Here is a 49,381-nt window from a genome sequence, read left to right as displayed (position 1 = left end):
GGCGCGGTGCCAGCTGGCACCGCGCCTCCAGTCCGTCAGTCGTCCTCGTGCGCAGCCAGGGTGGCGAGCACGAGCTTCGCGATCCGCCGTTGGCCGGAGTCGTTCGGGTGGATGCCGTCCGTCGAGTAGATCCCCGTGCCGGAGTGGTCGGCCTGCGGGAACGTGTCCGCCATGCCGACGAAGGCGGCGCCACCCTTCGCTGCGGCGTTCTCGATCTCGGCGAGGTAGGTCGACCACGGGCTCGCCATGCCGTCCGTCATGCTCGAGGCCGGGTCGAACTCACCGATCACGAGCAGCGAGGGCTTCGTGGGGAGCGCCGCGAGGGCCTTCAGGAACGCCACGTACTGCGTCCCGAGTTCCTCGGGGGTGAGCTTCGACGCGTCGTTGCCACCCAGCGTGATCGTGACGAGGTCCGGAGCAGCACGACGCATCGCTGTCAGGAACCCCTCCTGGTCCTCGGTGAAGGTCGCGATCGTCGCTCCGGAGTGGGCGGAGTCGTAGCGGTGGATGCCCTTGCCCCGATCGCCGTCGAAGATCGTGAACCCCAGCAGGGAGAACGGCGAGACAGCGGTGACGGTCACCGTGTGCTCCCCGCTCGACAACCCGTCCACCGTCGTCGTCGTGCCGGTGCTGGCGGACCCCGTCGTGGCGACGATCTCCGGTGCGGCTCCGTCGACGCTGTAGGTGAAGTCACCGGACCCGGGGTAGCGCGCCCACCAGATGTCGATCCCGGTGCCCGTGAAGGCGTAGGTCCGCGAAGCGCCTGCCTGCATCGCGACCGATCGGTAACCGAGGTCGGGTGCGGTGGCGTCGAACTGGCTCGACCCCGTGCTCGCGGTCGCCCAGTCACCCCACGTCGAGTCCGGCCCGTACACGGCGAACTGTGCCGGGAGGTACCCGGCGCCACCGGTGACACCGTCCGTCGGGTGCTCCGTGCGGAGCCCGTCGAGCGTGAGGTCCATCCACCGGGTGGAGCGGGCGGAGGCGCCCTGCCCCTCGGTGATCGAGTCCCCCAGGGCGACCCAGTTCGCGGGTTCGTCGGCCCGGTCGGCCACGGCCGCGTTCCAGGTGGCGAGGGGATCGGCGGCCTTCGGGGCCGTCTGCGTGGAGCACCCCGAGACGACGGTCGCCAGGAGTGCGACGGCCACGCCGGCCACGACCCGGGCTCCCCCTCGACGCCGTCCACGAACAGTGCTCCGCAGTGGACCGTTCACGTTGCCTCCCGTGCGTTGGGATGTGGACCGCGACCGAGCGCCGGGTCGGGCAATGCTACGCGCCCCGCTCGCGGACCCGGAACGAGGCGTCGCCACTGACGAGCTCGCGTGACCACGCGACCTCGCGTCCGAGCTGCCCGGTCGACGTGAAGAGGCGCACCTGTTGCGTTCCGGGCAGGACGGAAGCGAGCACGTCGCGGTCTGCCGGAGTGAAGCCGAGCTTCTGCCAGAAGGGCCCCGACCGCCGCGAGAACAACCACGCTCGACCCGCGCCCGCTCGAGCCGCTTCAGCCAGCGCGAAGCACGCGAGCCGCGTACCGGCCCCGGACGCCCGCATCGAGCCGGACACCGCGACGCTCCGGATCAGGGCGTGCGCGCCGTCCGCGCTGAGCTCGAATCCGGTGCTGCCGATGATCCCGCCCTCGGGTCCGCGTTCGAGCCAGATCTGCACGGCCAGCGAGTCGAGGCCGGCGACCGTCAGGTCGGCCTCGAGCAGGAACGTCCGCAACTCGTCCAGGTCGTCGCTCGTCGCTCGTGTGCAGGGCACGACTCGTCCTCGTCCGGTGACGACTACGAGAGCAGCTGCTGGAACACCGCGACGGCCCGACCGATCCCGACGATGATGCCGATGACGACGACGGCGATGCTGATCCACAGCGGCCAGATGGGCCGTCCGGGTGCGACCTTGCGGACGACGACGTACCGGCCGATGACGTAGACGATCGGCGACAGGAACGCCCACGGCCACGAGAACGGCCGGACGACGCCCCGCCGCCCGAGTGCCCGGTGGTCGAAGAACGCGAGCACGACGTTCGCGGCGTACAGGAGCACGGAGAACGCCTGCAGCAGGAAGTACCCGGCGGTGTAGATCGAGGTCGGGTCGACCGTCCGGACGCCTCCCGGACCGACGCCGTACCGGACCTGCGGCTCGTAGAGGAAGGTGACGGGGAGGGAGAGCAGCGGGAGCAGCGCGAGGACCCAGACGAACACGGTGTCCGTCGGCACGTGCTCGGGAAGCCGCTGGCGGGGCAGCTGCGCGGGCGGCGGGCCGACCTGCACGGTCCACTGGGTGCCGTCCCACCACCGGGTGGCGTGTTGACCGGACGGGTCGGGGTACCAGCCTGGCGGCGTCGGTGACGACACGGTGCGCTCCTCGGGGGTCGGCGGGAGCATCGAACCCCCGCCCCGACCGTAGTGCAGCACGGCGGCCGAGTGCACCTACGCCCTCGCCGGACCCACCTCGTCCGGAGCGACGTCCTTCTGCACCGCGAACTGCGTCCGGTGCAGTTCCTCGTACCGCCCGCCCGCCGCGAGCAGCTCCTCGTGCGTCCCGCGCTCCACGATCGAGCCGTCCTCGACGACGAGGATCTGGTCCGCGCTCCGGATGGTGGAGAGTCGGTGCGCGATCACCATCGCCGTGCGTCCCTCGAGCGCCTCGCTGAGCGCGGCCTGCACCGCAGCCTCCGAGGTGGAGTCGAGGGCCGCCGTGGCCTCGTCGAGGATGACCACCCGCGGCTGGGCGAGCAGGAGCCTCGCGATCGTCATCCGCTGCCGCTCCCCGCCGGACAGCCGGTAGCCGCGCTCCCCCACCATCGTGTCGAGCTGGTCCGGCAGGGACCGGATCAGCGTCTCGAGGCGCGCGCGGCGGACCGCGTCCCACACCTCGTCGTCAGAGGCGTCCGGCCGGGCGAGCCGCAGGTTCGAGCGGATGGTCTCGTGGAACAGGTGCCCGTCCTGGGTCACCATGCCCATCGTGTGCCGGAGGGACTCGAAGGTCACGTCCCGGACGTCCTCGCCGGCGAGCCGGACGGCGCCCTGGTCGACGTCGTAGAGCCGCGAGAGCAGCTGCGCGATCGTGGACTTGCCCGCGCCGGAGGTCCCGACGAGCGCGACGGTCTGCCCGGGCTCAATCCGGAACGAGATGCCGTGCAGCACCTCGTCCCCGCCCCGGGTGTCGAGCGTGGAGACCTCCTCCAGCGACGCCAGCGACACCCGGTCCGCGGACGGGTAAGCGAACCGGACGTCGTCGAACTCCACCGCGACCGGCCCGTCCGGCACCGTCACCGCGTCGGGCTTCTCCTGGATGAGCGGCTCCAGGTCGAGGACCTCGAACACCCGCTCGAAGCTGACGACCGCGCTCATGATCTCCACCCGGGCGTTCGCGAGGCTGGTCAGCGGCACGTACAGCCGGGTGAGGAGGAGCGCGAGCGTGACCACGTCACCCGTGTTCAGCTGGCCGCCGAGCGCGAGGACCCCGCCGAGGCCGTACACGAGCGCGAGGGCGAGGGCCGCGACGAGCGTCAGGGCCGTGACGAAGACGAACTGCAGCATCGCGGTGCGCACCCCGATGTCCCGGACGCGCGCCGCACGGACGCGGAACTCCTCGGACTCCTCCTCCGGCCGACCGAAGAGCTTGACGAGGGTGGCTCCCGGTGCGGAGAAGCGCTCGGTCATCTGCGTGCTCATCGCCGAGTTGTGGTCGGCGGCCTCGCGACGCAGGGCCGCGAGCCGACCACCCATGCGGCGAGCCGGCACCAGGAAGAGCGGCAGCATGAGCACCGCGATCACCGTCACGAGCCACGACGTGCTGAGCATCACGGCGAGGGTGAGGACGAGCGCCACGAGGTTCGTGACCACGCCGGACAGCGTGCCGCTGAAGGCCTGCTGCGCTCCGATCACGTCGTTGTTGAGGCGGCTGACGAGCGCGCCCGTCCGGGTCCGGGTGAAGAAGGCGATCGGCATCTTCTGCACGTGGTCGAACACCGCCGTCCGCAGGTCGAGGATCACCCCTTCACCGATGCGGGCGGAGTACCACCGGGTCGCGAGCGACGAGGCAGCGTCGGCCACGGCGACGACGGCGATGACCACCGCGAGCCAGACGATCGTGCCGACCGCGCCACGAGCGGCGATGACGTCGACCACCTGGCCGGCGAGCACCGGAGTCGCGACCGCGAGGAACGCGCCGACGATCGAGAGCGCGATGAAGACCACGAGCTTGGCGCGGTACGGCGTCGCGAACGTCATGATGCGCCGGAGCGACTCGCGGGAGAACCCGTTCCTGCCGTCCTTGGCGGTGGAGATCTTGTAGAGCGAGCTCCAGGCCGCGCCTTCCATGCTCATGGCAGTTCCCTCCGCACCGCGGAGTCGACGCGGGCCGGCAGCCAGGATACGGCGGTCCGTCGCGCCCCGCGCCGGTCGCGGGAGCCTGGAGGCGCGACCCGCCTGACGGAGGCGGGTCGCGCCTCCAGGCTGGTCACCGCGCGAGCGGCTCGACACCGTAACTCGTGACCACCGCTCGCAACTCGTCCAGGTACGCCTGCGCCTGGACGGTGAGGGGAACCGAGGCGTGGGCGATCCACCCGATCTCGATGCGTTCGTCGACGTCGAGCGGGATGGCGACGATCTCGGGGTCGAGGTCGTCGCTGATGAGGCCCGTCGAGATCGTGTACCCACCGAGGCCGATCATGAGGTTGAAGATCGTCGCCCGGTCCGAGACCCGGATCTCCCGCTTGCTCGACATCGTCGACAGGATCTCCTCGGCCAGGTAGAAGGAGTTGTTCGCGCCCTGGTCGAACGTGAGTCGGGGCAGGTCGGCGAGGTCCTCGAGGGTCGCGCGCTCCCGCGACGCGATCGGGTTCCGCCGCGACACGAAGATGTGCGGCTGGGCGACGAACAGCGGGGTGAACACGACACCGGCGTCCCGCAGCAGCTTCCCGAGGACCTGCTTGTTGAAGTCGTTGCGGTAGAGGATGCCGACCTCGCTCCGCAGGGTGCGGACGTCCTCGATGATGTCCCAGGTGCGCGTCTCGCGGAGCGAGAACTCGTACTCGTCCGCGGCCGCCGCTTCGACCATCCGGACGAAGGCCTCGACGGCGAACGAGTAGTGCTGCGCCGACACCCCGAGCAACCGACGCGATGCCTGCCTGCCGACGTACCGCTGCTCGAGCAGGGAGACCTGCTCGACGACCTGCCGGGCGTACCCGAGGAACTCGACGCCGTCGACGGTGAGCACGACACCCCGGGCCGAACGGGTGAAGAGTGGGCGACCGATCCGTGTCTCGAGGTCCTTCATCGCCGCGGACATGGTCGGCTGCGACACGTAGAGCAGATCGGCCGCAGCGCTCATCGAGCCCTCGGTCGCGACCTCGATGAAGTACCGGAGCTGCTGCAGGGTGATGTCGTTCGAGACCCGTGCCATAGGCCGAGGCTATACCGCCGCATAGTGTCTCGGTATTACCTGATGGCCTCGGGATCCCGCCATGATCGACACATCATGGCGAGCGAGATCACCTTCAGCATCACCCGGACCCGGTTCGACGAGGACTACTCCCCGTCGGACAGCTCCCGGCTGACCACGAACTTCGCCAACCTGGCGCGCGGCGAGCGCCGGCAGGAGAACCTCCGTGCTGCGCTGGCGATGATCGACGAGCGCGCGAACGAGCTCTCGGCTGCCGGTGATCGCTACCGCCTGCAGCTCGACATCGTCTCGGCCGCACTGCAGTTCTCCGACGGTGGATCGGACGCCGAGTTCCCGCTGCTCGAGATGCTCGACGTCACGATCGTCGACCAGCACACCGGCGAGCACCACCACGGCATCCTCGGCAACAACTTCTCGTCGTACCTGCGCGACTACGACTTCTCGGTGCTGCTGCCGTCGGCGCCGGGCCTGCCGTCCGACTTCGGTGTGCTGCACGGGGCCCTCTTCCAGCGGTTCCTTTCGTCGTCGGCGTTCCACGACGGCTTCAGCGCCGAGCCCGTCGTCTGCATCAGCGTCTCGACGAGCCAGACCTACCGCCGGACCGGGTACGTCCACCCCGTCCTCGGCGCCGAGTACGAGCACGAGCACTCCTCCCTCACCGACGACTACTTCGGCCGGATGGGCATGCGGGTCCGGTACTTCCAGCCCGCCGGCGCGTCGGCCCCGCTGGCGTTCTACACGCGCGGCGACCTGACCGGGGACTACACGGACCTCCAGCTCATCGGCACGATCGCCACCATGGAGACGTTCCAGAAGATCTACCGCCCGGAGATCTACGCCGCGAACACCCCGGCCGGCAGCACGTACCGCCCCACCCTCGACCACACCGACTTCACGCCCACACCGGTCACCTACGACCGCGAGGAGCGCAGCCGCCTCGGGATCACCCAGGGCCGGTGGACCGAGGAGCACCTCGTGACGCCACACCACGCGCTCCTCTCGCAGTTCGCTGCCGAACCCGTCCCCGCCCGCTGACCGTCTGGACCCGCACCCGCATGAGTTCTCTCCTCCCCACCGCGATCGTCGGCAGCCTGCCGAAGCCGTCCTGGCTCGCCGAGCCCGAGCGCCTCTGGTCCCCCTGGCAGCTCGACGGCGCCGCCCTGACCGAGGGCAAGCAGGACGCACTCCGATCCGCCGTGCACGAGCAGGAGCACCGCGGGATCGACATCGTCAGCGACGGCGAGCAGACCCGCCAGCACTTCGTCACGACGTTCATCGAGCACCTCGACGGCATCGACCAGGAGCGCAAGGAGACCGTCCGGATCCGCGACCGCTACGACGCTGCCGTCCCCACGGTCGTCGGCGCAGTGAGTCGCCCCGCCCCGGTGTTCGTCGACGACGCCAAGTTCCTCCGCGCGCAGACCGACCGGCCGATCAAGTGGGCGCTCCCCGGGCCGATGACCATGATCGACACGCTCTCCGACCAGCACTACAAGTCTCGCGAGAAGCTGGCGTGGGAGTTCGCCACGATCCTCAACCAGGAAGCCCGGGAGCTCGAGGCCGCCGGCGTCGACATCATCCAGTTCGACGAGCCCGCCTTCACCGTGTTCCACGACGAGGTGCAGGACTGGGGCGTCGCCGCGCTCGAACGCGCCACCGAGGGCCTCCGCGCCGAGACCGCCGTGCACATCTGTTACGGGTACGGCATCGAGGCGAACAACAAGTGGAAGGAGACGCTCGGGGCGGAGTGGCGGCAGTACGAGCAGTCGTTCCCGCTGCTGCAGCAGTCGTCGATCGACATCGTGTCGCTCGAGTGCATCCACTCGCACGTGCCCCTCGACCTCGTGGAGCTCATCCGGGGGAAGAAGGTCATGCTCGGGGCGATCGACGTCGCGACCGAGGTCGTCGAGACCCCGGACGAGGTCGCTGAGGTGCTGCGGCGGGCGCTCGAGTTCGTGGATGCGGACAAGCTCATCCCGAGTTCGAACTGTGGGATGGCGCCGCTGGCGCGCGGGGCGGCGCTCGGGAAGCTCAGTGCGCTGTCCGCTGGTGCGGACATCGTGCGGGCCGAGCTCGTCGGCGCCACGGTCCCGTCAGGACGCTAGACGCTTTCTCGATTTGGCCTGGAGGCGCGACGACCGTCCGTTGCGCAGGTCCCGCTGGTCCTGGCGTCACCCCCGACCGCGCGTGACCGACCGCTCACGTCGCCGGGCGACGAACCACGTTGCCGGCCCGACGATCGGGACGAGGAGGATGACGAGGGCCCAGGCGAGCAAACGCCAGCCCGATGCCGTCGTGGCGAGCAACAGGGAGATGAAGGCCGCGAGAGCCAGGAGCAGTGCGACGACCGACAGGGCCATCAGCGCGCCGTCGAACACTGTCGGGACGAATGGGTTCATGGTTTCCTCCTCGGTCCGTCGTGCAGCCTCGTTCACTCCCAGCGGTTGGCGGTGATCGCGCCGTTGCCCTTCGCGCTGAGGCGCTGAACCGCTGAGTAGGTGCTCCAGGCGATCGTTCCCCACGGAGTCAGCACCCCGCGCTTCACAGTGACCTTGCACTTCGCCGTGGCCTGCCCGCCACTGACGTACCCGCTGCTCTTGGAGGTTCTCACCTCCGTGAAGGGCTGGACGTTCCTGACGACGGTGCACGAGTAGCCGAGCATCTTCTTCGCTGTCGTGCCGCTGTACTCGTACGACATCGAGACCTTGGTCTCGGTGAGCCGGATACCAGCGAAGGCGAACCACTGCGTCCCCCAGGACGATCGCGACGCCCTGGCCTCGATCGAGCCCTCATCAGACACGGCCTCCGACGGTTCTTGCGCAGCTCCCCACTCGAAGTCTCCGCTCGTGCGAACGGTCGTCGGGCCGAGGACGTTCTCGGCCGACTCGGCCGTTGCCGCCGACGCTGCAGCTGGATCCAGGAAGTACGACGCGAGCTCGTGGCGCTGATCAGCGCTGAGGCGGTCGAAGGACGCAACGTCGGAGAAGGACCCGGAAGCAGCCAGCTCAGCGCGGATGGCCGACAACACTGCCGACGGCGTGCGCGGAGGGACCTCATCGCTCGCGGCGGGCGCCAGTACCACGGCGTTGGCCGGGGCTGCTCCGATGACAGATGCTGCCACGACAGCGCACGCTGCGCCGATCGAGACGATCCGCCCATTGGTCGAATGCTTCATCAACGTTCCCCTCGTCCTCCGGCGCCAGCGCCGGCCTCGTCGCCGGCCGCATTGCCGACAGCACCATTCAAGTACTTGATACATCAGATACGCAAGTCCCGAATGAGCACGAAGGTGCCACGCCGCGTGGCTTCGGCAACGGGAGGGCTCGCCCGTTGCCGGGTGGCACCTTTGTTCCCCTGATTCGAGGGCGACGGACGGGGCCGCAGCTCACATGTCGGTGATGAGGCGGAGCGTGGAGCAGTCGGCAACGTCCTCGCTTGCGGTCGACCTGGGCGGCATCGACCTTGTCCGTGGGCTGGATCGCCCGTCGGAGAGCAGCCGAAGTGTGCTCCGCGAAGCGTCAGACACACGGCGTTGACTGTGGCCATGATCCCCAAGAGCCTCATCCATCAGGTCGAGAGCGCGACGGTCCGTGATCGCGACGGCGCGACGGTCGGCAAGGTGACGCAGGTGTTCCCCTCCGACGAGGACGGCAGTGCTGCCTACGTCAGCGTCGCGACGGGACTGCTCGGGAGGCATCAAGCGATCGTCCCGGTCGAAGACGCCACCTTCGACGGCACGGATCTGCACGTCGGGTACGCGAAGAGCTCGATCCAGGGCGCGCCCTCCCTCGGCGCCGATCACGCCCTGTCCCTCGCTCAGGCGAATGCCGTCCGCAAACACTTCGGGCTGTCCGCAGCTGGCGCGGCGACCGGGGACATGGGCGACCCGAACGAGAACCTCGACCAGGCCGGGACAGGGCCTGCGGGTGCGGATGACACCGAGGGTGCGGGGACGACGCCGCCGGCGTAACGGTGCCACAGCGAGGACATTCGCTTCCTCTCAGCACTCCTCGGCGAGTCCAGCCGCTGTGACCTCGGAAGTCTTGAGTCGAGCGTAGGTCGGCGCCTCAACAGACCATCGCCCACCGGCACCGAGTTCAGTTCGGGGGGCGAGCACGCCTCTACCGCCGCGCAGCAGCACCGGACGTTGCAGGCTGCGTGGCGTCCAGCGGGTCGTGAACAAACGCGAGGAACTCGCGGCCGAGTTCGGTGGCGAAAGTCCAGTAAGGGCGGCGGTCACTGCCCCTCGTCTCCCAGTCGAGGTTGCCGAGCTTCCGCAAAGCGTCGTCGTTGGGGTCAGTGCTCGCGATGTCGATGATCAGGTTCAGCCCGATCAGTCGCCGCTTGCGCTCGATCACGCGAGATTCGCCTTCGTCCTCGATGAGAGATTGCATCTCCGCGACCTTCATGTCCGAGGCGGTCTGTTCGATCAGCTGCAGCATGACCGCATCGCGAGCTTGAACCCGCTCGAGCGCATCAGCGAATCTGTCGGGATCGTCGATACCAACGATGCGGTTGAGGAGGGCTTTGCGGAGGAGGGCGCGCTTGTCGTCGGAGTCGCTCTCGAGGAGCTGACGGATAGTGCGCTGGAGCGCAGCCTGGAAGGCTTCCGAGTCTGCGAGGCCTTCGTCAAGGACGACCAATCCAGACCGCTGCAGGCGGGTCAGATCGTCACGCAACTCGACGAGGATGCGCGCTTGGCGGCGCTGCACCGCCGAGCCCAGAGCCCTGTTGGCTATAACTGCAATCGGGCCGCCCACGATCGGAACAAGTGAAAGAGCCGCCTCGACCACGGCGCTGCTGATGTCTTCGATCTGATCTTTTCGGTCCTCGTCCACGGATGAATCGTACGACCACGACGCGCAACCCCGAGCGCGCGCACCGCGGCACCGCGGCACCGTCCGTCCATACTCCATTTGTCACAAACCCCGGTGGGCTATCGAGCCCTGCTCGCCACGAGGAAGAGGACGGCGGCGGTTGCAGCCGCTCCGCAGAAGGCGAGGGCGGTCGCACGCGCTCCGGCAAGATCGTGCGCCGCCTGCTCCGCGCCGCGGCCGAGGACCGCCACATCGGCGACACGACCACGCTGGCCGACCCGAAGTTCGTGTCAACGATCTCGGACATGGTCTGACCGACCGCTGAGGAGGTCTAGCTCGGGGCGAGGTAGTTGTAGGCGGTGCGGAACCGGACCAGAACGTCGCCGAGGTTGAGGAGCATATGGATCGCGAGCCACACGTAGACCGGTGTCCACCACCACGACACAACCTGCGGCGAGTTGAGCACCTTCGGGTTCGGGTCAAGCGGTTCCGTGAACGCGGATCCGACGGCGAGCGTAATCACCAGAGCCAAGGCGACGAAGATCGTGTAAGTCACGATGGCGCGCATGTCTTTGATGATCTCGGCGAGGCCATGGGCGTTCTGAAGTGACTTCTCATCCTTCCGCAGCGTGACCGCGGTGTTGAAGATCAGCGTCAACAGGCCGAACAGCAGCGCCGTGAACACGGACATCGAGGTCAAGAACGGGGTGACGGTTCCAAGGCGCACATGCACGAACAGGAACACCACGGCCGGGACCGTCGGCGTCAGGTAGAGCCGCAGGACGGCCCGGGTGCGATCGGAGATCACCGCGCTCGTGCGCGCTCCGCTCCACGTCTGCTCGTAGTCACGCAGCATCATCCGCATGTGCCGCGGAACGATGTGGATCACGCTCACCTCCCACCTCCCACCTCCTACGACGACAACAACCATCCATCGGGCAGCGTCACTCCGAGCCGCCCCAAGAACGCTTCCGCCTGAGCTTCCCACAGCCGCTGCAGCTCAACATCAGTCAAGCGACCTTTCAACGGGTACACCAGCTGGGGAAGCCGATCGCTCTCCACCACGAAGTTCTTCTGCGGCGCCTTGTCCCCGAACGCGACCTCGAGCCGCTTGCTCTCCAGCTCAGACCGATCGACGGGTACCAGGTTCTGAAGCTGCTCGAGAAGGTCCTGCGGTGCGCTGTTCCCGCGGAGCGCTTCTAGCTCGAGCAGCTGCGCGCTGAGTTCCTCACTATCCGCGACGGTGAAGGCGCTGCGCGGCGCCGGCTTCCAGCCCTGCTTCTTCTCACCGTTCCTGGTGACGTCCCCCCAGATGCTCCGACGCGACTCCAAAGGCGCTACTTGCGCCAACAAGCGGTACTCCGCATGACGCCGATCGAGCGCGTCGAAGAGGAGCTTCTTCACGTCGCCAGTCATCCGGGACAACACGTGTCCCTCTGCCGCGACGCGCACGGACATGTCCTCGTCGAGAGTGGACGCATCCTCCTTCGTCGCGGTCATGTTCAGCACCTCCGTCACTCGAAGAACCTGCTGGCCGGCGAGCTCCTTTCGCCAGTCGTCAGTCTCGGCGTACGCATCGACGCGAATCGCGACGTCAAGAGCCTTGGCGATCGGCAGGATGATGTGCTTGTAGATGAGGTCCTTAAGGTGGCGACCGCCAACACGCTCCACGAAGAGAAACCCGAAGTACGAGCCCTCAGGGATGTAAAAGCCGGCCCGAAGCTCGCTCAACAGCGCGGTGTTCAATCCCGTCTCCACCTCATCGCCGGTGTCGATGTCGTACGCCTCGCCGGGATTACCTACCGGCCCCCTCCGCATCCACAACAGCGTGCTCCGCCCGAATGGGTTGTTGCGCTTGACACGGAACCCCTCCGCGAGGATCTCGTTGTGGTGAAAGCCATCACCGATCGCCTGCAGCTCGTCGCTGATCCTTCCCAGCAGGTCCACGTGGCCCTGGCCGACGTCGTTGAGCCGATACAGCTGACGTGGACGGTGTGGCGGAGCAACACGGATCAGGTATGGAAGGTAGGCGTAAGCGGTCATCTTGAGCTTTCGACGGGGAGCGGGATTGTGCCGCCGACTTGTGATCGACGCTCACATCCTGCAGATGTTCTACAGCACTCCCCCGACACCGCGCCGGAGTCGCTCAAGTACGGACAACCTGGCGTTTTATGCGTCTCGCTTGCCAGTGCTCCATCGGACACCGCCTCCCGCGGCCCCGGCTCCACGGCCTTCACGTCTCACATAGCTCGTCCGGACCGAATCTCGATGAGCGCCCCCTGTCCGGCCGCATCAGCGACTCCACCCGTCAACGAAGAACGCCCCGCCAGCCGAAGCCAGCGGGGCGCCCCCACGAATCAGACCAGACTCAGAAGTCCCAATCCTCGTCCTCAGTCTTCTCCGCCTTGCCGATGACGTACGACGACCCCGACCCCGAGAAGAAGTCGTGGTTCTCGTCGGCGTTCGGCGACAGTGCCGACAGGATCGCCGGGTTCACGTCCGTCGTCTCCTTGGGGAACATCGGCTCGTAGCCCAGGTTCATCAAGGCCTTGTTTGCGTTGTAGTGCAGGAACTTCTTGACGTCCTCGGTCAGCCCGACACCGTCGTAGAGGTCCTGCGTGTACTGCACCTCGTTCTCGTAGAGCTCGAACAGCAGGTTGAACGTGTAGTCCTTGATCTCCTGCTTGCGCTCCTCGGAAGCGCCCTCGAGGCCCTTCTGGAACTTGTACCCGATGTAGTACCCGTGGACGGCTTCGTCGCGGATGATCAGGCGGATCAGGTCGGCGGTGTTGGTGAGCTTCGCGCGCGAAGACCAGTACATCGGCAGATAGAAGCCGGAGTAGAACAGGAACGACTCGAGCAGGGTCGAGGCGACCTTGCGCTTCAGGGGGTCGTCACCGGTGTAGTAGTCGAGGACGATCTGGGCTTTCTTCTGCAGGTTCACGTTCTCGGTGGACCAGCGGAAGGCGTCGTCAATCTCGGGCGTCGAGGCAAGCGTCGAGAAGATCGAAGAATAGCTCTTCGCGTGCACCGACTCCATGAACGCGATGTTCGTGTAGACGGCTTCTTCGTGCGGGGTGATCGCGTCGGGGATCAGGCTGATCGCGCCGACGGTGCCCTGGATGGTGTCGAGCAGCGTCAGGCCGGTGAAGACCCGCATGGTGAGCTGCTGCTCCGCCGGCGTCAGCGTGTTCCACGACTGCACGTCGTTCGACAGCGGCACCTTCTCGGGGAGCCAGAAGTTGTTCACCAGCCGGTTCCAGACCTCGACGTCCTTGTCGTCCTGGATGCGGTTCCAGTTGATGGCACTGACCGCACTGATCAGCGGGATGGACTTGCCCGTGGCGTGGACCGGGTCGGTGAGAGTCATGGATGTTGTCTTCCGGATTCGAGATGGTGATCTGATGGCGGACTGGAGGCGCGGTGCGGGCTGGCACCGCGCCTCCAGAATGTGGGCAGTCGCGTCAGCGACCAGCCGCTACAGCATGCAGCTGACGCAGCCCTCGACCTCGGTGCCCTCGAGCGCGAGCTGGCGGAGACGGATGTAGTAGATCGTCTTGATGCCCTTGCGCCATGCGTAGATCTGCGCCTTGTTGATGTCGCGCGTGGTGGCGGTGTCCTTGAAGAACAGCGTCAGGGACAGGCCCTGGTCCACGTGCTGCGTCGCCGCGGCGTACGTGTCGATGATCTTCTCGGCACCGATCTCGTACGCGTCCTGGTAGTAGTCCAGGTTGTCGTTCGTCATGAACGGCGCCGGGTAGTAGACGCGACCGAGCTTGCCTTCCTTGCGGATCTCGATCTTCGACGCGATCGGGTGGATCGACGACGTCGAGTGGTTGATGTACGAGATCGAACCGGTCGGCGGGACGGCCTGCAGGTTCTGGTTGTAGATGCCGTGCTCCTGGATGGACGCCTTCAGCGCCTTCCAGTCGTCCTGCGTCGGGATCGTGATGTTCGCGTTGTCGAAGAGCGAGGCGACGCGAGCCGTGGCGGGGGTCCACGCCTGATCGGTGTACTTGTCGAAGAACTCACCCGACGCGTACTTCGAGTCGCGGAACCCGTCGAAGGTCTCGCCGGTCTCGATCGCGATCTTGTTCGACGCACGCAGGGCGTGGAACAGCACCGTGTAGAAGTAGATGTTCGTGAAGTCGATGCCCTCTTCGGAGCCGTAGTACACGCGCTCACGAGCGAGGTAGCCGTGCAGGTTCATCTGGCCGAGGCCGATGGCGTGCGACTTGTCGTTGCCGTCCTCGACGGAGCGGACCGACGTGATGTGCGACATCTGCGACACCGAGGTGAGGCCGCGGATGGCGGTCTCGATGGTGCGACCGAAGTCCGGCGAGTCCATCGTCAGCGCGATGTTCAGCGAGCCGAGGTTGCAGGAGATGTCCTTGCCGATCTCGTTGTACGAGAGGTCCTCGTTGAACGTCGTCGGGGTGTTGACCTGCAGGATCTCCGAGCACAGGTTGGACATGTTGATCCGACCCTTGATCGGGTTGGCCTTGTTCACCGTGTCCTCGAACACGATGTAGGGGTAGCCCGACTCGAACTGGATCTCGGCGATGGTGGTGAAGAAGTCGCGCGCCTTGATCTTCGTCTTCTTGATGCGCGAGTCGTCGACCATCTCGCGGTACTTCTCGGAGATCGGGACGTCGCCGAACGGGATGCCGTAGACCTTCTCGACGTCGTACGGCGAGAAGAGGTACATGTCCTCGTTGTTCTTCGCGAGCTCGAACGTGATGTCCGGCACGACGACGCCGAGGGACAGCGTCTTGATGCGGATCTTCTCGTCGGCGTTCTCACGCTTGGTGTCGAGGAACCGCATGATGTCCGGGTGGTGGGCGCTGAGGTAGACCGCGCCGGCACCCTGACGCGCACCGAGCTGGTTCGCGTAGGAGAAGGAGTCTTCCAGCAGCTTCATCACGGGGATGATGCCCGAGGACTGGTTCTCGATCTGCTTGATCGGGGCGCCGGCCTCGCGGATGTTGGAGAGGAGCAGGGCCACGCCGCCGCCGCGCTTCGAGAGCTGCAGCGAGGAGTTGATGCCGCGAGAGATCGACTCCATGTTGTCCTCGATGCGGAGGAGGAAGCAGGAGACGAGCTCGCCGCGCTGGGCCTTCGCGGTGTTGAGGAACGTCGGGGTCGCGGGCTGGAAGCGGCCGGCGATGATCTCCTCGACGAGGTCGATCGCGAGCTGCTCGTTGCCCTGTGCGAGGCCGAGGGCGGTCATCACGACGCGGTCCTCGAAGCGCTCGAGGTAGCGCTTGCCGTCGAACGTCTTGAGCGTGTAGCTCGTGTAGTACTTGAACGCACCGAGGAACGTCTGGAACCGGAACTTCTTCGAGTACGCCAGGTCGTTGAGCTTCTGGATGAAGTCCAGCGAGTACATGTCGATCGTCTCGCGCTCGTAGTACTCGTTCTCGACCAGGTAGTCGAGCCGCTCCTTCAGGTTGTGGAAGAAGACGGTGTTCTGGTTGACGTGCTGCAGGAAGAACTGCTTCGCGGCTTCACGGTCCTTGTCGAACTGGATGTTCCCGTCCGCGTCGTAGAGGTTGAGCATCGCGTTGAGGGAGTGGTAGTCCATCCCCGTCTGCGGCGACGTCAGATCGACGTCTGCAACTGCTGCGTCCAAAATGCATCCAATCCTGTGTTGACCGCTGACACGTCGTCAGGAGTCCCGAAGAGTTCGAATCTGTAGAGGACGGGGACGTTGCACTTGCGTGCGATGACGTCCCCCGCGAGGCCGTAGGCCTCGCCGAAGTTCGTGTTGCCCCCGACGATCACACCGCGGATGAGCGAGCGGTTGCGTTCGTCGTTGAGGAACTTGATGACCTGCTTGGGGACCGCTCCCTGCCCGTTGCCGCCACCGTAGGTGGGCAGCACCAACACGTACGGCTCGTCCACGTGGAGGAACGGGTCGTTCGGGTAGAGCGGGATCCGGTCCGCGTCACGGCCGAGCTTCTCGACGAAGCGTGCGGTGTACCCGGACACGCTCGAGAAGTAGACCAGTCGGCTCATGGTGCCCCTCCGATGAGAAGGTGCGGACAGACGGACCGTGGGTGTCCTGCGGTGGTGATCCGAGCCTCCTGAACGAGCTCGGGTCACCACCCGCGGACGTGGGTCGAACTACGCGAGTTCGGCGCTGAGCGTCGCGATCTTGTCGGGACGGAAGCCCGACCAGTGGTCGTCGTCCGTGACGACGACGGGCGCCTGCAGGTAGCCGAGGCTCTTGACGTGCTCGAGCGCGGCTTCGTCGGTGGAGACGTCGTGCACTTCGTACTGGATGCCCTTGTTGTCGAGCGCCCGGTACGTCGCGGTGCACTGGACGCAGGACGGCTTGGTGTAGACGGTGACGGCCATGATCTCCCCTGGTTCTGCTGTTGCTGTGGTGGTTGTCTTGATGCCTGTGTGCAGCAGGTTCCGGGAGGGGCCGCTGCGATGCCTCCACACTACATCTAGTGGCTGGCGGAGTCACCGACCACAAGAGGAAGTGTTACAGCCGTGTAGTTCTCCACAAGCTCCTCCACAGTGTGAACAGCTCGGAGAGGCCCGTGATTCCGCCATTCTCCAGCGGACCACCGACACTTCCCCACACCCGTGGACAGCGTCGATCCACATGTGTGGAATCAGCGTGTCGGCGTGTCGCGGGCAAGTCGCTGTCCACACCTCCCCCGGACGGGTGACAGGGCCGTCCGTCCGGTCCGTACACTCGTCTCGTGAGCACGTACGGCCCCCTCCTCAAGACTCCCGGCGTGGGTCGCGTCATTGCCGCGCAGCTCACCGCACGGTTCCCCTTCGGCATGCTGTCGCTGGCCTACCTGCTGCACGTCGAGCACGTCTTCGACTCGTACGGTGCCGCCGGTCTCGTGCTCGCGACGACGAGCATCGGGCAGGCGATCGCGGGTCCGCTCACCAGCCGCTGGATGGGCAGCTGGGGCATGCGGCCGGTGCTCGTCCTGACGAGCCTCGTCGCGCTCGTGAGCATGGCCGTCATCGCGTTCTTCGTCATGCCGCTGTGGGCCTACGTGGTCGTCGGGTTCCTGGGCGGCCTCGCCGTCCCGCCCGTGCAGCCGGCGGTGCGCACCATCTACCCCAAGATGGTGACCTCGTCGCAGCTCACGCCCCTCTTCTCACTCGACGCGAGCGCGCAGGAGCTCATCTGGGTCGCCGGCCCGGTCATCACGACGTTCGTCGCGACGCAGATCGGCACCGTCCAGGCGATCGTCGTCGCGATGGTGTTCCTGGTCGTCGGCGGCACGTGGTTCATCGCCTCCCCCGAGCTCGGCCGGGTCCGCATCCCGCGGTCGAAGCGCGCGTTCGGCGTCGTCCTGAAGCGGCCGTCGGTCGTCGTCGCCACCCTCACCGGTCTCCTCCTCATCGGGGCCTGCGCCGCGGTCGAGGCGAGCGTCACGAGCGTCTTCGGCGAGGGCAGCCCGAACGCCGGCATCGTCCTCGCCGTCTTCGCGGTCGGGTCGCTCATCGGCGGCCTCACGCTCGGCCACCTGCCGATCTCGCGCAACACCCTGTGGACGCGCATGTCGATCGTGTTCGTCGGACTCGCCCTGGCCGTCGGCGGCACGAACTTCTGGTGGCTCTGCCTCGCCCTGGTCATCGCCGGCGCGGGCATCGCTCCGGCCCTCGCCGTCATGTTCGGCTCGGTCTCGGCGACGGTGAAGTTCTCCGACACGGCCGAGGCGTACGGCTGGATGGGTACCGGCCAGCTCATCGGTGCAGCGGGCGGTTCCGCGGTCGCCGGGTTCCTCATCGACAGCCAGGGGGCGACCGGCGGGATGATGGTCGGTGCCGTGATGGCCGCGGTGGGCGTCGTCCTGCCGCTCGTCACGAGGTGCTGGCTGCCCGACCTGCGTGGTCGCGACGCGAGCCCAATCCCCGACACCGAGCCGGTGAACATCCCCACCTAGGTCGCGAAACACGCGTGTTTCGACGTCCCGTGCGTCGATCGACGCGTGTCACGTCGATGTCGTGGTGCGACGCCCAGCCTGGAGGCGCGGCGCGCCCCCGCCACGATCGGCAGGATGGGTGCATGGTCACCTCAGTCCCCCTCCGCGACGGCGCGTCGATCCCCGCCATCGGCTTCGGCGTCTACAAGGTCGACGACACCGAGGCCGAGACGGCGGTCGGTCTCGCGCTCGACGCCGGCTACCGGCACGTCGACACCGCCGAGATGTACGGCAACGAGACCGGCGTCGGGAAGGCGATCCGCGCCTCCGGGCTCGACCGTGACGACGTCTTCGTGACGACCAAGGTGTGGAACGACCACCAGGGGCGCGACGCGACCCTGCGGGCGTTCGACGCGAGCCTCGAGCGACTCGGGCTCGACACCGTCGACCTCTACCTGATCCACTGGCCGGCCGCGGCGAACGACCGCTACGTCGACACCTGGCGCGCCCTCGTCGAGCTGCGCGAGTCGGGGCGCGCGCGCAGCGTCGGGGTGTCGAACTTCCAGGTGCCGCACCTCGAACGGCTCATCGACGAGACGGGCGAGGTCCCGGCGGTGAACCAGGTCGAGCGGCACCCGTGGCTGCCGCAGCGTGAGCTCACGGCATTCCACGCGCAGCACGGGATCGTGACCGAGGCCTGGTCGCCGCTCGGACGCGGGCGGCTCATCGACGAGCCGGTGCTCACCGGCATCGCGGACGCCCACGGGGTGAGCGTGGCGCAGGTGCTCGTGCGGTGGAACGTGCAGCAGGGGGTGGTGGTGCTGCCGAAGTCGGTGACGCCGTCGCGGATCCGGTCGAACCTCGACGTCGACGGGTTCGTGCTGAGCGACGACGACCTCGCGGCGATCGCGTCGCTCGAGTCGGGGCAGCGCACGGGGTCCCACCCGGACTCGGTGTCCTGACGCGCGTAGGTTCTTCGGGGTGAACGATCCTCAACAGACCGCGCGTGAACACCTCCAGCCGGACGAGCACCTGTACTGGGCGGGGACGAGCGATCCGGCGAAGCTGTTCGCCGGACAGGACGTGTTCCTGGTGCCCTTCTCGGTGCTCTGGTGCGGGTTCGCCGTGTACTGGGAGGTCACCGCCGCGACGTCCGGCGCGCCGACGTTCTTCCTCGTCTTCGGGGGCGTCTTCATCCTGCTCGGCCTGTTCTTCGTCTTCGGCCGTTTCCTGCTGAAGGGTCACCGGAAGCGCACCACGGTGTACGCGGTGACGTCTCGCCGAGCGCTCGTCATCACACCCCGCGGCTCGCGTGAGGTCTCGGTGGGCCGCACCAACCGGACCATCACGTGGAGCAAGGACCGTCGGCACTGCTCGGTGGAGTGGAACACCGGCCAGCCGTCCGGGCTCCCGGCGTTCGTCAGCGGTTCCGGAGCGGCACGCCTCTACGCGAACACGGGTCTCGACGCGTTCGCCTTCGGCCCGCAGCGGTTCGCGTTCTGGGACGTCCGCGACGGTGAGGAGCTCGTCCGCGAACTCGACCGGGTGGCGAGCTAGCCCCGGCGGTCCTCCTCGGACTGCCACGGCAGGTGCAGGTCGCCGGGCTCCGGCTCGACGTCGCCCGCGTCGTCGGCACCACCCGTGCCCGGAGCGGCGACGATCCGCGAGGGGTCGATGCCGTCCGCCTCGAGGTCGGCGCGATCACGCTGCGACGTCTGCGAGGCCTCGGTCTCCCGCTCGCTCGACGGGCTGTACGAGGTGTCGGCCGCGCGCTGCTCGCGCTCCCCGACCCCGTCCGCGCCCTCGTGGTGTGCGGCCTCGCGCAGGGCGTCGGTGCGTGCGTGGTCGTCGGAGTGCTCGGGGCCCGGGACGTCGGGGATGCTGTCGCTCATGGCGCCGACCGTAGGCCTCGCTGCCCGAGCGACGTCCCCGGCAGTCCGATCGACGCACCCGACCGGTGGTCCGCCCGAGGGCGACCGCTCGATCCCGCAGCATCGGTACCGATCCGGTCACGAGCCCGGAACGCGCCCCGACCCCACGCTACGATCGCCGCGGGCCAGGCGAGATCCGACGCCGGCCGGGGACGAGGGGGATCATGCGACGAGCGGTGACGAGGGGACGGACGACTGCGGTGGTGCTGCTGGCGGCGGTCGCAGCCATCGGACTGACCGGCTGCTCGGTGTTCAGCGGACCCGATCCGGTGCCGAGTCCGACCCGGCTGGCCGTGCAGGGACCGGACGCCACCGAGTTACCGACGCCCTCCGCCTCCCCGACCCCCGAGCAGGTCCTCCCCGCCGGGACGGTCGCCGCCGAGACCGACGTCGTGTCGAAGACCGGGGACACGTCGATCCACGTGCGGGTCACGGCCGATGCCGACGGTGTGTTCACGGTGCACCTCTCGGACTACCGGACGACGAACCCGCAGCCGATGTCGATCCAGTTCCGCCACCGCGTCGCCGGGTTCCAGGACGGCTACGACGCGGTCGCCCGCGGGTTCGTGCAGTGGGACCGCGCATCCGGACCGCCCGACTCGTACACGCTCGACGCCGGCGCACGGCCCGACTACCTCGCGAGCGCCGTCCTGGTGCCGATGTCGTCCGACGACGGCAGCAGTGACGCGGACCGCCCGTGGGTCGGCTCGGTGCTCGCGGTCGGCACGCTGACGTGGAAGATCCCGAATCCCTACCCGGACCTGCGCGTGACCGTGGGGAAGGCCCGCCCGGGTGCGTACGGGTACGTGAAGGACGTCGACGGCACGCCCACCTGGTACATGGTGTCGCACGGCGACGACCTCACCACGGTGTCGAAGCGCTTCGGCGTCACCCCGGCGCAGTTCGAGTGGATGAACCCCTACCTCGAGCTCCGCGGCGACAAGTGGCTCAACGAGGACGCCACCCTCAACATCTCCCCCGCGAACCGCTGACGCCGGGGTCGGTCCGGTCCGTTACGGTTGACCAGCACTCGCCACACGCAGGAGGTCCCACCGTGACGATCGTCGCCGCAGCAGACGGCTCAGCCCTCGGCAACCCCGGCCCGGCCGGCTGGGCCTGGTACGTCGATGACGACCGCTGGGCCGCCGGTGGGTGGCCGAACGCCACCAACAACCAGGGCGAGCTGACCGCCGTCCTCCAGCTGCTCCGCGCCACGAAGGACACCGGCGAGCCGCTGCACATCCTCTGCGACAGCCAGTACGCGATCAAGGCGTGCACCGAGTGGCTCGCGGGCTGGAAGCGGAAGGGCTGGCGGAAGGCCGACGGCAAGCCCGTGCTGAACGTCGAGATCATCAAGGAGCTCGACGCCGAGCTGCAGGGGCGCAAGGTCACCTTCGAGTGGGTCCGTGGCCACGTCGGGCACGAGATGAACGAGGCGGCGGACGTCCGCGCCCGCGGTGCTGCGACCGCCTACCAGCAGGGCACCGAGGTGCCGCACGGCCCGGGGTGGCCAGGGGTCGAGGTCACCGAGCCGGCCGCGCTGCCCGAGGCGACTCCGCCCGCGACCCTGTTCTGACCGTCAGAGCGGCCGGTCCGAGAGCGGCCGCTCCCAGAGCGCGACCGTGCTGACGAGGTGGTCGTACCGGTACGGCTTCTCCTCCCCCGTCGGCTCGTACCCGAGCGCCCGCCAGAACGGCTCCGCCACCGACGCGTTCGACGCGACGATCCCGAGGCGCAATCGTTCCACGCCCGAGCGCCCCGACGCCGCCCGGACCCGCCCGACGACCGCGTCGTGCATCGCCCGCCCGAGCCCCCGACCCTGCTCGCCCCCTCGGACGACCAGCAGCCCGATGTACGCGACGGCGGGCGACGGGTACCCGAGCAACACGTCCGCGAACGCCACGAGCCGCTCCCCCTCCCACAGCCCGAGCCCGACCTTCCCCGCCGGATCGAACCCGTCCGGCACCGACAGCAGCGCGCTCAGCCCGTCGGACGGCCCCGGCGGGTACCCGGTGATCCGCAACGCGTAGTCCGGCACCGACTCGAGCAGGTCCTGCAGCGCGCCGACGTCGCCGTCGGCCGAGGAGCCGCCGAGCTCGCGCACCACGGGCATCAGTCGACGTCCACGTCCGACCAACCGTCGAAGCGACCGATCTCGGTGACCCGCACCACGGCCTCACCCGCCTCGTCCGACGCGTCGAGGTCGATCGTGGCTGAGAACCCGAAGTCCTTGTCACCGGCGGGATCGGCGAAGATCTGCCGCGCACGCCAGACGCGTGCCGAGCCCGCCGCACCGGACACCCCGGTGGCCCCGGCCTCGTCGAGCACCAGGTACTGCATGGACCGGGCGTCGGCACCCGTCCCGATCTCGTCGTGCGCCTCGAAGTACTCCTCGAGCACGGCGTCCCACGCGTCCTCGCCGAAGCCCGCCGCTCCGTCCAGCGCCGCGAGTCCGGCGACGTCGTCGGCGGCGGCGAGCAGGACCCGCTGGAACAACGCGTTGCGGACGAGCACCCGGAACGCCCGCGGGTTCCCGGTGAGCCGCGAGGGCTGCGGCGGCGCGATCTCCTCGTGTTCCTCCGACGCGAGCAGGACGTCACCGTTCAGCAGGGCCTCCCACTCGTCGACGAGCGAGGAGTCGGTCTGCTTGACGACCTCGCCGAGCCACTCGATCAGGTCGTCGAGCTCGGGGGTGCGCTGCTCGTCGGCGATCGTCTGCCGCATCGTCCGGTACGCGTCGGAGAGGTACCGGAGCACGAGCCCCTCGGAGCGGGTGAGCTGGTAGAACCGCACGAAGTCGCCGAAGGTCATCGCCCGCTCGTACATGTCACGCACGACGGCCTTGGGCGAGAGCGCGAAGTCGAGGACCCACGGCTGCTCGGCGGCGTAGGCCTCGTAGGCGGCCGTCAGCAGCTCGTCCAGCGGCTTGGGCCACGTGACCTCCTCGAGCAGCTCCATCCGCTCGTCGTACTCGATCCCCTCCTGCTTCATCCGGGCGACAGCCTCGCCGCGCTCCTTGAACTGCTGCTGCGAGAGGATCGCCCGCGGGTCGTCGAGGGTGGCCTCGACGATCGAGACCATGTCGAGCGCGTAGCTGGGAGACGAAGGATCGAGCAGCTCGAACGCCGCGAGCGCGAACGGCGAGAGCGGCTGGTTGAGCGCGAAGTTCGGCGCGATGTCGACGGTCAGCCGGTACTCCCCGTCGACCTTCTCGATCACCCGCGCGTTGATGAGCGTCCGCGCGATGGTCAGTGCCCGCCGGGCCATCGCGAGCTGCCGCGACCGGGGCTCGTGGTTGTCGAAGACGAGCGACCGGACGGATTCGAACGCCGAACCGCCGCGCGCGACGACGGAGAGCACCATCGCGTGCGTGATCCGCATCCGCGAGACCATCGGCTCGGGCTCGGCCGCGATGAGCCGCTCGAACGACGCCTGGCCCCACGACACGAAGCCGTCCGGTGCCTTCTTCCGCTTGATCTTGTTCTTCTTCTTCGGGTCGTCACCGGCCTTCGCGACCGCCCGCGCGTTCTCGATGTCGTGCTCCGGCGCCTCGGCCACGACGTCGCCCTCGGTGTCGTACCCGGCACGACCGGCACGACCGGCGATCTGGTGGAACTCGCGAGCGGACAGCTGCCGCATCTTCGTGCCGTCGAACTTCGTCAGCCCGGTGAGCAGCACCGAGCGGATCGGCACGTTGATGCCGACACCGAGGGTGTCGGTGCCGCAGATCACCGGCAACAGCCCGCGCTGGGCGAGCTGCTCGACGAGCCGTCGGTACTTCGGCAGCATGCCGGCGTGGTGGACGCCGATGCCCGCCCGGATGAGTCGGGACAGGGTCTGCCCGAACCCGGCGCTGAAGCGGAACCCGGCGATGGCCTCGGCGATCTGGTCTCGGCGTTCGCGTGACGCGACGCGCGCCGACATGAGCGCCTGCGCCCGTTCGAGTGCGGCGGCCTGGGCGAAGTGGACGATGTAGATCGGCGCCTTGCCCTCCTCGAGCAGCCGTTCGACCGTCTCCTGCACGGGCGTCATCACGTACTCGTACTCGAGCGGCACCGGACGCGAGACCCCGGTGACCCGCGCGGTGGGCCGTCCGGTCCGGCGCGAGAGGTCGTCCGCGATGGTCGTGACGTCGCCGAGCGTCGCGGACATGAGCAGGAACTGCGCCCGTTCGAGGACGAGCAGCGGCACCTGCCACGCCCATCCGCGGTCGGGGTCGCCGTAGTAGTGGAACTCGTCCATCACGACGACGTCGACGTCGGCATCCGGTCCCTGCCGGAGCGCGAGGTTCGCGAGGATCTCCGCCGTGCAGCACACGATCGGGGCATCGGCGTTGACGCTCGAGTCGCCCGTGACCATGCCGACGTTCTGGGCGCCGAACAGCTCGACGAGCTGGAAGAACTTCTCGGAGACGAGTGCCTTGATCGGCGCCGTGTAGTAGCTCCGCTTGCCCTCGGCGAGCGCGGCGAAGTGCGCACCCGCGGCCACGAGTGACTTGCCGGTGCCGGTGGGCGTCGAGAGCACGACGTTGGCGCCGGACACGAGCTCGATCACGGCTTCGTCCTGCGCCGGGTAGAGCGGGCGCCCGCCCTCGGCCGCCCAGGCCGCGAACGCCTCGTACACGGCGTCCGGGTCGACGACACCGTCGACCGCCGCCGGCAGGGCGGCGACGAGCGGGGGCTGGGTGGTGACGTCGGTCATGGGACCATCCTCCCAGGTGGGTGGTGACGACGAGGCGGACTGGAGGCGCGGTGCGGGCCGGCACCGCGCCTCCTGGGCCACGCATGGATGCGTCCGCATAGACTCACGTCGTGCGCGAACTCGGCTTCCTCTCCTTCGTCCCGAACCACGGCGGCACGGCCGGCGCCGCCGCCGCCCTCGAGGACGGCCTGCGGCTCTTCGAGACCGCCGAGTCGCTCGGGTACGGCACCGGCTGGGTCCGGGGGCGCCACTTCGAGCCGTTCCTGACCAGCCCGATGACCTTCTTCGCGGCAGCCGCCCAGCGGACCAGCACGATCGGCTTCGGTACCGCGGTCCTCGGCATGCGCTACGAGGACCCGATCCGCCTCGCCGAGGACGCCAGCACCGTCGACCTCCTCAGCGACGGCCGCGTGCAGCTCGGCATCTCGACCGGCATCGCGGGCTACGGCCCGATCCTCGACCCGGTGTTCGGCGCGTCCGACCGCAGCTTCCGCGACGAGGCGGAGGCGCGCGCGTCCCGCCTCCTCGAGGTGCTGCAGGGCGAGCCGCTCGGCACCGCCGGTACGGGCTACGAGAGCATCCCGGCCGGCGCCGACCTGACGCTGCAGCCCCTCAGTCCCGGACTCCGCGACCGTGTGTGGTGGGGCGGCGGCAGCATGGGCACCGCGGTGCGGACCGCCGAGAAGGGCCTGCTGCTGCACTGTTCGACCCTGAACACCGAGGACACCGGTGCCCCGTTCGCCCAGGCGCAGGCCGACCAGATCGCCGCGTACCGCGAGCGCTTCGCCCAGCTGCACCCCGACCGCACCCCGAAGGTCGCCGTCGGCCGGATCGTGGTCCCGCTGCTCGACGACCACGACCGCGCCGTGCACGAGGAGTTCCTCACCGGGTACGCGAGCGGCATGGACGACGAGGGGCGGCCGCTCTCGGGGAATCCGCCGTTCCGCTTCAGCAAGGTCGTCTCCGGCGAGCCGTCGGCCATCGTCGACGCGCTGCTCGCCGACCCGGCCGTGCGGTCGACCGACGAACTCGTGATCACCCTGCCCGCGAACGGCGACGCCGCGTCGCACGAGCGGATCCTGCGCATCGTCGCCGAGGACGTGGCACCCATCGTCCGAGCGGAGTGATGCGGGGCATCCGGCGGGCCCGCGCCGGGGGTTGGTGAGTTCCCCCGGGAGCCCGACCGGATGACCATCTCGTCCCTGATCCGCACGGGATGGTGCACCCATCGTTCCACCTACCGAGTGGTTTGTCACACCGGATTGCGGTTGATGGACCGAAAAAGTGACGTTCGTTCACTGGTTTCTCCCAGGCGGGAAGAAGTCAACCGGTTGGCATCTGCCGGAACGAACGAATGCGTCCCCGCGCGGACGCGGGGACGCATTCTGGACGCACCAGGGCCACCAGGGCTCCATCGGCCGGATCAGGAGACCGTGTCGCACGCATGGCGACCCCGTTCTCGGTGCGCACGCCGACGGTAACCAGCCGCCTGGCGCAGATCGATGTTACTGAATGATCACGGCGTCAGCGCGGAAACCGGACGACTTCACGCGGATTGGACCGTCACGGTGCCGGATTCGTCCGACACCGATGCGCCGACGTGCAGCGTGAAGGTGCCGGACTCGTGGGCCCATGCACCGTCCCAGTGCGCGAACGCCCGGGCCGGGACCTCGATCGAGACCTCGGTGGACTCCCCCGCGTCGAGCCGCACGGGCGCGAAGCCGACGAGCCAGCGGACCGGGCGGTCGACCGCCGAGGACTCCCGCGAGGCGTAGACCTGCACGACGTGCTTGCCGGCCCGATCGCCCGTGTTCGCGACGGTCGCGGTGACGATGACCGCGTCGCCCTCGCGAACGGTCGGCGTCGCGGTGACGCCGTCGATCGTCCAGGTCGTGTAGCCGAGTCCGTGGCCGAACGGGTAGGCCGGCTCGGTGCCCGCGCGGAGCCAGGCCCGGTAGCCGATGTGCACGCCCTCGTCGTAGGACACCTTGCCGTCGACCGGGGTGACCTCCAGCACGGGCACGTCCGCCATCGCGACCGGCCAGGTGGTGGGCAGACGGCCGCCCGGCTCGCGAGCACCGGTGAGGACGTCGGCGAGCGCGTTGCCGTACTCCTGTCCGCCGAACCACGTGAGCAGGACCGCGGCGACGTCGTTCCGCCACGGCATCTCGACCGGCGAGCCGGCGTTCACGACGACCACGGTGTTCGGGTTCGCCGCGGCGACCGCACGGACCAGGTCGTCCTGGTGACCGGGGAGCGCGAGCGAGGAGCGGTCGTAGCCCTCGGACTCGACCTTCGAGTTGGTCCCGACCACGACGACGGCGACGTCGGCGCCACGTGCGGCGGCTACGGCCGCGTCGATCAGCACCGACGGGTCCTCGTCGCTCGGCTCGGTGCCGAACTGGTACGCGAGCACGCCGCCGAGGGTCTCGTCCTGGATGACGTCGTACTCGATGCGGATCGCGACGTCCTGGCCGGCCGTCACCGACACGGGCACCGACCGTGCCGGCGGGTTGAGGAACGCGGCGCCGAGCTGGTCGCCCTCGAACGGGACGTCCTCGTCGAGCACGAGCTCGCCGTCGATCCACATGCGCGAGCGACCCGCTGCGCCGATGCCGATCCGGACCGTGCCGGTGGACGGCGCGGTGTAGGTCGTGGTGATGTCGAGCCGGTCGGCGTCGCGCGTGGGGGCGTCGCCGCCGAACCAGAACAGCGCGGTGGCACGGCGGTCCTCGACGTACAGCTCGGTCCCGTCGCGCACGAACGCGACGCGGGCGCCGGGCTCGCCGGTGCCGGGGTTGGTGATGGTGGACAGCGGGAACTCCGCGATGCCCTCCTGCACGACGGCACCGATCGCGTAGTCCACCGCGGCACCCGGGAACGCCGAACGGATCCCGTCGAGCGGCGAGACGACCTGCGACGGCACGACCGTGGCCGAGCCACCGCCCTGCGTGCGGGCCTGGTCGGCGTTGTGGCCGATCACGGCGATGCGGGAGACGGCGGGCGCGTCGAGCGGCAGCACGCCCGTGTTGCGGACGAGGACGGTGCCCTCGGCCTCGGCCTCGCGGACGAATGCGACGCCGTCCTCGACGTGCACGGGCTGCGCGGCCACGGGCTCGAAGCCCTCGAGTGCGCCCACGCGGGCGGCGAGGGTGAGGATGCGGCGGACCTTCCGGTCGATCGCCTCGATCGGCACGTCGCCGGACTGCACGGCGGCGAGCAGCGGCCCCTCGCTCCACCACTGGTTCGGCCCGGGCATCGCGACGTCCTGGGACGCCTTCGCCGAGTCGACCGAGCGGACACCGGTCCAGTCCGAGACGACGATGCCGTCGAAGCCCCACTCGGAGTTCAGCGGCGTCTCGAGCAGGTCGTGCTCCGACGCGGTGACGCCGTTGATCGAGTTGTACGACGACATGATCGCCCAGGCGTGCGCCTCGGTCACGGCCTTCTCGAACGCGAGCAGGTACAGCTCGCGCAGCGCACGGTCGGAGACCTCGGTCGACGCGGTGAAGCGGTCGGTCTCGTAGTCGTTCGCGATGTAGTGCTTCGGGGTCGCGGCCACGCCGTTCTCCTGCACGCCGTCGACGTAGGACGCGGCCAAGTCACCGGTCAGGACCGGGTCCTCGCTGAACGCCTCGAAGTGCCGGCCGCCGAGGGGCGAGCGGTGCAGGTTGATGGTCGGGCCGAGGACGACGTCGACGCCCTTGCGGCGGGCCTCGACGGCCGCTGCGGCGCCGTAGCGCTTCGCGATCGCGCGGTCCCACGAGGCGCTCAGCGCCGTCGCGGACGGCAGGTTCAGCGACGGGTCGCGCTCGTCCCAGACCTCACCGCGGACGCCCGACGGGCCGTCCGACATGAGGATGCGGCGCAGCCCGATCTTCTCGATCGGCCAGGTGGTCCAGAAGTCGCGCCCGGTCAGGAGCTGCACCTTCTCGTCGGTGGTCAGCTGGCCGACGAGCGCCTCGATGCGCTCGGCCGTACTGGAGGCAGTTGTCACGTCGTCCACGGTAGTCACGGTGGTCGGTCCTTTCGTTCAGAGCCAGAACAGGTGGTCAGCGCACGCCGCGGATGCGGGACACCGAGGCGATGCCGAGCAGTCCGACGACGGCGCCGGTGATGAAGAAGCCGCTGTACCCGCCGGTGAGGGCGATCACGCCGGGGGCGGAGGCGGGGACGATCGACTGTGGCAGGGCCTGCGCGATGTTCACCACGCCGAGGTCCTTCGCGTTGTCCTCGTCGGAGGGGAGCACGTCGGTGATGAGGGCGAGATCGACGGCGTAGAAGACACCCATGCCGGCGCCCATCACGAACTCCCCGACGAGCACCATGCCGAGCGACGGCGCGAGTGCGATGAGCACGAGTCCCACCACGCCGACGACACCGGCCACGGCGACGAAGAGCTTGCGGCGGCCGAGCTTGTCGGACAGCCACCCGGCGACGAGCGACGTGAGGACGATCCCCACGACGTTCCACAGCGTGCCCTGGAACACCGCGTTCGCGACGTGCTCGGACTCGACGCCGATGTCGTCGCGCAGGAAGTAGGTCAGGTAGCTCACCGCGGTGTACTGCGCGGCGACCATGAGGAAGCGGGTCAGCCAGGCCCAGCCGAGGTCCGGGTGCTTCACCGGGTTGAACACGAACGACCCGAAGACCTGCCCGACGCTGAGCTTCGACGTCGGCCGGTTGGTGAGCACGCGGTCCCGGAACACGAGCGCGTAGAGCACGACGACGATCGACCCGATCGCGCCGGGGATGATCATCTGCGTCGCCGAGGTCGAGAAGAGCTGCACGAGGAACGTGCCGCCGACGAGCGCGAGGTTCTGGGAGAGCCCGAGCAGCGCCGCGACCCGGCCGCGCTGGGAGCGCGTGACGTGGTCCGGCATGACGGCGGTCAGCGCCGCGATGGTGGCGTTGTAGGCGATCTGCGTGAGGCCCCACGCGAGGACCAGCACGACGGTCGAGGTGGTCGTCGCGACGACCACGAGGCCCGCGAAGCCGACCACGGTGCCACCGATGATCCACGGACGACGCATGCCGAGCCTCCCGGCAGTCCGATCGCTGAAGCGACCGGCAAGGGGGTTGGCGACCATCGCGGCGAACGCGCCCACACCGAGTGCCAGGCCGAGCACGCCCGCCTGGTTGTCCGGCGCGATCTCGGCGACCTTCAGCGCCATGGCGACGAGCACCGGCGGCAGCAGCGCGATGTACAGGCCGAGCATCGCGATCGGCATGCCGAGCGTGTACACGAGCGGATTGCCCCGGCCGCGCGTGGGGGCGACGGCGGTCGGGGTGTCGTTGACGGTCAGGGCATCGTTGGCCACTGCAACCTCTTCTCGGGGACGCCGCCTGCGTCGGCGACTCGCACGCCTTCGTCGGCGGCTCGTGCCACCGTAACACCAAAACCAACCGGGGCTAGGTTTTCTGGGCGGTCGCCGAGAGCGGTACAGTCCTGCCATGGCACGACGGGGTTCGTACGCGAAGGGCATCGCGAAGCGCGAGGAGATCCTCACGACGGCGCTCGACCTCGTCGCGTCGCAGGGCTTCCGTCGCACGAGCATCAAGGACATCGCCGATGCCGTCGGGCTGACGCAGGCCGGGCTGCTGCACTACTTCGACTCGAAGGACGAGCTCTGGGTCGAGATCCTGCGGCGCCGCGACGAGATCGACCTGCAGCACGACTGGCACGCCCCGGACCCGGCAGCGCTGCTCGCCGCGATCGTGCGGCACAACGCCGAGGTCCCCGGCCTCGTGCAGATGTTCGTCAACCTCTCCGCCGCGGCCGCGACCGACCCGGAGCACCCGGCGCACGAGTACTTCCGCGAGCGCTACGAGCGCAGCCGCCGCGACCTGTCCTCCGACTTCCGCGCCATGCAGGAGGACGGACGACTCCGCGTCGACGTCGACGTCGAGGAACTGACGAGCGTGCTGCTCGCGGTCTCGGACGGCATGCAGATCCAGTGGCTGTTCGACCCGTCGCGGGACATGGCGCAGCACGTCGAGCTCGTCGCACGGCTCGCGATCGCCCAGGTCGCCCCCACCGCCTGACCCCGGGCAACGGGGTACGGACAGGGCCTGGCCGGGTCAGGTCGCGCCGGGCAGGATGGAGCCTGCCCGCGAGGGCGACCCGACGACGATGTGGAGTGACGCGATGACGCGTGTAGTGGTGACCGGCGGCAGTGGGAAGCTCGGGCGAGCGGTGGTGCGCGACCTCGATGCGCACGGGTACGACGTGGTCCTGGTCGACCGTGTGCCCTTCCCCGACAAGCCCGAACGGGTGCAGTTCGTCCGCACCGACCTCACCGACCACGGCCAGGTGCTGAACGTCCTGCTCGGCGTCGACGACCGGTACGACCACGTCGACGCCGTGGTGCACCTCGCGGCGGTCCCCGCTCCGGGGCAGGTCCCCGACGTCGCGCTCATCACGAACAACGTGACGTCGTCGATCAACGTCTTCCACGCCGCTCGTGCCGCGAAGATCAAGAACCTGGTGTGGGCGTCGAGCGAGACCCTGCTCGGCATCCCGATGGGCGAGCACCACCCGCCGTACCTGCCCGTCGACGAGGAGTTCGCGGTGCGCCCGCAGTCGTCGTACTCGCTCGGCAAGGCGGTGGAGGAGGAGATGGCCCGCCACTTCACCCGCTGGGACCCGGAGCTGAAGATGATCGGTCTGCGGTTCTCGAACGTGATGGACGAGACCGACTACCCCGCGTTCCCCTGGGACGCCACCCCCGAGGCGAAGACGTTCAACCTCTGGTCGTACATCGACTCCCGCGACGGCGCCCAGGCCGTGCGCAAGGCCCTCGAGGCCGAGCTCACCGGCTTCGAGGCGTTCGTGATCGCGAGCCCGGACACCGTGATGGACACTCCGACGATCGAGCTCGTCGAGCGCTACGTGCCGGACATCGAGCGCCGCGCGGACATCGACGGCGTCAGCTCGCTGCTCTCGTCCGAGAAGGCCCGCGAGCTGCTCGGCTACGCCCCCGAGCACAGCTGGCGCGACCACCGCGCCTGATCGTCAGGCGGCCGGGACGAGCAGGCCGTCGAGCACCAGGTCGCGCGCCGCCGGCAGCAGGTCGGCGGCGAGCACCTGCTCGTCCACCCCGGTGATCTGCGCGAGGGCGCCGACGATCGCCGCCACCGACAGCTCCCCGTCGCAGGCCCCGACGAACGCGGCGAGCGCGGTGTCGGCGTCCACGCGGCGTCCGAGTCCGCCACCCTGCACGAGCGTCATCACGGTCGGGTCGTCGTTGCCCGGCCAGTAGAAGCGCTCCTCGGTGACGTCGCCGGCGACCGCGAGGTGGGCGGCGGCGAGCGCGACGTCGTCGTGCGCGGCGAGCCACGCGGCCGCGTCGAGGACCCGCGCGACCGTCGCGCCGAGACCCGCGGGGTTGGAGCCGAGTGTCTCGGGGACGCGCTCGAAGCGGCGGAGGTGCGCCGCGCCTCTCCCCACGGGCTCGGCCGCCACGTCGCTCCGCAGGCTCCGCGACGCGCCGGAACCGGCCCGCGTGGGCCCCGGCCGGGGCTTCCGGACCACGACGTACCCGAAGCCGACGCCGGTCACCCGACGGTCGGCGAAGTCGTCGAGCCACGCGCCGACCAGCCGGTCGAACTCGGGCGTCCCGGGCTTCGTCCCGCCGTCCCGGATCCACGTCTCGGCGTAGGCGGTGGGGTCCTGCCGTTCCCGCTCGACGACCCAGGCGTCGAGCCCGAGTCCGTCGGCGTCGGCCCGCTCGAACCAGGACCGCACGCGGTCGAGGCCGTCCGTGCCCCAGTGGTACTCCCAGTTGCCGAGCAGCTGCGCGGTCCCGCCGGGTTCGAGGTGCTCGCCGAGTCCGGTCAGGACGGTCTCGACGAGGGCGTCGCCGACCATGCCGCCGTCGCGGTACTCGTAGGCGGGGACGCCCTCGCTGCGGGGCGTGATGACGAACGGCGGGTTCGAGACGATGCGGTCGAAGCGCTCCCCCGCGACCGGCTCGAACAGGGAGCCGAAGCGGAACTCGATGCCGTCGATGCCGTTGAGCTGCGCGTTGAACCGGGCGATGTCGAGTGCCCGGCGGGAGATGTCGGTGGCGACGACCTCGTCGGCGAAGCGTCGGGCGTGCATCGCCTGGATGCCGCAGCCCGTGCCGAGGTCGAGCACGCGACGGACGGGCACGGGGACCTGCAGGCCGGAGAGCGTCGTGGTGGCACCGCCGATGCCGAGGACGTGCTCCTCGCCGAGGGCCGTGCCGAGTGCGAGTTCGCCGAGGTCCGAGACGATCCACCAGCTGCCGGCACCGAGGTCGTCGACGAAGGCGTAGGGGCGGAGGTCCACGGCGGGAGCGACGGAGTCGGCGTCGACGCGGACCAGGCCGCTCGCTTCGACGGACTGCACGCCGGCGGACGGGAACGCGGCGTCCGCGTCGGCGCGACGGACCGAGAGCCCGAGCACGAAGAGCGTCGTGAGGGTGCCGAGCGGTGTCGTGTCGCGAGCGGCGAGCGCCCGGAGCGCCGCGACGCGCGAACCGCGGTGGAGCGACGCGGCGGCCTCGGCACCCCACAGGGCGTCGACCCGCTCGACCGTGAACCCGGCGTCGGTCAGGTCCTGGCGCAGCGCGTCGGTGACAGCGTCGTCGGCGCCGATCGTCGGGAGCGTGTGCGGGGTCCGGGCGGACGCGGCGGAGTCGGCGGACGCGGCGGAGGCGGCGGCGTTCACGCGGCGCCCTCGACGAGGTCCGTGCGCATGAGCGCAGCGGGGACCTCCCACGCGAACACGAGGTCGAGGAGCCCGGGGAACCGCTGCTCGACGTCCTCGATGCGGACGCGGCTCGACCGGGTGAGCCCCTCCTGGTGCTGCTCGAGGAGCCCGGCCTCGCGCAGGACGCGGAAGTGGTGGGTCAGCGTGGACTTCGGCCGGTCGATGCCGACCCAGCCGCAGCTGCGGATGCCACCGGCGGCGTCGACGAGGTAGCGGTGCAGGATCGCGAGCCGGATCGGGTCGCTCAGGGCGTCCATCACGACCGGCAGGTCCATCTCGGCCACGGTCGGCTGCGGCAGGTGTTCGGGAGCATCCACGGTCGCGGGCATGGACGGGACGCTACCACCGTTCCGCTCGTAGTACGACTTGCGTCGTACAGCACGACTCGATACTGTACGACTCTCTTCGTACTGTCCCGCTCGCAACGGAAGGTGGCGCACATGGCGCAGTCAGCTCGCTCGGTCGCCGGGTTCTGGATCCTCGCGGCGATGCTCCTCGTGTCCGTCGCCTCGTCGGCGGTCCCCTCGCCGATCTACCCCGTGTACGCCGCGGAGTGGCACCTCACCCCGCTCATGCTCACCGGCGTGTTCGCCATCTACGTCGCGGGGCTGCTGGCCAGCCTGCTCGTCGCCGGGCGCCTGTCCGACCACGTCGGCCGCAAGCCCGTGCTCGTCGTCGGCGGCCTCGGCGTCGCGCTGTCCCTCGGGCTCTTCGCGGTCGCGGACGGTGTCGGCGCACTGATCGTGGACCGCATCGTGCAGGGCGTCTCCGTCGGACTGCTCATCGGCGCCCTCGGAGCGGCGCTCATCGACAACTCGCTCGAGCGCTTCCCCACCCTCGCCGGGGTGCTGAACGGCGTCATCCCGCCGATCGCCCTCGCGACCGGTGCCATGTCGAGCGGCGCCCTCGTGCAGTGGGGTCCCGCGCCCGAGCAGCTCGTGTACCTGCTCTTCGGGGCGCTGCTCGTCCTCATGGTGATCGCACTCGTCGTCGTCCCCGAGCGGGTCACCCCGCGACCGGGTGCCCTCCGCTCCCTGGTCCCCCGGATCAGCGTGCCCCGGTCCTCGCGGCGGCTGTTCCGCAGCGTCGCCGGATCGCTCATCGCGAGCTGGGCCCTCGGCGGGATGTTCCTGTCAATCGTCCCCTCGGCGCTCGGCGCGGTCTTCGGCATCACGAACCACTTCGCCGCCGGTGCCCTGATCGCCGTCGTCACCGGGGTCGGCGCGCTGACCGGCCTCGCGACGCAGCGGATGGACGCCCGTCGTGCGGTCCTGATCGGCCTGGTCGCCCTCGTGCTCGGACCGATCGTCACGGTGGCGTTCGTGATGGCGCACTCCCTGCCCGGGCTCGTCGTGGGCAGTGCGATCGCGGGCGTGGGCTTCGGCGCCGGGTTCCAGGCACCGCTGCGGATGCTGCTCGCCACCGCGGCACCGACGCACCGTGCGGGGCTGCTCTCCACGATCTACGTCGTGAGCTACCTGGCGTTCGGCGTGCCGGCCGTCGTCGGAGGGCTGCTCGAGCCGACCGTCGGGCTCGTGCCGGTCATCGCCGGGTACGGGGCGTTCATCGTCCTCGCCGCGGTCGTCGCCCTCGTGCTGCAGCTCGTGTCGCGGGACGCCGCCGCGGTCGAGGAGCAGGCCGCCGAGGTGCTCGAGCGCACCTGCACCGGCTCGGTCCGGGTGTCCCCCGCCGAGTAGGCGCGACGGGCGCTCGCCTCAGTGCCCGGGGCGCGCCCGCTTCGCGCCGCGCCCGCGCACCCCGACCGTCCGAGCAGCACCGGTGTGCGCCGCGTCGACGTCCGCCTTGCCGCGGTCGGCGGCGTTCCGGAGCCACTGCGGCCCGTGCGCCTTCGCCCAGTCCCAGAAGCGGTGCAGCTGGGCACGGAGCCACGTGATGATCCGGTGGAAGAAGTGGAACTCGCTCGCGAGGATCGTCAGCCCGATGAAGACCACCAGCCACCCCGGCCCGGGCAGCGGCACGAGGATCAGCCCGATCACGACGACGAGCCCGCCGACGATCCCGACGAGCACCTTGTAGAAGAGGTGCAGGTGGGGACGCGCGTGGATCCAGGCGCGGACGTCGTGGAACCACTGGAACCGCCGGTGCGGCGTCTCGGCACGTTCGACCGCGTCGGTCCGGTCGTTCGGGTCGCCTTCCATGTGCCGCAATGTAGGGCGCGCGGCTGGGAAACCGCGGCGCGCGCGGTGGACGTGCGGTGCGTCCGTGACGGGAGGCGCGTGGCGGGGCCGACCCGCGCCTCCCGTCGGACGGAGCGGGCCAGGAGGCGCGTCACGCGTGCGCCACGCAGGTCGCGGCCCACGGGACGGCGGCGAGGCGCGCCTCCGGGATCGGTTCCCCACCGACCGCACAGCGGCCGTAGGTCCCGGCGTCGAGCCGCGCGAGCGCGGCGTCCACCAACCGGATCCGCTCGCGGGCGTCGTCCCGCACGGCGCCGAGCGAGCCGCGCTCCCATGCGAGGGTCGCGCCCTCGGGGTCGTGCTCGTCGTCGGAGTTGGCGTCCTGCCGGGCGTCGCTGACGTCCCGCATGCTCCGCTCGACGTCCGCGAGGAGCCGCTCGTTGCGCGCCCGCTCCGCGACCAGTGCCTGACGTGGGTCGTCCATGCCGGACACCGTAGTCGGCCCGGAATGGCAGTGCTGTCGGATGCGTTCGTATCGACATGACGAAGATCGGGTTCCTGTCGTTCGGACACTGGCGCGACGTGCCGGGGTCGAAGGTGCGCAGCGGTCGTGAGGCCCTGGTCCAGGCGATCGACCTCGCGGTCGCCGCCGAGGAGGCTGGCGTCGACGGCGCGTACTTCCGCGTCCACCACTTCGCGCCCCAGCAGGCGGCGCCCTTCCCGTTGCTCTCCGCGATCGCAGCGAAGACCAGCCGCATCGAGATCGGCACCGGCGTCATCGACATGCGCTACGAGAACCCGCTGTACATGGCGGAGGAGGCGGCTGCGACCGACCTCATCTCCGGCGGTCGGCTGCAGCTCGGCGTCTCCCGGGGCTCACCCGAGACCGCCCTCGCCGGTTACCAGCAGTTCGGCTACGTGCCGGACGCCTCCGACGAGAACGGCGGGGACATGGCCCGTGCGCACACGTCGGTGTTCCGGCGTGCTATCGCCGGTGAACCGATGGCGAACGCGAACCCGCAGATGACCGGCTCGGTCGGGTCCCTGCCGATCTCGCCGCTCTCCGACTCGCTCGGCGACCGCATCTGGTGGGGCGCCGGCACCCGGGCGACCGCGGAGTGGACGGCCGAGCAGGGCATGAACCTCATGTCGTCGACCCTGCTGACCGAGGACACCGGTGTGCCGTTCGACGAGCTCCAGGCCGAGCAGATCGAACGCTTCCGTCGGGTCTGGGCCGAGTCCGGCTGGGAGCGGACCCCTCGGGTCTCGGTGTCCCGCAGCATCATCCCGATCATCGACGACGAGTCGCGGCACTACTTCGGCGTCCGGGCACAGGTCGAGGGCCAGGACCAGGTCGGGCACCTCGACGGCGGGCTCGCACGGTTCGGCCGGTCGTACATCGGGTCGCCGGAGGACCTGGTGGCCGAGCTCGCGGCGGACCAGGCCGTGCGGGCTGCCGACACCGTGCTCGTCACGGTGCCGAACCAGCTCGGCGTCGAGTTCAACGCCCGGCTGCTCGCTTCGGTGAAGGACGTCATGCGCGAGGTGGACGCGGCGCCCGTCCCGGCCTGACGGGCGGTCAGGCGACGGCGGTCGGGTCCGGGGTCGGCGGGGCTGGCGGGGTCGTCGCCGGTGCGGGCGCGGTCGTCGCCGGTGCGGGCGCGGTCGTCGCCGGTGCGGGCGGGGTCGTCGCCGGTGCGGGCCAGACGAGCCGGAAGCGTTCGCACACGACCGGCATCCGCGGATCGAACCCGCGCAGGTCCTCCGAGTACGCGCGCCAGTACGCCTCGTGCACCCGGCGCCAGTGCGCGAGCGTCCGGTCGCCCTCCCCCTCGGCCCGGGCGTGGTCCGCATCGACCTCGTCGAAGGGGACGATCCGGACGCTCGTCGTCTCGACGACCGCCCGCGGTGCCCCGGTGGAGTCCGTGACGATGCCGATGTCCCCGACCTCCGGCACGCGGTCCCCGGACGCCTCGTAGTCCCAGAACGACGACGCCGTCCCGCCCTTCACCCCGCGCAGCACGAGGTCGAGCAGATCGTCCGCCTGCGCCGGCGTCGCGCCGAACGACCACGCCTCCGGCAGGGCCGTCGGCAACTCCGGTCGCTCGTCGCGCCGGTCACGCCAGAAGTCGTCGAGCGTCGAGGTCACCCGCTCGACGCTACTGCACGCGGGTGGTCCCCCTTCCTGCCGACACCCGGGCTGGGACTGTGGCCGCTTCCCGCACTCCCGTAGCGTCGACGTGCACCTTCCCACGCACCCCGAGGAGCACCCCGTGACGCTGCCGGCCGCCGGCTGGTTCCCCGATCCGCAGGACGCGAGCCGCCTGCGCTGGTGGGACGGGCGTGCCTGGGGAGCGGCGACACGGGTGCTGCCGAGCCGGACCGAGCCGATCGTCCCGGTGGTCGTCGCGCCCGTCGGACCGTCCTTCTCGGTGCAGCCGGCGGCGATCCGGACGCGTTCCTGGGCGTCCGGGGGCTCCGGCGTCCACCGGTTCAGTGCGTTCTCGACCCTGGCGGTGCTGCTCGCGGCGGCCTCCGTGGTGGTGAACCCCTGGGGAGCGAGCAGTGCGGCGGCGATCGTGGCGGGGCTGCTCGGCGTCGCGTGGCCGGGGGCGACCGGGGGCTGGCGGGTGCTGGCGCGCAGTGCTTCGGCGAGCGCCCTGGTCCTCGCGGTGGCGACGGCTGCCGTGGCGGCGTCCGCGCAGTTCCACGTGTTCTGACCTCGTGAGCAGGAACGGTCTGGTGCCCTCAGGCGACCCGACCGTTCCTGCTCACGAAGTACGCCGCGCCCGCGGGTGCGCCGTCTGGTACACGTCCCGCAGCATGTCCGCCGTCACCATCGTGTAGATCTGCGTCGTCGCAACGCTCGCGTGCCCGAGCAGCTCCTGCACGACCCGCACGTCCGCTCCTCCCTCGAGCAGGTGCGTCGCGAACGAGTGCCGGAACGTGTGCGGCGACACGTGCTCGGAGAGCTCCGCACGCTCCGCTGCCGCCTGGATCACGAGCCACGCACTCTGCCGTGACAGCCGTGCGCCCCGGGCGCCGAGGAACAGCGCCGGCGTCGACGCTCCCCGTGCCGCGAACACCGGGCGAGCCCGCACGAGGTACGCGTCGATCGCCGCCCGCGCGAAACTGCCGAGCGGCACCACCCGCTGCTTGTTGCCCTTGCCGGTGACCTTGACGACGGACAGCCCGTCGTCGAGGTCACCGGAGCCGTCCGACAGCGTCGTCACGTCGTCGACCGAGAGCCCGACGGCCTCCGAGATGCGCGCTCCCGTGGCGTAGAGGAGTTCGAGCAACGCCCGGTCCCGCAGCCCCACGAGGTCGTCGGCGGCACCGTCGGGCGACCCGGCGGACGCGGCCCCGAGCAGCCGCTCCATGTCGTGCACCGAGATCGCCTTCGGCAGCCGCATCGGGGCCTTCGGCGGCCGCACGGACGCGCCGGGGTCGAGCTGGAGCCACCCCTCGCCGGCGGCGAACGCGGTGAACGACCGCACCGAGCTGAGCATGCGTGCCACCGACCTCGGCGCGAGCGGCCCGGACGGTCGGGTCGCGAGGTGCTCCACGAACCCCGCGAGGTCCGCGCGCGCGATCCTCCCGACGTCGTCGAGCACCGCCGGTCCCCCGGCACGGTCGGCGCCGTCCGACTCCACGACCGGAGCCGTCGCGAGCCACGACGCGAACGTCAGCAGGTCCCGCCGGTACGCGGACAGCGTGTGCTGCGAGAGCCCCCGCTCGATCGCGATGTGCCGCAGGTACGTCTCCGTGGCACGCTCGAACGGGATCACCCCACGAGGCTAGCGCCGCTCGGGGAGCGTCAGTGCAGCGACCCGTCCGGCTCCCCCACGCGGAACCCGGTGAAGGCGACGGTCAGTCCCGCGCGGGACGGTGCCGCACAGAGCAGCCCCGCCGACACGGGGGCATCGGGGTCGAGGTACGCCACCCGCACGAGCCGCGGCGGCTCGTCGTCCGCCCACGCCCGGATCGTCACGGCATCGCCGTCGCGGCTGGCCCGGACCGTGACGACCCGCCCGGTCCACTCCGGCACGGGGGCCACCGACCAGTCCGACGCATCGCGCGTGACGACCGCTCCGACCTGGGGCGTCCCGTCGGCGAACTCGACGCCGGCCTTGATCCAGTTCCGCTCGTCGACCCGCAGGAACACCCCCGCCTGGTCGAACTGCTCCGTGTAGTCGAGCACGAACGACACCTCGACCGAGAACGCCCCGTCGACCGGGCGGAGCAGCGCGTGCTCGGAGTCGTGCACGAAGCCGTACGAGGTGGTGCGCCAGGCGTCACTGCCCTCGACGGCCGTCACCCGCAGGACGTCGCCGTCGAGCGTCGCCGCAACGGGCTCGTGCGTCCACCGCCCCTGGTCGAGCAGCGCCGCGAGGCTCACGCCGCGCGCCGCTCGAGCGCGTCCACCGCGAGCACGGCCACGACGAGCCCGGAGTTGTGCAGCCGACCGTCGAGGATCGCCTCGACCAGCTCGGCCCGGGGCACCCACCGCTTCACGATGTCGGCCTCTTCGGCTTCGCGGTCGAACGCCGTCGCGGTCGCGCGCACCCCACGGGCGCGGTAGATCTGCAGGAACTCGTCGCTGCCGCCGGACGAGGTGTTGTAGGTGACGAGCGGCTCCCAGTCGTCGGCCTCGAGGTCAGCCTCCTCCGCCAGCTCGCGCTGCGCCGCGGTCAGGTGGTCCTCGCCCGCCATGTCGAGCAGCCCCGCCGGCAGCTCCCAGTCGCGCATCCGCACCGGGTGCCGGTACTGCTGGATGACGAGCACGCGGCCGTCGTCGTCCTCGGCGTAGACCGCGACGGCACCGGTGTGCTCGATGTACTCCCGGACCATCGTCTCGTCGTGGTACGCGATGCTGTCGCGGCGCACGTCCCAGACGGCGCCCTCGTACACGACGGTGGACTCGGTGACCTCGAACGAGGCGGGTTCGTCAGCGATGGGTGCGTCAGTCACGCGACCATCCTGGCACTGGCGCGCCCCGCTCGGCGGCAACGCGAAGCGTTGCGCGGGGCGCGCCGACCGAGCCTGCGAGGGAGGACGGTGCCAGCTGGCACCGCGCCTCCAGTCAGAGACCACTCGCGTTACGCGACCTGCTCCTCTTCCTGCGGGTCGAAGAGGCTCGACGCCTCGTGCCGCTCGATCGCGGCACCGACGAGCCCCGCGAACAGCGGGTGCGCGTCCGTCGGACGCGAGCGCAGCTCGGGGTGCGCCTGCGTGGCGATGTAGAACGGGTGCACCTCGCGCGGCAGCTCGACGTACTCCACCAGCGTGCCGTCGGGCGACGTGCCCGAGAACACCAGGCCGGCGTCCGCGATCTGCTCGCGGTACTTGTTGTTCACCTCGTAGCGGTGACGGTGCCGCTCGGACGCCTCGGGAGCGCCGTACAGCGATGCCGCGAGCGACCCCTCGGTGAACGTCGCCGGGTAGAGGCCGAGGCGCATGGTCCCGCCGAGGTCGCCGCCCGCGATGATGTCCACCTGCTCCGCCATGGTCGCGATGACCGGCGTCGAGGTCTCCGGGTCGAACTCGGTGCTCGACGCGTCGGTCAGGCCGACCTCGTGCCGGGCGTACTCGATGACCATGCACTGCAGGCCGAGGCACAGGCCGAGCGTCGGGATGCCCTGCTCACGCGCGAACTTCAATGCGCCGAGCTTGCCCTCGATGCCGCGCACGCCGAACCCGCCGGGGATGCAGATGCCGTCGACGTCGCCGAGCTGCTTCGCCGCGCCCTCGGGCGTGGTGCAGTCGTCGGACACGACCCACTTCAGCGTGACCTTCGCGTCGTGCGCGAAGCCACCCGCGCGGAGCGCCTCGGTGACCGACAGGTACGCGTCCGGCAGGTCGATGTACTTGCCGACCAGGGCGATCGTGACGTCCTTCTTCGGCTCGTGCACGGCACGCAGGACCGGGGTCCACGAGGTCCAGTCGACCGGACCCGCCGCGAGCCCGAGCGCGTCGACGATGACCTGGTCGAGGCCCTGGTTGTTCAGCAGGGTCGGGAGGTCGTAGATCGACGGCACGTCCACCGCGTTCACCACGGCGTCCTCGTCGACGTCGCACATGAGCGCGATCTTCTTCTTGTTCGAATCCGACACCGGACGGTCGCTCCGCAGGACCAGCGCGTCCGGCTGGATGCCGATCGAGCGGAGTGCGGCCACCGAGTGCTGCGTCGGCTTCGTCTTCTGCTCGCCCGAGGCGTTCATGAACGGGACGAGCGACACGTGCACGAAGAACACGTTGTTGCGGCCGAGCTCGTGGCGGACCTGCCGCGCCGACTCGATGAAGGGCTGGGACTCGATGTCGCCGACCGTGCCGCCGACCTCGGTGATGATGACGTCGGGCTGGGGGTCGTTCTGCGCCTGCTCGCGCATCCGACGCTTGATCTCGTCGGTGATGTGCGGGATGACCTGCACAGTGTCGCCGAGGTACTCGCCCCGACGCTCCTTCGCGATCACCGTCGAGTAGACCTGGCCGGTCGTGACGTTCGCGGACTGCGACAGGTTGATGTCGAGGAAGCGCTCGTAGTGCCCGATGTCGAGGTCCGTCTCCGCGCCGTCGTCGGTCACGAAGACCTCGCCGTGCTGGAACGGGTTCATGGTGCCCGGGTCCACGTTGAGGTACGGGTCGAGCTTCTGCATGACGACCTTGAGGCCGCGAGCCGTGAGGAGGTTGCCGAGGCTGGCCGCCGTCAGGCCCTTGCCGAGGGACGAGACGACCCCGCCGGTCACGAAGATCTGCTTCGTCACCTTCGGGGTCGCGTTCGAAGAATTGGTTCCGCCGCTGAGAGTGTCCGCCACGGGATTCCATCGTACGTCAGAACTGCCAGGAGGCGCGACCTCGGTTCGCCGTGGGCGTTGCGTCGGGCGTGTGGCCGGGTCTCCGGGCCGTGGTCGCGCCGTGCGGCGAGGTCCGCCGCACGGCGCGAGGCGGGCGCGAGCCGCGCCTCCTGGATCGGCGTGCGGCGACGCGATCAGGCATTCTGGCCGGCGACGTCGAGCAGCTCGCGCGCGTGCTCCATGCCGCTGGCGCTGTCCCCGAGCCCGGAGAGGAGCCGCGCCATCTCCTGCAGACGGTCCTCGCCCTCGAGGCGACGGACGCTCGACGACGTGACCGCCCCGCTGGCGTCCTTCACGACGTTGAGGTGGTTGTTCGCGAACGCCGCCACCTGCGCCAGGTGCGTCACGACGATGACCTGCGTGCGCTCCGCGAGCTTCGCCAGACGACGACCGATCTCGATCGCCGCCGCGCCTCCGACGCCGGCGTCGACCTCGTCGAAGACGAACGTCGGCACCGTCGTGCTGCCCGCCATGACCACCTCGATCGCCAGCATGACGCGGGAGAGCTCGCCACCCGACGCACCCTTGCCGATCGGCCGCGGGTCGGTACCGGAGTGCGGCTGCAGCAGGATCGACACCTGGTCGCGGCCGTGGCGCCGGTAGTCGCCCGCGTCCGAGACCTCGACCACGAGGGTCGCCCCGGCCATCGCGAGGGACTTCAGCTCGGCGGTGACGCGCTTTGCGAGGTCCTTCGCCGCCTTGGTCCGTGCCGTCGTCAGGGCCGCGGCGGCGCCGGCGAGCGTCTGCTCGTCCTGCTCGACCGCCTGCTGCAGTGCCACGATGCGGTCGTCGTCGCCGTCCAGTTCGAGCAGCCGATCACTCGCGCGCTGCCCGTAGGCGATCACGTCGTCGACGGTCTCGCCGTACTTGCGCGTGAGGCCGGCGAGCAGGGCCCGCCGCTCGTTGATGAGTTCGAGGTCGTGGCCGGCGTCGGGTTCGAGCGAGCCGAGGTAGCTCGACAGGCTCGCGGAGGCCTCGGACGCCTGGATGCCGAGCTCCGTGAGCTGCTCGAGCACGGGCTGCAGTTCGGCGTCGGACCCCGCGACCCGCTCGATCGCCCGGCGAGCGGACTCGACGAGGCCCACGACGTCCTGCACGCCGTCCAGCGACTCGCTCGAGAGGGCTTCGTGCGCGAGGCCCGCGGACAACCGGAGTTCTTCGAGGTTCCCCAAGCGCTCGGCGCGGTCGGCCAGCTCGACGTCTTCGCCGGGCTGCGGGTCCGCCGCTTCGATCTCGTCGGACGCCGCGCGGATGCGTTCGGCCTCGGCCACCCGGTCGTCACGGTCACGGGTGAGGGTCTCGAGCTCGCCGGTGTGCTGCTGCCAGGTGTCGTAGGCCCGCACGTACGCCGCGAGGACCTTCTCGAGCGCCGGACCGCCGAAGCCGTCGAGTGCGGCACGCTGCGCGGTCGCCGAGGTCAGCCGGATCTGGTCCGACTGTCCGTGCACGGTGACCAGCTGGTCGGCGAGCTCGCCGAGCACCGCGACGGGAGCGCTGCGGCCGCCGACGGTCGCACGGCTGCGACCTTCGGCCGAGACCGTGCGCGTCAGGATGAGCTCGCCGTCCTCGACGGTGCCACCGGCGTCCTCGACACGTTCGGCGACGGCGTCGTGCTCGGGCACGTGCCAGCGCCCCTCGACCACGGCGGTCGACGCGCCGCGGCGGACGGACCCCGCGTCGGCACGGGCGCCGAGGAGCAGCCCGAGCGCGGTCACGATCATCGTCTTGCCCGCACCGGTCTCACCGGTCACCACGGTGAAGCCGGGGCCGAGCTCGAGGGTGGTCTCGCCGATGACCCCGAGGTCGGAGATGGAGATCTCCTCGATCACAGGGTGTCCTCGTCGTCCTGCTGCGGGCCGCGCCACCCGGCGACGGGGAGCTGGAACTTCGCCACGAGCCGATCGGTGAACGGGGCGTCCTTGAGGCGGGCCACACGCACCGGGTCCGGCGAGCGCCGGACCTCGACGCGGGCACCCGGAGGGAGGTCGTGCGTGCGTCGACCGTCGCACCACAGGACGCCGACACCGCTCGTGCGACGCAGCACCTCGATCGCGAGGGTGCAGTCCGGGCCGACCACGATCGGCCGCGCGAAGAGGGCGTGGGCGCTCAGCGGCACCATGAGGAGCGCGTCGACGTCGGGCCAGACGATCGGCCCGCCCCCGGAGAACGAGTAGGCCGTGGAGCCGGTCGGGGTCGACACGACCACACCGTCGCAGCCGAACGACGACAGCGGGCGGCCGTCGACCTCGGTCACGACCTCGAGCATGCGTTCCCGGGAGGCCTTCTCGATGGTCGCCTCGTTCAGCGCCCAGGACGAGTAGACGACCTCGTTGCCGACGACGACGTCCACCTGCAGGGTGACGCGTTCCTCGACGTGGTACTCGCCGGACAGGGCTCGTTCGACGGTCGCCCGGAGCCCGTCCCGCTCGCTCTCGGCGAGGAACCCGACGTGTCCGAGGTTGACGCCGACGATCGGGGCGCCCGTCCCGCGCACGAGCTCGGCCGCGCGGAGGATCGTGCCGTCGCCACCGAGCACGATGACGATCTCGAGCTGGTCGGCCTGGACGTCGACGCCGAGGATGTCGACCTGCCCGACCGAGGCTTCGGCGCGGCGGATGTCGGCGTACTCGTCGAACGGCATGACCGGGACGAGACCGGCGGCGTGCAGGAGGTCGCAGACCTCGACCGCAGCGTCGATCGAGTCGCGGCGGCCCGTGTGGGACACCAGGAGGATGTGCCGGTCGTCGCTCATGCCGTCCCTTCCGTCAGTTCGGTCGCCCGGACGATCCATTCTGTCGGATTGGTACCGACATCCCGCTGGAAACGCGCCAGGTACTCGTGGTTGCCGTGCGTGCCGACGATCGGCGACGCCGCGAGCCCCGAGGTGCCCAGACCGAGGTCCCACGCTGCCCAGAGGACGTTCATGAGCGCGTCGTTCCGGAGCGCCGGGTCACGGACGATGCCCTCACGGACACCACCGCGGCCGACCTCGAACTGCGGCTTCACGAGCAGGACGAAGTCGTCGGCGGGGACGGACTCGACCAGCGCCGGCAGGACGAGCCGGAGCGAGATGAACGACAGGTCCCCCACCACGAGGCTCGTCTCGGCCGCGGCGGGGTCGAGCGCGAGGTAGGCCTCGGCCGTGAGGTTGCGCGCATTCGTGCCCTCGACGACGGCGACACGGGAGTCGAGCGCTACGACGGGGTCGAGCTGCCCGTGCCCGACGTCGAGCGCCACCACGCGTCGTGCACCGCGGCTCAGGAGCACCTGGGTGAACCCCCCGGTGCTCGCACCGACGTCGAGCGCGACACGGTCCGACGGATCGACGCCGAACGTGTCGAGCGCGCCGAGGAGCTTCAGCGCAGCACGCGACACCCATTCGTCCGCACCGGCGACGTGGATCGGGGCCGATGGCCGCACCGGCGCCGACGGCTTGACGATCGCGGTGCCGGCGACGGTCACGCGGCCGTCCTGGATCAGTTTCGACGCTGCCGTGCGGGACTTCGCGAGCCCGCGGGAAGCGAGGAGGGCATCGAGCCGGACGGGCCGTTCGTCCTGCAGTGTCTCGTCGCCGTTGCCGTGCTCGTCAGGCACTCGTGCTGCCGCCGCTCTCGAGACGGGTCCGCAGTTCGTCGTGCAGCGCGGAGAACGCATCGGCGCGCTCGGCCAGTGGCAGCGATTCGGCCGCGGCGGTGCGCTGCCCGAAGTCGTCCGTCACGGCGTGGTCGTCCGTCCGCACCTGGTCCGGGTCGCCCGGGCGGGCGTCGCGCTCGGGGTCCCGCTCGTCGTTCGACACGTCGGTCACGCTACTCGCCGCCGTACAGCTTCGGGTCGACGTCGAGTCCGTAGATCGCGAGCCCGGACTCCCAGATGAGGGCGGTCCCGGCGCGGAGCAGGTCGATCGCGTCGCCGTCGTCGAGCACCCGCACGACGTGGCCGCGCATCGCCACCGTGACGGCACCGACCGTGGCGTAGCGGGTGCCGTCCGGGTCTTCCCGTCGGATCGTCACCGGGTAGGGCTCGGACAGGCCACGGAGGTCGCCGAGGATGTACGTGGGACGCGACCGCTGGTCGGCCGCGAGCACCTGCTTGGCCTTGTCGATCCCGGTGAGGACGAGGACGCTGGGGATGCCGGCGTCGTTCGCGCCCTTGATGTCCGTGTCGAGGCGGTCGCCGATGAACAACGGGTGCTCACCACCGAAGCGCGCGAGGGCTGCGTCGAAGATCGGCCGCTCGGGCTTGCCGGCGACCACGGGCATCCGACCGACGGCCTGGTGCACGGCGGACACGAGCGTGCCGTTGCCGGGCGCGATGCCGCGCTCGACCGGGATCGACCAGTCCATGTTCGTCGCGACCCACGGCACGTCCGGGTCGGCCAGGGCGAAGGACGCCTCGGCGAGGTGCGTCCACCCGAGGTCCGGGGAGAACCCCTGGATGACCGCGGCCGGCGCGTCCTCGGCGCTGGACGTCACGGTGAAGCCCGCTGCCTCGACGATGCTCGTCAGCCCCAGACCACCCGTGACGAGCACCGTCGCACCCGCGGGGACGAGCGTCTCGAGCAGCCGGACGCCCGCCTGCGACGAGGTCACCACGTCGTCCTCGGACACCTCGAGCCCGTACCGCTCGAGGTGCTCCGCGACGTCGACCGGTCGGCGCGATGCGTTGTTCGTGATGTAGCCGACGCGGGCGGTCAGGGAGGCGCGGGTCAGCGCCTCGACCGCGTGCGGGATCGCGTTGCGGCCGCGGTACACGACGCCGTCGAGGTCGGTGAGGACGACGTCCACACCGTCCGTCGGCGGCTTCGGCGCGTCAGTCGGCTGCGGACCCGTCGACGTCGGAGGGGTTGTCGTCGTCGATCTCGCCGGGCTCGTCTCCGGCCGGTTCGTCGTCGTCGGGCTCGTCACCGAGGGGCTCGTCGGCGAGCTCGGCGTCGGGCTCGTCGTCGACGGCTCCGGCGAGCTCGTCTGCGGGTCCTTCGACTTCGAGCGTTTCCTCGACCACATCAACTGTCTCCCAAGCGTTCTCGTCGGCGACCTCGGCCAGGGCCGCTGCCGCACGATCGACACGGGCCCACCACTCGTCGGCCTCGTCCTGGCGGCCGAGCTCCTCGAGCGTGGCCGCGTAAGCACTGTAGAGCGCCGGGGACCAGCTGTAGGCAGTGGACGGGTCGAGCTGTGGAATCTCCAGCTCGCCGAGTGCGGCTGTGGGATTCCCGAGGTCGAGGCGCGCACCGGACATGGCGATGGCGAGCTCGACCTGCACGGCCGTGTCCAGCGCCGCGCGGTCGACCGACCGGCCGAGCTCGAGCGCCCGCTCGGGACGGCCGAGCCCACGCTCGCAGTCGACCATCATCGGCAGCTGGTCGTTCCGGCCCGAGATGCGTCGGTAGGTCCGGAGCTCCCGCAGCGCCGTCGCGAAGTCACCGAGGCGGTACGCGGTGATGGCCGCCGTCTCACGGACGACGCCGACCCGGCCGGCTCGACGAGCCGCGCTCAGTGCGTGCTGGTTCGCGGTATCGGGGTCCTCGTCGACCAGGAGTGCCGCGGCCACGAGGTGACGGGCGACCCAGTCGGCGTTGTCCTTGCTGAGCGTCTTGAGCTCCGCCCGGGCGACCTTGTCGAGATCGCGTGCCTGGATGTCCTCGGGGATCTCCGGGTCCTCGTGGCGAGGGCGGATCGACTTGGTGCCGTAGGGGTCGCGGTCCTCCCAGTCGTCCCGCGAGGCCTCGCCGAACCGCGCACCGGCGTGACGGCTGCCGTCGCCGAAGCGCTGACGATCGTCGCGGCCGCCGCGGTCACGGTCCTGGGCGCCGCGGAACGGACGGTCCCCGTCACGACGGGGTCGGTCGCCGTCACGGGCGGGACGGTCCGAGCGGAACGGACGGTCACCATCACGACGCGGTCGGTCATCGCCACCACGGAACGGGCGGTCGCCATCACGAGCGGGACGGTCCGACCGGAACGAACGGTCACCATCACGACGCGGACGGTCATCGCCACCACGGAACGGGCGGTCACCATCGCGACGCGGACGGTCGGCACCCCCACGGAACGGACGGTCGCCATCACGAGCCGGACGGTCCGACCGGAACGGACGGTCACCATCACGACGAGGACGGTCGTCGCCACCACGGAACGGACGGTCCCCGTCACGACGCGGACGGTCGTCGCCACCACGGAACGGACGGTCCCCGTCACGACGGGGACGATCCCCATCGCGAGCCGGACGGTCCGACCGGAACGGACGGTCACCATCACGACGAGGACGGTCGGAACCCCCACGGAACGGGCGATCCCCGTCACGAGCAGGACGATCCGAGCTGCGCGGACCGTCACCACGAGGAGGACGACTCGAGTCGTCACGGTCACCACGCCAGGCGGGCCGCCGGCCACCATCTCGGAACGGACGATCGCCGTCCCGGTAGGAGCGCGCCCCGTCACGGGACGGACCACCATCCCGAGCAGGACGATCCCCATCGCGCCGGGGAGCATCGCGCCGGTCGCCCTCGCGGCGCTCGAAGTCGCGCGGCCCGGACGACCAACGGTTCCCACCGTCACGCCGAGGGGACCGGTCGCCATCGCGACCTCGTCGGTCTCCACGATCGCCGTCGTTCCGCCGCTGATCGTCGTCGTTCGCCACCGTTGCTCCTCATTGCGTGCCCGAGCGCTCGCCCAGGCCATCGTCCGCTGTGTCATTGTGTGTGTCGGCGCCGCACTGTCCCGCCCGTACGCGTGAACCCAGTCCATCACGAACGAGCGCACGAGTCGAGCGAGGTGCGGCAGAAACAGAAGTAGCCACCGGCCTCCCGAGAACGAGGGTCTCCCCTACGAGTTCTCGATGGAGGGCCGATGGCCACATCTTCTTACTAAATTGAGTCCGGCGGCGTCCTA

The 49,381-nt window shown here is 70.0% G+C and carries 49 protein-coding genes; 15 read left to right on the top strand and 34 right to left on the bottom strand.

What is annotated here, in order from left to right; translation table 11 throughout:
- Positions 1–35 precede the first annotated feature (35 nt).
- From BIV03_RS10720 to BIV03_RS10700, 5 genes are all read right to left on the bottom strand, one after another.
- Entirely contained in the window at positions 36–1,148 is a 1,113-nt protein-coding gene (locus BIV03_RS10720; protein WP_175475803.1) for a GDSL-type esterase/lipase family protein, read from the bottom strand.
- A gap of 121 nt (positions 1,149–1,269) precedes the next feature.
- The gene (locus tag BIV03_RS10715; protein WP_071295685.1) at positions 1,270–1,761 is read right to left on the bottom strand and encodes a GNAT family N-acetyltransferase; all 492 of its coding nucleotides are present in this window, start codon (positions 1,759–1,761) and stop codon (positions 1,270–1,272) included.
- A gap of 23 nt (positions 1,762–1,784) precedes the next feature.
- Complete coding sequence (locus BIV03_RS10710; protein WP_071295745.1) at positions 1,785–2,357, bottom strand: DUF2510 domain-containing protein; 573 nt, start codon at positions 2,355–2,357, stop codon at positions 1,785–1,787.
- Between the two features lie 75 nt (positions 2,358–2,432).
- Complete coding sequence (locus tag BIV03_RS10705; protein WP_071295684.1) at positions 2,433–4,334, bottom strand: ABC transporter ATP-binding protein; 1,902 nt, start codon at positions 4,332–4,334, stop codon at positions 2,433–2,435.
- A gap of 133 nt (positions 4,335–4,467) precedes the next feature.
- On the bottom strand, positions 4,468–5,412 hold the full coding sequence (locus BIV03_RS10700; protein WP_070417972.1) for a LysR family transcriptional regulator: 945 nt from the start codon (positions 5,410–5,412) through the stop codon (positions 4,468–4,470).
- A 75-nt stretch (positions 5,413–5,487) separates the two neighbouring features.
- Between BIV03_RS10700 and BIV03_RS10695 the strand changes: the two genes are divergently transcribed.
- Positions 5,488–6,447 carry a putative oxygenase MesX gene (locus BIV03_RS10695; protein WP_071295683.1) on the top strand — a complete coding sequence of 320 codons (960 nt, stop codon included), beginning with the start codon at positions 5,488–5,490 and terminating at the stop codon, positions 6,445–6,447.
- Positions 6,448–6,467: 20 nt separating this feature from the next.
- Positions 6,468–7,517: a methionine synthase gene (locus BIV03_RS10690; RefSeq protein ID WP_071295682.1), complete on the top strand. Its 1,050-nt coding sequence runs from the start codon at positions 6,468–6,470 to the stop codon at positions 7,515–7,517.
- A 66-nt stretch (positions 7,518–7,583) separates the two neighbouring features.
- Here BIV03_RS10690 and BIV03_RS10685 read toward each other — a convergent pair whose 3' ends face one another.
- A complete protein-coding gene (locus BIV03_RS10685) occupies positions 7,584–7,811 on the bottom strand; it encodes a PLDc N-terminal domain-containing protein (protein ID WP_071295681.1) in 228 nt (75 codons plus the stop codon).
- 32 nt (positions 7,812–7,843) lie between these two features.
- The gene (locus BIV03_RS10680; RefSeq protein ID WP_139201940.1) at positions 7,844–8,587 is read right to left on the bottom strand and encodes a hypothetical protein; all 744 of its coding nucleotides are present in this window, start codon (positions 8,585–8,587) and stop codon (positions 7,844–7,846) included.
- Positions 8,588–8,956: 369 nt separating this feature from the next.
- Between BIV03_RS10680 and BIV03_RS10675 the strand changes: the two genes are divergently transcribed.
- Positions 8,957–9,382 (top strand): hypothetical protein, encoded by a 426-nt coding sequence (locus BIV03_RS10675; protein WP_139201939.1) that lies wholly within the window; start codon positions 8,957–8,959, stop codon positions 9,380–9,382.
- A gap of 151 nt (positions 9,383–9,533) precedes the next feature.
- Here the strand turns inward: BIV03_RS10675 and BIV03_RS10670 are convergent, their stop codons facing one another.
- The 7 genes from BIV03_RS10670 to nrdH form a co-directional block, all read right to left on the bottom strand.
- The gene (locus BIV03_RS10670) at positions 9,534–10,250 is read right to left on the bottom strand and encodes a hypothetical protein (protein ID WP_071295678.1); all 717 of its coding nucleotides are present in this window, start codon (positions 10,248–10,250) and stop codon (positions 9,534–9,536) included.
- Between the two features lie 310 nt (positions 10,251–10,560).
- Positions 10,561–11,118 (bottom strand): hypothetical protein, encoded by a 558-nt coding sequence (locus BIV03_RS10665; protein WP_139201938.1) that lies wholly within the window; start codon positions 11,116–11,118, stop codon positions 10,561–10,563.
- 23 nt (positions 11,119–11,141) lie between these two features.
- Complete coding sequence (locus tag BIV03_RS10660) at positions 11,142–12,272, bottom strand: hypothetical protein (RefSeq protein WP_139201937.1); 1,131 nt, start codon at positions 12,270–12,272, stop codon at positions 11,142–11,144.
- Positions 12,273–12,597: 325 nt separating this feature from the next.
- Positions 12,598–13,599, bottom strand: coding sequence for a class 1b ribonucleoside-diphosphate reductase subunit beta (gene nrdF, locus BIV03_RS10655; RefSeq protein ID WP_071295675.1), 1,002 nt, complete (start codon positions 13,597–13,599; stop codon positions 12,598–12,600).
- A 108-nt stretch (positions 13,600–13,707) separates the two neighbouring features.
- The gene (gene nrdE / locus BIV03_RS10650) at positions 13,708–15,813 is read right to left on the bottom strand and encodes a class 1b ribonucleoside-diphosphate reductase subunit alpha (RefSeq protein ID WP_083295195.1); all 2,106 of its coding nucleotides are present in this window, start codon (positions 15,811–15,813) and stop codon (positions 13,708–13,710) included.
- A gap of 17 nt (positions 15,814–15,830) precedes the next feature.
- Positions 15,831–16,247, bottom strand: coding sequence for a class Ib ribonucleoside-diphosphate reductase assembly flavoprotein NrdI (gene nrdI, locus BIV03_RS10645; RefSeq protein ID WP_022906556.1), 417 nt, complete (start codon positions 16,245–16,247; stop codon positions 15,831–15,833).
- 108 nt (positions 16,248–16,355) lie between these two features.
- Positions 16,356–16,589: a glutaredoxin-like protein NrdH gene (gene nrdH, locus BIV03_RS10640; protein WP_022904483.1), complete on the bottom strand. Its 234-nt coding sequence runs from the start codon at positions 16,587–16,589 to the stop codon at positions 16,356–16,358.
- A gap of 356 nt (positions 16,590–16,945) precedes the next feature.
- Between nrdH and BIV03_RS10635 the strand changes: the two genes are divergently transcribed.
- The 3 genes from BIV03_RS10635 (at position 16,946) to BIV03_RS10625 (ending at position 19,687) form a co-directional block, all read left to right on the top strand.
- Complete coding sequence (locus BIV03_RS10635) at positions 16,946–18,151, top strand: MFS transporter (protein WP_071295674.1); 1,206 nt, start codon at positions 16,946–16,948, stop codon at positions 18,149–18,151.
- Between the two features lie 122 nt (positions 18,152–18,273).
- Positions 18,274–19,092: an aldo/keto reductase gene (locus BIV03_RS10630; RefSeq protein ID WP_071295673.1), complete on the top strand. Its 819-nt coding sequence runs from the start codon at positions 18,274–18,276 to the stop codon at positions 19,090–19,092.
- A gap of 19 nt (positions 19,093–19,111) precedes the next feature.
- The gene (locus tag BIV03_RS10625) at positions 19,112–19,687 is read left to right on the top strand and encodes a hypothetical protein (protein ID WP_071295672.1); all 576 of its coding nucleotides are present in this window, start codon (positions 19,112–19,114) and stop codon (positions 19,685–19,687) included.
- On the opposite strand, the gene BIV03_RS10620 is transcribed toward BIV03_RS10625, so the two are convergent.
- Positions 19,684–20,022 (bottom strand): hypothetical protein, encoded by a 339-nt coding sequence (locus tag BIV03_RS10620; protein WP_071295671.1) that lies wholly within the window; start codon positions 20,020–20,022, stop codon positions 19,684–19,686. The two genes, BIV03_RS10625 and BIV03_RS10620, sit on opposite strands and share 4 nt — an antisense overlap.
- Positions 20,023–20,225: 203 nt before the next feature.
- Here BIV03_RS10620 and BIV03_RS10615 point away from each other — a divergent pair, with 203 nt between their 5' ends.
- Together BIV03_RS10615 and BIV03_RS10610 are read left to right on the top strand one after the other, a co-directional pair.
- Positions 20,226–21,053, top strand: coding sequence for a hypothetical protein (locus BIV03_RS10615; protein ID WP_139201936.1), 828 nt, complete (start codon positions 20,226–20,228; stop codon positions 21,051–21,053).
- 62 nt (positions 21,054–21,115) lie between these two features.
- Positions 21,116–21,637 (top strand): ribonuclease H, encoded by a 522-nt coding sequence (locus tag BIV03_RS10610; protein WP_070417909.1) that lies wholly within the window; start codon positions 21,116–21,118, stop codon positions 21,635–21,637.
- Positions 21,638–21,640: 3 nt separating this feature from the next.
- On the opposite strand, the gene BIV03_RS10605 is transcribed toward BIV03_RS10610, so the two are convergent.
- Together BIV03_RS10605 and BIV03_RS10600 are read right to left on the bottom strand one after the other, a co-directional pair.
- Complete coding sequence (locus BIV03_RS10605) at positions 21,641–22,168, bottom strand: GNAT family N-acetyltransferase (RefSeq protein ID WP_217637375.1); 528 nt, start codon at positions 22,166–22,168, stop codon at positions 21,641–21,643.
- A 5-nt stretch (positions 22,169–22,173) separates the two neighbouring features.
- Positions 22,174–24,762, bottom strand: a complete 2,589-nt coding sequence (locus BIV03_RS10600) for an RNA helicase (protein ID WP_071295668.1) — start codon at positions 24,760–24,762, stop codon at positions 22,174–22,176.
- 110 nt (positions 24,763–24,872) lie between these two features.
- Between BIV03_RS10600 and BIV03_RS10595 the strand changes: the two genes are divergently transcribed.
- Positions 24,873–25,889: an LLM class flavin-dependent oxidoreductase gene (locus BIV03_RS10595; protein ID WP_071295667.1), complete on the top strand. Its 1,017-nt coding sequence runs from the start codon at positions 24,873–24,875 to the stop codon at positions 25,887–25,889.
- A 419-nt stretch (positions 25,890–26,308) separates the two neighbouring features.
- On the opposite strand, the gene BIV03_RS10590 is transcribed toward BIV03_RS10595, so the two are convergent.
- Positions 26,309–28,768, bottom strand: coding sequence for a glycoside hydrolase family 3 protein (locus tag BIV03_RS10590; RefSeq protein WP_254790853.1), 2,460 nt, complete (start codon positions 28,766–28,768; stop codon positions 26,309–26,311).
- 46 nt (positions 28,769–28,814) lie between these two features.
- Positions 28,815–30,083 (bottom strand): MFS transporter, encoded by a 1,269-nt coding sequence (locus BIV03_RS10585; protein WP_254790851.1) that lies wholly within the window; start codon positions 30,081–30,083, stop codon positions 28,815–28,817.
- Positions 30,084–30,216: 133 nt separating this feature from the next.
- Here BIV03_RS10585 and BIV03_RS10580 point away from each other — a divergent pair, with 133 nt between their 5' ends.
- Complete coding sequence (locus tag BIV03_RS10580) at positions 30,217–30,807, top strand: TetR/AcrR family transcriptional regulator (protein WP_083295193.1); 591 nt, start codon at positions 30,217–30,219, stop codon at positions 30,805–30,807.
- Between the two features lie 103 nt (positions 30,808–30,910).
- Positions 30,911–31,774, top strand: a complete 864-nt coding sequence (locus BIV03_RS10575; protein ID WP_070419385.1) for an NAD(P)-dependent oxidoreductase — start codon at positions 30,911–30,913, stop codon at positions 31,772–31,774.
- A gap of 3 nt (positions 31,775–31,777) precedes the next feature.
- On the opposite strand, the gene BIV03_RS10570 is transcribed toward BIV03_RS10575, so the two are convergent.
- Positions 31,778–33,385, bottom strand: a complete 1,608-nt coding sequence (locus tag BIV03_RS10570; protein ID WP_071295742.1) for a methyltransferase — start codon at positions 33,383–33,385, stop codon at positions 31,778–31,780.
- Between the two features lie 68 nt (positions 33,386–33,453).
- Positions 33,454–33,828, bottom strand: a complete 375-nt coding sequence (locus BIV03_RS10565) for a helix-turn-helix transcriptional regulator (RefSeq protein WP_071295666.1) — start codon at positions 33,826–33,828, stop codon at positions 33,454–33,456.
- Between the two features lie 111 nt (positions 33,829–33,939).
- Between BIV03_RS10565 and BIV03_RS10560 the strand changes: the two genes are divergently transcribed.
- On the top strand, positions 33,940–35,196 hold the full coding sequence (locus tag BIV03_RS10560) for an MFS transporter (protein WP_071295665.1): 1,257 nt from the start codon (positions 33,940–33,942) through the stop codon (positions 35,194–35,196).
- An 18-nt stretch (positions 35,197–35,214) separates the two neighbouring features.
- Here the strand turns inward: BIV03_RS10560 and BIV03_RS10555 are convergent, their stop codons facing one another.
- Both BIV03_RS10555 and BIV03_RS10550 read right to left on the bottom strand, forming a co-directional pair.
- Positions 35,215–35,658 (bottom strand): TIGR02611 family protein, encoded by a 444-nt coding sequence (locus tag BIV03_RS10555; RefSeq protein ID WP_070417903.1) that lies wholly within the window; start codon positions 35,656–35,658, stop codon positions 35,215–35,217.
- A gap of 130 nt (positions 35,659–35,788) precedes the next feature.
- Complete coding sequence (locus tag BIV03_RS10550) at positions 35,789–36,121, bottom strand: TraR/DksA C4-type zinc finger protein (RefSeq protein WP_071295664.1); 333 nt, start codon at positions 36,119–36,121, stop codon at positions 35,789–35,791.
- Positions 36,122–36,171: 50 nt separating this feature from the next.
- Between BIV03_RS10550 and BIV03_RS10545 the strand changes: the two genes are divergently transcribed.
- Positions 36,172–37,209, top strand: coding sequence for an LLM class flavin-dependent oxidoreductase (locus BIV03_RS10545; protein WP_071295663.1), 1,038 nt, complete (start codon positions 36,172–36,174; stop codon positions 37,207–37,209).
- A 7-nt stretch (positions 37,210–37,216) separates the two neighbouring features.
- Here BIV03_RS10545 and BIV03_RS10540 read toward each other — a convergent pair whose 3' ends face one another.
- Positions 37,217–37,786, bottom strand: coding sequence for an ASCH domain-containing protein (locus BIV03_RS10540; RefSeq protein ID WP_083403356.1), 570 nt, complete (start codon positions 37,784–37,786; stop codon positions 37,217–37,219).
- A 91-nt stretch (positions 37,787–37,877) separates the two neighbouring features.
- On the opposite strand from BIV03_RS10540, the gene BIV03_RS10535 reads away from it, so the two are divergent.
- On the top strand, positions 37,878–38,357 hold the full coding sequence (locus BIV03_RS10535; protein ID WP_139201935.1) for a DUF2510 domain-containing protein: 480 nt from the start codon (positions 37,878–37,880) through the stop codon (positions 38,355–38,357).
- Positions 38,358–38,408: 51 nt separating this feature from the next.
- Here BIV03_RS10535 and BIV03_RS10530 read toward each other — a convergent pair whose 3' ends face one another.
- The 10 genes from BIV03_RS10530 to BIV03_RS10485 form a co-directional block, all read right to left on the bottom strand.
- Positions 38,409–39,422, bottom strand: a complete 1,014-nt coding sequence (locus BIV03_RS10530) for a site-specific tyrosine recombinase XerD (protein ID WP_071295741.1) — start codon at positions 39,420–39,422, stop codon at positions 38,409–38,411.
- Positions 39,423–39,454: 32 nt separating this feature from the next.
- Positions 39,455–40,036 (bottom strand): DUF1349 domain-containing protein, encoded by a 582-nt coding sequence (locus BIV03_RS10525; RefSeq protein WP_071295661.1) that lies wholly within the window; start codon positions 40,034–40,036, stop codon positions 39,455–39,457.
- Complete coding sequence (locus BIV03_RS10520) at positions 40,033–40,608, bottom strand: NUDIX hydrolase (protein ID WP_071295660.1); 576 nt, start codon at positions 40,606–40,608, stop codon at positions 40,033–40,035. Before BIV03_RS10520 ends, BIV03_RS10525 begins: the two co-directional genes overlap by 4 nt.
- A 128-nt stretch (positions 40,609–40,736) precedes the next feature.
- Positions 40,737–42,452 (bottom strand): CTP synthase, encoded by a 1,716-nt coding sequence (locus BIV03_RS10515; RefSeq protein WP_071295659.1) that lies wholly within the window; start codon positions 42,450–42,452, stop codon positions 40,737–40,739.
- Between the two features lie 173 nt (positions 42,453–42,625).
- Positions 42,626–44,320, bottom strand: a complete 1,695-nt coding sequence (recN, locus tag BIV03_RS10510) for a DNA repair protein RecN (RefSeq protein ID WP_071295658.1) — start codon at positions 44,318–44,320, stop codon at positions 42,626–42,628.
- Entirely contained in the window at positions 44,317–45,243 is a 927-nt protein-coding gene (locus BIV03_RS10505; RefSeq protein ID WP_070417894.1) for an NAD kinase, read from the bottom strand. Before BIV03_RS10505 ends, recN begins: the two co-directional genes overlap by 4 nt.
- The gene (locus BIV03_RS10500) at positions 45,240–46,085 is read right to left on the bottom strand and encodes a TlyA family RNA methyltransferase (RefSeq protein ID WP_254790849.1); all 846 of its coding nucleotides are present in this window, start codon (positions 46,083–46,085) and stop codon (positions 45,240–45,242) included. The genes BIV03_RS10505 and BIV03_RS10500 overlap by 4 nt, the downstream gene beginning before the upstream one ends.
- Entirely contained in the window at positions 46,078–46,287 is a 210-nt protein-coding gene (locus BIV03_RS10495; protein ID WP_139199341.1) for a hypothetical protein, read from the bottom strand. The genes BIV03_RS10500 and BIV03_RS10495 overlap by 8 nt, the downstream gene beginning before the upstream one ends.
- A gap of 10 nt (positions 46,288–46,297) precedes the next feature.
- On the bottom strand, positions 46,298–47,275 hold the full coding sequence (locus tag BIV03_RS10490) for an HAD-IIA family hydrolase (protein WP_071295656.1): 978 nt from the start codon (positions 47,273–47,275) through the stop codon (positions 46,298–46,300).
- Positions 47,276–47,300: 25 nt separating this feature from the next.
- On the bottom strand, positions 47,301–48,041 hold the full coding sequence (locus tag BIV03_RS10485) for a hypothetical protein (protein ID WP_071295655.1): 741 nt from the start codon (positions 48,039–48,041) through the stop codon (positions 47,301–47,303).
- A 195-nt stretch (positions 48,042–48,236) separates the two neighbouring features.
- On the opposite strand from BIV03_RS10485, the gene BIV03_RS19145 reads away from it, so the two are divergent.
- Positions 48,237–49,226 (top strand): hypothetical protein, encoded by a 990-nt coding sequence (locus tag BIV03_RS19145; protein ID WP_071295654.1) that lies wholly within the window; start codon positions 48,237–48,239, stop codon positions 49,224–49,226.
- The last annotated feature ends 155 nt before the right edge of the window (positions 49,227–49,381 follow it).

Source organism: Curtobacterium sp. MCBA15_016, from assembly GCF_001865105.1.
Lineage (GTDB): Bacteria > Actinomycetota > Actinomycetes > Actinomycetales > Microbacteriaceae > Curtobacterium.
Note: the sequence above shows the minus strand (reverse complement) of the source record. Positions and strands in the feature narration are given on the sequence as shown.

Coding starts and splice junctions, on each gene's coding strand:
- BIV03_RS10560 (WP_071295665.1), top strand. CDS start 33,940: ATGGCGCAGTCAGCTCGCTCGGTCGCCGGGTTCTGGATCCTCGCGGCG.
- BIV03_RS10575 (WP_070419385.1), top strand. CDS start 30,911: ATGACGCGTGTAGTGGTGACCGGCGGCAGTGGGAAGCTCGGGCGAGCG.
- BIV03_RS10690 (WP_071295682.1), top strand. CDS start 6,468: ATGAGTTCTCTCCTCCCCACCGCGATCGTCGGCAGCCTGCCGAAGCCG.
- nrdH (WP_022904483.1), bottom strand. CDS start 16,589: ATGGCCGTCACCGTCTACACCAAGCCGTCCTGCGTCCAGTGCACCGCG.
- BIV03_RS10615 (WP_139201936.1), top strand. CDS start 20,226: ATGCGACGAGCGGTGACGAGGGGACGGACGACTGCGGTGGTGCTGCTG.
- nrdE (WP_083295195.1), bottom strand. CDS start 15,813: ATGGACTACCACTCCCTCAACGCGATGCTCAACCTCTACGACGCGGAC.
- nrdF (WP_071295675.1), bottom strand. CDS start 13,599: ATGACTCTCACCGACCCGGTCCACGCCACGGGCAAGTCCATCCCGCTG.
- BIV03_RS10600 (WP_071295668.1), bottom strand. CDS start 24,762: ATGACCGACGTCACCACCCAGCCCCCGCTCGTCGCCGCCCTGCCGGCG.
- BIV03_RS10695 (WP_071295683.1), top strand. CDS start 5,488: ATGGCGAGCGAGATCACCTTCAGCATCACCCGGACCCGGTTCGACGAG.
- BIV03_RS10680 (WP_139201940.1), bottom strand. CDS start 8,587: ATGAAGCATTCGACCAATGGGCGGATCGTCTCGATCGGCGCAGCGTGC.
- BIV03_RS10620 (WP_071295671.1), bottom strand. CDS start 20,022: ATGAGCGACAGCATCCCCGACGTCCCGGGCCCCGAGCACTCCGACGAC.
- BIV03_RS10580 (WP_083295193.1), top strand. CDS start 30,217: ATGGCACGACGGGGTTCGTACGCGAAGGGCATCGCGAAGCGCGAGGAG.
- BIV03_RS10685 (WP_071295681.1), bottom strand. CDS start 7,811: ATGAACCCATTCGTCCCGACAGTGTTCGACGGCGCGCTGATGGCCCTG.
- BIV03_RS10660 (WP_139201937.1), bottom strand. CDS start 12,272: ATGACCGCTTACGCCTACCTTCCATACCTGATCCGTGTTGCTCCGCCA.
- BIV03_RS10555 (WP_070417903.1), bottom strand. CDS start 35,658: ATGGAAGGCGACCCGAACGACCGGACCGACGCGGTCGAACGTGCCGAG.
- BIV03_RS10550 (WP_071295664.1), bottom strand. CDS start 36,121: ATGGACGACCCACGTCAGGCACTGGTCGCGGAGCGGGCGCGCAACGAG.
- BIV03_RS10705 (WP_071295684.1), bottom strand. CDS start 4,334: ATGAGCATGGAAGGCGCGGCCTGGAGCTCGCTCTACAAGATCTCCACC.
- nrdI (WP_022906556.1), bottom strand. CDS start 16,247: ATGAGCCGACTGGTCTACTTCTCGAGCGTGTCCGGGTACACCGCACGC.
- BIV03_RS10565 (WP_071295666.1), bottom strand. CDS start 33,828: ATGCCCGCGACCGTGGATGCTCCCGAACACCTGCCGCAGCCGACCGTG.
- BIV03_RS10505 (WP_070417894.1), bottom strand. CDS start 45,243: ATGAGCGACGACCGGCACATCCTCCTGGTGTCCCACACGGGCCGCCGC.
- BIV03_RS10630 (WP_071295673.1), top strand. CDS start 18,274: ATGGTCACCTCAGTCCCCCTCCGCGACGGCGCGTCGATCCCCGCCATC.
- BIV03_RS10675 (WP_139201939.1), top strand. CDS start 8,957: ATGATCCCCAAGAGCCTCATCCATCAGGTCGAGAGCGCGACGGTCCGT.
- BIV03_RS10700 (WP_070417972.1), bottom strand. CDS start 5,412: ATGGCACGGGTCTCGAACGACATCACCCTGCAGCAGCTCCGGTACTTC.